Below are 56,449 nucleotides of genomic sequence, written 5' to 3'. Positions count from 1 at the left end.
AAACTCCTTCCCTTCACCTCCCGCTGGGGTTATGGTCGGATAGTTTTTTGACCATCCGCTCAAATTAAAACGATAACAAACTGAATATTCAGGGGAAAATATGCGCAAGATCACACTGGCGCTCAGCGCCGCCTGCTTATTGTTCTCGCTTAATAGCGCCGTCGTCGCGCGAGCTTCTGCCCCGACGCCGCTTTATACCGGCACCACCGCCGCCATTCTTGCCGAGCAGGCACCCATTCACTGGGTTTCCGTGGCCCAAATCGAAAACAGCCTAATGGGCCGTGCGCCAATGGCCGTGGGTTTTGACATTGACGATACCGTGCTGTTCTCAAGCCCCGGCTTCTGGCGCGGTAAGAAAACGTATTCACCCGACAGCGAAGCGTATCTGAAGAACCCGGAATTCTGGGAAAAAATGAACAACGGCTGGGACGAATTCAGCATCCCGAAAGAGGTTGCCCGTGCGCTTATTGCCATGCACGTGAAGCGCGGTGACAGCATTTATTTTGTAACCGGCCGCAGTCAAACCAAAACGGAAACCGTCTCTAAAACGCTGCAGGATGATTTCCAGATCCCGGCGACCAGCATGAACCCGGTCATTTTTGCGGGTGACAAAGAGGGGCAAAACACCAAAACCCAGTGGCTGGAAAAGAAAAACATCAAAGTGTTTTATGGCGATTCGGATAACGACATCACCGCCGCACAGGATGTGGGTGCCAGAGGGATCAGGGTGTTACGCGCGTCTAACTCAACCTATCGCCCGCTGCCGATGGCCGGAAAGTTTGGCGAAGAGGTGATCGTCAACTCGGAGTATTGAGCCCCTGGCAGCGAGCTTGACTCTTTTTTAATCAAATCTCGCTGCTGCGGGTTTTACCTTTCGTCTTCTTGCTGCACACTTAGAAAGATTCATCTTTCATCACGGAGCAGCCTATGTGGTACCAACAGACCCTGACCTTAAGCGCGAAGCCACGCGGATTTCACCTGGTGACGGATGAAGTCATCGGGCAACTCCGCGACCTGTCGCGCGTCAGAACGGGTTTGCTGCATCTGCTGCTTCAGCACACGTCCGCCTCTCTGACGCTGAATGAAAATTGCGATCCCACCGTCCGGTCCGACATGGAACACCATTTTCTGAAGAGCGTCCCGGACAACGCGCCTTACGAGCATGACTATGAGGGGGCGGACGATATGCCTTCGCATATTAAATCCTCTTTGCTGGGCGTATCGCTGATGCTGCCGGTCCACAACGGGCGGCTGCTGTTGGGAACGTGGCAGGGGATCTGGCTGGGTGAGCATCGTATTCACGGTGGTTCGCGTAAAATTATCGCCACGCTACAAGGGGAATAAAGATGACAATTTCGGAGATACTTCAGTACTGCATGAGCAAGCCCGGCGCGGAGCAGAGCGTCCACAGCGACTGGAAAGCCACGCAGATTAAGGTAGGTGATGTGCTGTTTGCGATGGTGAAAGAGGTAGAAGGCCGTCCGGCGGCGTCGCTGAAAACCAGCCCTGAACTGGCGGATTTGCTGCGTCAGCAGCATGATGACGTGAGGCCGAGCAAGCACCTCAATAAGGCGCACTGGAGCACCGTCTATCTGGATGGATCGATTCCAGGCTCACAAATTTACTACCTGGTGGACGCCTCCTATCAGCAGGCGGTTGAGCTGCTGCCGGAAACCACCCGACAGCAACTCTCCGTGTGACAACTACAGCAACGGTTTAAGGAAGCGCGCGGTGTGCGAGGCTTCGCACTCTGCAACGGTCTCTGGTGTACCGGAGACAAGAATTTCACCGCCGCCGCTGCCGCCTTCCGGGCCGAGATCGACAATCCAGTCCGCGGTTTTAATCACGTCCAGGTTGTGCTCAATCACCACGATAGTGTTGCCCTGATCGCGCAACTGATGCAGCACCTCGAGCAGTTGCTGGATGTCGGCAAAGTGCAGACCGGTAGTCGGCTCATCAAGTATGTACAGCGTCTGACCGGTGCCGCGTTTTGACAGCTCGCGCGCCAGCTTCACGCGCTGCGCTTCACCGCCGGACAGCGTAGTGGCGGACTGTCCCAGACGAATGTAGGTCAGGCCGACGTCCATCAGCGTCTGCAGCTTACGCGCCAGCGCAGGGACGGCGTCAAAGAACTCGCGCGCCTCTTCGATGGTCATGTCCAGCACTTCGTGGATGGTCTTGCCCTTGTACTTAATCTCCAGCGTTTCGCGGTTATAGCGTTTTCCTTTGCACTGGTCGCACGGCACGTAGATATCCGGCAGGAAGTGCATCTCAACCTTGATCACGCCGTCGCCCTGGCACGCTTCACAGCGACCGCCGCGCACGTTAAAGCTGAAACGTCCTGGCGTATAGCCGCGGGAGCGTGCTTCAGGCACACCGGCAAACAGTTCACGTACGGGCGTGAAGACGCCGGTATAGGTCGCCGGGTTAGAGCGCGGGGTACGGCCAATCGGGCTCTGATCGATATCGATAACCTTATCGAAATGCTCCAGCCCCTGGATGTCGCGGTACGGTGCAGGCTCGGCCAGCGTCGCGCCGTTCAGCGCCGTCTGCGCAATCGGGAACAGCGTATCGTTGATCAGCGTCGATTTACCGGAACCGGACACGCCGGTGATGCAGGTAAACAGGCCAACCGGCAGCGTCAGGGTGACATCTTTCAGGTTGTTGCCGCGCGCGCCGGTCAGCTTCAGCACTTTTTCCGGATCTGCCGCTACGCGCTGTTTTGGCACTTCAATCTTACGCTTGCCGCTCATGTACTGACCGGTCAGTGACTCGGGTACCGCCATAATGTCCTTCAGCGTCCCTTCTGCAACGACCTGACCGCCGTGCACGCCTGCGCCCGGACCAATATCGATCACGTGGTCTGCGGCGCGGATGGCATCTTCGTCGTGCTCCACAACGATCACCGTGTTGCCAAGATTGCGCAGGTGGATCAGGGTACCGAGCAGGCGCTCGTTGTCGCGCTGGTGCAGGCCGATGGACGGCTCGTCCAGTACGTACATCACGCCGACTAAGCCCGCGCCAATCTGGCTGGCCAGACGGATACGCTGAGCCTCACCGCCGGAGAGCGTTTCCGCCGAGCGGGAAAGCGTCAGGTAGTTCAGGCCGACGTTCACCAGGAACTTCAGGCGATCGCCGATCTCTTTCAGCACTTTTTCGGCAATTTTCGCGCGCTGGCCAGAGAGCTTCAGGTTATTGAAGAAGTCCATCGCGTGGCCGATGCTCATGTCTGAGATGGTCGGCAGCGCCGTGTTTTCCACAAACACGTGGCGCGCTTCGCGACGCAGACGCGTGCCCTCGCAGGTGGCGCAGGAGCGGTTGCTGATGAACTTCGCCAGCTCTTCGCGTACCGCGCTGGATTCGGTCTCTTTGTAGCGGCGCTCCATATTGTGCAGCACCCCTTCGAACGGGTGACGACGCACGGAGGTATCACCGCGATCGTTCATGTATTTGAACTCGATGTTCTCTTTGCCGGAACCGAACAGGATCACTTTGTGCACGTTCGGGCTCAGGCTGGCCCACGGCGCTTCAACGTCGAACTTGTAGTGCTCTGCCAGCGATTTCAGCATCTGGAAGTAGTAGAAGTTACGCTTGTCCCAGCCGCGAATGGCCCCGCCCGCCAGCGACAGCTCCGGGTTCTGGATCACGCGGTCCGGGTCGAAATATTGCTGGACGCCCAGGCCGTCACACGTCGGGCACGCGCCCGCCGGGTTGTTAAAGGAGAACAGGCGCGGTTCCAGCTCGCGCATGCTGTAACCGCAAATCGGGCAGGCAAAGTTGGCGGAGAAGAGCAGCTCTTCCGCTTTCGGGTCGTCCATGTCGGAGACCACGGCCGTGCCGCCAGAGAGTTCCAGCGCGGTTTCAAAGGATTCCGCCAGACGCGTGGCGAGATCGTCACGCACCTTGAAGCGGTCAATCACCACTTCGATGGTGTGCTTCTTCTGCAGCTCCAGCTTGGGCGGATCGGACAGGTCGCACACTTCACCGTCGATACGGGCGCGGATATAGCCCTGGCTTGCCAGGTTTTCCAGCGTCTTGGTGTGTTCGCCCTTACGCTCTTTGATGATTGGCGCCAGCAGCATCAGGCGTTTGCCTTCCGGCTGCGACAGCACGTTATCCACCATCTGGCTGACGGTCTGGGCCGCCAGCGGGACGTCGTGGTCCGGGCAGCGCGGCTCACCCACGCGGGCATACAGCAGACGCAGGTAGTCATGAATTTCGGTAATGGTACCGACCGTTGAACGTGGGTTATGCGAGGTGGACTTCTGCTCAATAGAGATAGCAGGGGACAACCCTTCAATATGGTCAACATCCGGTTTTTCCATCAGCGACAGGAACTGACGCGCGTACGCAGAGAGTGATTCAACGTAACGACGCTGTCCTTCGGCATACAGGGTGTCGAAAGCCAGTGAGGATTTGCCAGACCCCGAAAGCCCGGTCACGACAATGAGTTTGTCGCGAGGGATTATGAGGTTGATATTCTTGAGATTGTGGGTGCGGGCGCCCCGAACTTCGATCTTATCCATTCACCTTTCCCGGTTGGAACACGGATTGCCTGATTTGTTTGAAGGACAAACGGCTGTCAGAAACGGCTAATTATGACACAATTTAACCTGTTTGAATATACAGTATTGGAATGCATTTTCTGATTCTCTGTGTAACAATGACACGTTCGCGAGAGATTTCTGAACCGACTACGCAACTATGCAAATTGCCGCGTGGAAATGGTACACTCGCGCGTTTACACTATTAAGAAACGTATTCAGGAGACACGAACATGGCCAGCAGAGGCGTAAACAAGGTGATTCTCGTCGGTAATCTGGGCCAGGACCCGGAAGTACGCTACATGCCGAGTGGTGGCGCAGTTGCCAACATTACGCTGGCTACTTCCGAATCCTGGCGTGATAAAGCGACCGGAGAGATGAAAGAGCAGACCGAATGGCACCGCGTTGTGCTGTTTGGCAAACTGGCCGAAGTGGCCGGTGAGTATCTGCGTAAAGGTTCTCAGGTCTATATCGAAGGCCAGCTGCGCACCCGCAAATGGACCGATCAGTCTGGTGCTGAGAAGTACACCACTGAAGTCGTGGTTAACGTGGGCGGTACCATGCAGATGCTGGGTGGCCGTCAGGGCGGTGGTGCACCGGCAGGTGGTGGTCAGAGCCAGCAGCAGGGCGGTTGGGGTCAGCCTCAGCAGCCGCAGGGCGGCAACCAGTTCAGCGGTGGCGCGCAGTCTCGCCCGCAGCAGCAGTCTGCTCCGGCACCGTCTAACGAACCGCCAATGGATTTCGACGACGACATTCCGTTCTGATCAACGGATGAGAAAACAAAAAACCCAGACATCGTCTGGGTTTTTTTATTGATGAAGGGATCAGGTAATGACCATCGGCCAGTCTGGCGGCGTGTGGCTCATTGCTTCCACCATCACCACTTTAATGTTTTCCCAGACGGCGGCGATATCCAGCAGGGTAATGCCAAGCAGACCCGTTGCAAACCAGCAGGCTGCACCCAGCCCCAGCAGGGTGCTGATGACAGCGAGACCCGCGTAGTCAGATTTACGAAACTGAATGTTCAGCGTGCTGGCCAAAAACATCAGTACCGCACTCAACAAAGGCCAGCGCAGGAGAACCATGCTGGTAGTAATGGTTGCCATAAAACCCATCCTCAACAAAACAGACGAACTGAATGAAACAGATTTTTTCGTTACACTATATGTGTGAACTATATCACGTTTGCTGTTTTATTCGCCAGTCCCGGGGTGATGAAAAACGGGTGATTCATAGTTGCCGAGAATCAGTGGGCGCCTGAGTGAAAATATATCTTTGCTGGCTAAGTTCTCCAGTTCCCGCACTCTTTATAATGAATTCATTGAGATAGCAAAACTGATGCAAAAGGATGCACACTGTACAATGTTTACAGCAATAACCCTATGGCTTATGCTTGAGTGGACAATTAATTTTACTCGCAGCTAACCTTTCAGGTTCTTGAATTTAATTATTTTTTTATTTCTTTGTACGTTTTTAATTACACACAACGTTATTTTTTAATTCGCTACGCTGAGATTCAGCCTGTGCGTTGGTTTGTCGATTTTTCGAATCTGAAGAAAGTTGCGTCCGGTTTATCGCCTGATAATCAGCGAAAAAAATGAAAGAAAACCGACGTGAGATTGTTAATGACAGCATGCAAGCGTTGCATGCGCTGGCTAAGCTGATGCCTCAGCTTCATGCTCAATGTTCTCTGACCGACATGCTGACGACCATCAGTCGCGCGCTGGGCGCTAGTCTTGCCTGGGTAAGCGTTAATGGTGATGATGGGCTACAGCGCGTGGTATGCGCCGGGGAGATGACCTGCCATCCCTTCGAAGTGGCCGATTTCCTGGCGGACACCCTGCTCCAGCGGCATCATCGTTCATGGCGGGTGGTCTACTGGAAAGAGAATATTGGCCGTGCGTTATTTCCTCCTCAGCACCCGGGCTATGCGCAGTTGCATAGCGGTGTCCTGTGCAAACTTTCAACCCATAACTGGCACTGCAGCGGCTATTTCTTTTTAGCGTTTGATGAACGACTCTCTTCTCTGCCAATTCTGAAAAATATCGTCGTGGTGCTGGTCGAAAAATTAAAAGACTATTTCGCGGAAATTATTGCCCGGGAGAAAACTGCCCAGGAAATGCAGCGTGTCGTGACGCAATATAAGACGCTTTTTGAACGCGCCCCGGTTTTAATGAACTCTTTCGACAAATTTAACCGCTGCGTGCTGTGGAATGCCGAATGTGAAAAAGTATTCGGCTGGACGATGGCGGAGATCGCGGAACATGCCGATCCGCTTTCGCTGTTTTATCCTGACCCTGAAGAGCGGCGGCGGGTAAGAGAGTCGGTCAATGTCTCGCCGCTGAAGGATATGTATGAGTGGCATCCGCTACGCAAAGACGGGACCCCGCTGACGGTGCTGTGGTCCAACATTCTGTTGCCGGACAACTCTATCCTCAATATTGGGCTGGATATCACCGAGCGGAAAAAAGCCGAGCAGCAGCTGCAGGTAAAAGCCACTACTGACGATCTCACCGGCTGCTTTAACCGTTCGGCGATTTTGCAGCAGCTTGAGCTTGCGCTGGCGGCCAGTGCCCGGCAGGAGGTTAACAGCCATTTTTGCGTCCTGATGTTTGACCTGGATTTCTTCAAACAGATCAACGATGAGTGGGGGCACCCGGTGGGTGATGCGGCGCTCCTTCACTTTTGTAACGCGATCCGTGAGTTATCACCTTCAGATTCGGCATTAGGACGCGTGGGAGGAGAAGAGTTTTTGCTCTTGCTGGCGCAAACAAACGGCAATGGCGCTGCGCAATTATCCGCCAGGTTGCGCACCTTTCTGCAAACCAACCCGCTGGCCGTGGGGGAGAGAAAAGTGTCGCTGTCATTTAGTGCCGGGGTTGTGGAAGTAAACGGAGGACAGCGGGATACTTCAGTCCTGCTGAGGCGTGCCGATAAAGCATTATATGAGGCTAAGCATTCGGGGCGAGGAAAAACGGTGGTGGCAGCTGATTATTTATAAATCAACGAACAAAATACGCCCGAACAAATAGCATAAAATGCCATGTCGAGGTTATGATTTTTCGCGCTGTTACAAGTTTGGCTTAATCAACAATCGTCTGTTGTGTTATCTTCCCACCGCCCTTGCGGGCTGGATAATTATTTTCCTTAATTGAAACGGAACGAATACTTACAGTTTAGCTTACGGGAAAATATTATCGTCATAACGAAATTTAAGATTTTTAATACGAAAAGTCAGTTGCTAACTTCGCATGATTCATGCAACGTAATCACCTGTTTAACAAAGCATCCGGCCTTCATTACTACAGGCGTACAACATGCAGGGATATAGGGCGGGAAATGAATCGTAGCGCGCGGCGCAAAATGCTCAGGGTGGTAGGGATCATCATGGTAGTTATGCTGCCTGTGATGCTTGCGCTATGGTTTGCCCAGCTACGAGCCGTATCTGAAACAAGCGCCCAGCTACGGACATTTGCTGAACTGGCTTTAGACAAAACAGAACTGGTTATTCAACAGGTTGATCTGGCCCGGGACGAGGCTGAAAAATATCAGGGTGAGCTTTGCACGCCGGGACATCGTCAATATATGCTGAACGTTGTTCGTGGCCGCCTGTTTGTCGCCGATTTAATTTACGCTCAAGGTCAGAATTTTCTTTGTTCGACCGTTTTTACACCGGATCGCCCCTACGCTATTCCTGTCGCTAATTACACGCGTAAACCTGACGTCGCTATCTATTATTATCGCGATACCCCATTTTATACTGGTTATAAAATGACATATATGCAGCGCGGAAATTATGTGGTGGTCGTCAATCCACTTTCATACAGCGAAGTCATGTCTGCGGATCATTCTCTCTCATGGGGAGTGTACGACACGGTAACCAATGCTTTCTTTTCCGTCAGCCAGAAAGCCAATGTTTCTTTATTAAATTCGATGATTCGGGATAAGGAATCGGTATTTCAAAAAGATAACCGCTTTTATACGATCGTAAGTTCCCCCAAAAGACCGATTGCGGCCATTGTATCGACATCGAATAAACGCTTTTATGAAACGCTTTATCACCAGGCGACGTTGACGCTGCCGCTGGGCATGATCTGCAGCATTATTATTTTGCTGGTATGGTCCCGTACACATCGTGAGCTCAATTCGCCGGGGCGCTTACTGCACCGGGCACTGACCAAACGACAGCTTTGCGTGCACTATCAGCCGATTATTGATATCAAGAACAACCGGTGCGTGGGCGCGGAGGCGTTATTACGCTGGCCTGGTTTTAACGGGCAGGTGATGAGTCCGGCGGAGTTTATTCCGCTGGCGGAAAATGAGGGGATGAGCGAGCGGATCACAGACTATGTCGTTGAAGAGGTGTTCAGCGATCTGGGCCATTTCCTGGCCGAGCATCCCCATCTCTATATTTCGATTAACCTGTCGGCCACGGATTTCCACTCCTCGCGGCTGATCGCCATGATTTCCGAGAAGGCTCGCCATTACGCCGTCCGTGCGCAGCAAATCAAAATAGAAGTGACGGAACGCGGTTTTATCGATGTGCCAAAAACCACGCCGGTGATACAGGCTTTCCGTCAGGCGGGTTATGAAGTCGCGATTGATGATTTTGGTACCGGTTACTCGAACCTGCACAACCTCTACTCGCTGAACGTGGATATCCTGAAAATCGATAAATCGTTTATCGATACCTTAACGACCAACAGCACCAGCCACCTGATCGCCGAGCATATTATCGAGATGGCGCAAAGCCTGCGGCTGAAAACCATTGCGGAAGGGGTAGAGACGGCAGAGCAGGTGAGCTGGCTGTTGAAGCGCGGCGTCCAGTTTTGTCAGGGATGGCACTTCGCGAAAGCGATGCCGCCCCAGGAATTTATGACCTGGCAGCAGCAACCTTTGCACTGATATTCATTAATTCAACTGGTGGCGATAGTCGCTCGGCGTGCGGTCAAACTCGCGGCGAAACACGCGGGAAAAGGTTTGTTGCGACACATAGCCAAGATCCATCGCGATATCAAAAATTGGCCGCTGCGTTGAGCGTAGCGCCTGCGCCGCCAGCAGCAGTCTGCGCTGGCGAATGTACTCACCCAGGGTCTGATGCATGACCGTGCGGAACATTCTCTGTAAATACCATTTCGAATAGCCCGACTTCTTAGCGACCACATCGATGTTCAACGGTTGGTCGATATGGTCATCAATCCATTCAATAAGCGTCTGAATAATCTGCTGATGCGACATAAGGTTGCCCCTCTGTAGATACAACTATCTCGGTTAATTCGTCGTTTTCTCTGCGGGGGAGTATAATTCCTCAAGTTAACTTGAGGTAAAGAGGTTTTATGGAAAAGAGATTGCCGCGAATTAAAGCGCTTTTAACCCCCGGCGAAGTGGCAAAGCGAAGCGGCGTTGCCGTGTCGGCGCTCCACTTCTATGAAAGCAAAGGGTTAATCAAGAGTATCCGTAACGGAGGAAACCAGCGCCGCTATACCCGCGATGTGCTCCGCTACGTAGCGATTATCAAAATTGCGCAACGAATCGGAATTCCCCTGGCCACGATCGGCGAGGCCTTTGGGGTGCTGCCGGAAGGGCACACGCTGAGCCCGAAAGAGTGGAAAGAGCTGTCATCCCAGTGGCGCGAAGAGCTGGACAGGCGTATCCATACGCTGGTCGCGCTGCGTGACGAACTGGATGGCTGCATTGGCTGCGGCTGCCTGTCGCGGAGCGATTGTCCGTTGCGTAACCCCGGGGACAAGCTGGGCGAGCAGGGGACGGGGGCACGGTTGCTGGAAGAGGACTGAGATTGCGCGGCAAAAAGCATATAAAGAACTAAAGCGCCACATAAGGGCGCTTTAGTTTTTCCCGGTCTTTGTCTTTCACTCTATCCCGCTGGTTCACGGGAGGGTTTCCCCCGACATCAGCACCCCTCGTGTCGAGCTGGTTGGGGAGGTTCCGGATTGTGCTGACACTTTAATTCTATGCAAGACCCGTTTTTTCGCCAGCCTCGCTGACCGGTTTTTAGCCGAATTTTTTTCGCGGTGTTGTTCGATTTTCTATAGTTAAAAAGTATGAATAACCAGGAGAAAACCATGCTCACGGTACATCACCTAAACCAGTCGCGCTCGCATCGCGTTATCTGGGCGTTGGAAGAACTCGGCCTGCCTTATGAGATCGTTCACTATCAGCGTGAAAAGAACATGCTGGCACCTGAGGCTCTCAAAAAAGTGCATCCGTTGGGCAAATCACCGGTCATCGAAGATAACGGACTGATTCTCGCAGAGTCAGGCGCCATTCTGGAGTATCTGCAGGAAACGTACGATGCCGAGTCGCGGCTTAAGCCTTTAGATCCGGCGCATAAGGTGCAGTACCGCTTCTGGCTGCACTACGCGGAAGGATCCCTGATGCCGCTGCTGTTAATGAAGCTGGTCTTCAACAGCCTCGGCAAGCCGCCGGTGCCGTTTGGTATCAGAACTTTGGGCAAAGCGCTGGGGCAGGGGGTGCAGAAAGCGTACCTCAACCGTCAGCTGGAAACCCATGCGCGCTTTATTGAGTCGCACCTTGCCAAAAACAGCTGGTTTGCCGGGGATGCGCTCAGCATGGCCGATATTCAGATGAGCTTTCCGATCTTTGCCCTGCTGGCGCGCGGCGGTATCGCTAATCTGCCGCATATTCAGGCCTGGAAGACAAAAGTTGAGAGCAGCCCTGGCTGGCAAAGAACGCTGGAGCAAGGGGGGCCGTTATCTATCCCGGGCGAGGACTGAAATGTAAACAAATTGCGCATAGACGATAACGTTTGCGCATCCTCTGTTTATTTCTTCAGCATCATAAGTGAATTTTAGCGAAAAACGATAAAGTTCAGTTGAAAAGGGCGGGGATTACGCTAGATAATCGTTTGCCTTAATTTGACCACCCGTTTGTAAGCGCGGAGCTAAACGTTTGCTTTTTTTGTGACGCCCTTTCGTCGCAAACGCAACACAAGGATTTGACGTTTAGCTGGCAGCGGCGTCTCCACCTCGCTTACGGACTTCCTAAAAAACTCTCAGGGGATGTTTTCTATGTCTACGCCATCTGCGCGTACTGGCGGTTCACTTGACGCCATGTTTAAAATTTCGGCCCGCGGCAGCACCGTGCGCCAGGAGATCGTTGCCGGTTTGACAACGTTTCTGGCGATGGTTTACTCCGTCATCGTTGTGCCGGGCATGCTGGGCAAAGCGGGCTTCCCGCCAGCGGCTGTCTTTGTGGCAACCTGCCTTGTGGCCGGCGTAGGCTCCATCGTGATGGGCCTGTGGGCGAACCTGCCGCTGGCGATTGGTTGCGCCATCTCTCTCACCGCGTTTACCGCGTTCAGCCTGGTGCTGGGTCAGCACATCAGCGTACCGGTTGCGCTGGGTGCCGTGTTCCTGATGGGTGTGCTGTTTACCGTGATTTCAGCGACCGGCATCCGTAGCTGGATTTTGCGCAACCTGCCGCAGGGCGTGGCGCACGGTACCGGTATCGGCATCGGCCTGTTCCTGCTGCTGATCGCCGCCAACGGCGTCGGTCTGGTCATCAAGAACCCGCTGGACGGTCTGCCGGTGGCGCTGGGCCACTTCGCCAGCTTCCCGGTGATTATGTCGCTGATCGGCCTGGCGGTGATTATCGGTCTGGAAAAACTGAAAGTCCCGGGCGGCATTCTGCTGACCATTATCGGCGTTTCCATTGTTGGCCTGATTTTCGATCCGAACGTCCATTTCTCCGGCATTTTCGCCATGCCGTCGCTGAGCGATGACAAAGGCAACTCCCTGATTGGCAGCCTGGATATTGTCGGCGCGCTGAACCCGGTGATCCTGCCAAGCGTGCTGGCGCTGGTGATGACCGCAGTGTTTGACGCGACCGGTACCATCCGCGCGGTGGCCGGTCAGGCGAACCTGCTGGATAAAGACGGTCAGATTATTGATGGCGGCAAAGCGCTGACCACTGACTCCCTGAGCAGCGTCTTCTCTGGCCTGGTGGGTGCGGCACCTGCGGCGGTGTACATCGAATCCGCAGCGGGTACGGCGGCAGGCGGTAAAACCGGCCTGACGGCGATCACCGTCGGCGTGCTGTTCATGCTGATCCTGTTCCTCTCTCCGCTCTCCTATCTGGTTCCGGCGTATGCGACCGCGCCAGCGCTGATGTACGTTGGCCTGCTGATGCTGAGCAACGTGGCGAAAATCGACTTTGCAGACTTCGTGGACGCGATGTCCGGCCTGATCACCGCAGTCTTTATCGTGCTGACCTGTAACATCGTGACCGGCATTATGATCGGCTTCGCTTCGCTGGTGATTGGTCGTCTGGTCTCCGGTGAGTGGCGCAAGCTGAATATCGGCACCGTGATTATCGCCGTTGCGCTGGTGGCGTTCTACGCGGGCGGCTGGGCAATCTAAGTTGTCCATTGATGCGAAAACGGGTGGCTCAGGCCGCCCGTTTTTATTTTCAGGACTCATCCTGTTGCCTTTTGCGTTACTCTGGGGAAGATAGAATAAAAGGCACGACGCCTTCCGGAGTACATAAGCAACACAGCAAACAGGGAACGCATGGAAATCTTCTTCACAATACTCATCATGACCCTTGTGGTCTCGCTATCCGGGGTGGTTACACGCGTACTGCCCTTTCAGGTCCCCCTGCCATTAATGCAAATTGCCATCGGCGCGCTGCTGGCGTGGCCGACGTTTGGCCTGCACGTGGAATTTGACCCCGAACTGTTCCTCGTGCTGTTTATCCCGCCACTGCTGTTTGCCGATGGCTGGAAAACGCCCACGCGCGAATTCCTTGAGCACGGGCGCGAGATCTTCGGCCTGGCGCTGGCGCTGGTGGTGGTCACCGTCGTCGGGATTGGTTTTCTGATCTACTGGGCGGTACCGGGCATTCCGTTAATACCGGCTTTTGCGCTGGCCGCCGTGCTGTCGCCAACCGATGCCGTGGCGCTGTCCGGCATTGTGGGTGAAGGCCGTATTCCGAAGAAAATCATGGGGATTTTACAGGGGGAAGCGCTGATGAACGACGCCTCCGGCCTGGTTGCCCTGAAGTTTGCCGTGGCCGTTGCGATGGGCACGATGGTCTTTACCGTCGGCGGCGCGACGCTGGAGTTCTTCAAGGTGGCGATTGGCGGTATTCTCGCGGGCTTCGTGGTGAGCTGGCTGTACGGCCGCTCATTGCGTTTCCTCAGCCGCTGGGGCGGCGATGAACCCGCTACGCAGATCGTACTGCTGTTCCTGCTGCCGTTTGCCTCTTATCTGATTGCCGAACATATCGGCGTGTCGGGCATTCTGGCCGCGGTCGCGGCAGGGATGACCATTACCCGCTCCGGCGTGATGCGCCGCGCGCCGCTGGCCATGCGTCTGCGTGCAAACAGCACCTGGGCCATGCTGGAGTTTGTCTTTAACGGCATGGTGTTCCTGCTGTTGGGCCTGCAGCTGCCGGGCATTATGGAATCCTCGCTGGTGGCGGCCGAAGCCGACCCGAACGTTGAGGTCTGGATGCTGTTTACCGACATCGTGCTGATCTACCTGGCGCTGATGCTGGTGCGTTTCGGCTGGCTGTGGACGATGAAAAACTTCAGCGTCCGTTTCCTGAAGAAAAAGCCGATGGAGTTCGGCTCGTGGACAACGCGTGAACTGCTGATTGCCTCTTTTGCGGGCGTACGCGGGGCGATCACCCTTGCCGGTGTCCTCTCCATTCCGCTGCTGCTGCCGACGGGCGACGTCTTCCCGGCGCGCTACGAGCTGGTCTTCCTGGCAGCGGGCGTGATTCTGTTCTCACTGTTTGTCGGCGTGATTATGCTGCCGATTTTACTCCAGCATATTGATGCCGGTGATTCGACCCAGCAGCATAAAGAGGAGCGTATTGCGCGGGCGGCTACCGCCGAAGTGGCGATTGTCGCTATCCAGAAAATGGAAGAACGTCTGGCCGCGGATGCGGAAGAGAACATCGACAATCAGCTGCTGACGGAAGTGAGTTCCCGCGTGATTGGTAACTTGCGCCGTCGCGCGGACGGGCGTAACGACGTGGAAAGCTCGCTGCAGGAGGAGAACCTTGAGCGTCGGTTCCGTCTGGCGGCGCTGCGCTCCGAGCGTGCCGAGCTGTATCACCTGCGCGCCACGCGCCAGATCAGCAACGAGACGCTGCAAAAGCTGCTGCACGATCTGGATCTGCTGGAAGCGCTGTTGATAGAGAATCAGTAGCGCTGTTTTGCCGGGTGGCGGCTTCGCCTTACCGGGCCTACGGTTCGAACGTAGGCCCGGTAAGCGCAGCGCCACCGGGCATTATTCAGACCGCACCCAAAACCCCTCACAACACTGCAGCCACGCCTGCGCGCTCTGCGACAAATACACTCCTTCACGCCAGATCATCCCCAACTGCCAGTGTAGATCGCTCTCCAGCGGGATCCAGCGCAGCGTGTTTTTATCCAGACGCTCGCAAATCGGCTGCGGCAGAATGGCAATCCCCACGCCGGCCTGCACCATCGCCGCCAGGAAATCCCACTGCCCGCTGCGTACCGCAATGCGTGGCTTCACGTTATGCTGGTTAAACAGCGTCATCAGCTGGCGGCTGAGGGCGAAGTCTTCGTTGTAAATCAGCAGAGGGTGCTCGCCGAGCAGTTCAGGCTTCACCGACTCCCTCTTCAGCCAGTCGCCGGAGCGGGGCACCAGCACGCACAGCGGGTGGCTAAAGAGCGGAAGCGTCGCCAGGCCGCTCTCTTCCTCAACGGGGAGGGCGGTCATTGCTACGTCGAGCTCGCCGTTGGTGACGGCCTGCTGGACGGTTAACCCACCAAACTCCGAAATCTTCAGCTCTACGCCGGGATAACGCTGGCGAAACAGGCTAATCGGCCCGGCCATCATCATGCCGACCATCGGGGGAATGCCGAGGCGAAGCACCCCTTTCGTCAAATGGTTTATATCGTCCAGCTCCGCTTCCAACTGGCGGAACTCCGCCAGAATCGCCAGCCCGCGTTCGAACACCACGCGTCCGGTGTCGGTCAGCAGCAGCTTGCGCCCGTCGCGGATCAGCAGGGTACAGTTCAGTTCATCTTCGAGGTTTTTCAGCATCTTGCTGATGGTGGGTTGGGTGACAAACAACTTCTCCGCTGCGCGGGTAAAACTTTGCTGACGAACCACTTCGACAAAATAGCGCAGCGTTCTTATGTCCATGATTATTCCTCGAAACTATACCTTTGATGATTTTAATTCATTTCAGTCCACACCGTGCGCTCACTATACTGGCGCCTCGTCTCATTTTTGAGGAAAACCCCCATGGCCGTGGCGTTAAGCCGTGTTACGCCTGCCGTTGTTCAACGACTCCAGGTCCCGGTTCAGGTACTGCTCTACGCGGGGCTGTTTGTTTTTGCCGAATATCTTGTCGGTTGGCTCCACCTGCCGCTGCCTGCCAACCTGGTGGGGATGCTGCTGATGCTGACGCTTATTCTGTGTCGCGTGATCCCCCTTAACTGGGTGCGCGCCGGGGCGCGCTGGCTGCTTGCGGAGATGCTGCTTTTCTTTGTCCCCGCCGTGGTGGCGGTGGTGAACTATGCGCAGCTGCTGATGGTGGACGGCTGGCGAATCTTTGCGGTGATCGCGCTGAGTACGCTGATGGTGCTGGGGGCGACGGCCTGGGTGGTGGATAAAGTGTATCGCTTTGAAATCAGCAGGCACAAACATGACTAACTTTCAGATCAGCGTCTTGTGCCTGATTGCGACGCTCGGTATCTACTTTGCCAATAAGCGGCTGTATCGCCGTTTTCACGCCCTGCCGCTGATGCCGCTGGTCTTCACGCCGATCCTGCTGGTGCTGATGCTGGTCTTTGGCCACATTTCCTGGCAGAACTACATTGGCGAATCCCACTGGCTGCTGTGGCTGCTCGGCCCGGCGACCATCGCCTTTGCCGTGCCCGTTTACGACAACCTGGCGATTATCAAACGCCACTGGATGTCGCTCAGCGCGGGCGTTGTCACCGCCACGGTGGTCGCGGTCTGTAGCTCCGTCTGGCTGGCGAGACTGTTTACGCTGCCCGATGAAATTCAGCGCAGCCTGGCCGTGCGCTCGGTGACCACGCCGTTTGCGCTGGCGGCGGCAAAACCGCTCGGCGGGCAGCCGGACCTGGTGGCGCTGTTTGTGGTGGTGACGGGCGTCTTTGGGATGGCGGTGGGCGATATGCTGTTCCTGCGGCTTTCCATTCGCGAAGGCATGGCGAAAGGGGCAGGGTTCGGCGCGGCGTCGCACGGCGCGGGCACGGCACGGTCCTATGAGCTGGGGCAGCAGGAGGGCGTTGTCGCGAGCCTGGTGATGATGCTGTCGGGCGTGGTGATGGTGCTGGTTGCACCGCTGGTGGCGTGGGTGATGTTTTAAGCTCCCCGGCCAGAATGGCCGGGGAGAAAGGCTTAGTGCGCGCGGCCCTGCTCGACGCCGAGACCGGTTTGTGAACGAATAAACTGGGCGCGGAATTTTTCGCGCTCCAGGTTACCCTCCGGCGAATTGTCGGTGGCCGAGAAGAACCAGATGCCGATAAACGCCACGGCAATGGAGAACAGCGCCGGGTATTCATACGGGAAGATGGCGCTTGCGTGACCGAGGATCTGCACCCAGATCGTCGGGCCCAGAATCATCAGGATCACCGCCGTCAGCAGCCCCAGCCAGCCGCCAATCATCGCGCCACGGGTAGTCAGTTTCGACCAGTACATGGAGAGCAGGATGATCGGGAAGTTACAGCTTGCCGCAATGGAGAAGGCCAGCCCCACCATAAAGGCGATGTTTTGCTTCTCGAACAGAATGCCTAACAGAATCGCCACCACGCCCAGCACCAGCACGGTGATTTTGGAGACCTTCAGCTCATCGCGCTCGCTCGCGCCTTTGCGGAAGACGTTGGCGTAGAGGTCATGCGAGACCGCCGACGCCCCGGCCAGCGTCAGACCCGCAACCACCGCAAGAATGGTGGCGAAAGCCACGGCAGAGATAAAGCCGAGGAACAGGTTACCGCCCACCGCGTCCGCCAGGTGCACCGCCGCCATGTTGTTACCGCCAATCAGCGCGCCTGCGGCATCTTTAAATGACGGGTTCGCCCCCACCAGCATGATCGCGCCAAAGCCGATGATAAAGGTCAGAATGTAGAAGTAACCCATGAAGCCGGTGGCGTAGAAGACGCTCTTGCGCGCTTCACGCGCGTCGCTCACGGTGAAGAAGCGCATCAGAATATGCGGCAGACCCGCGGTACCGAACATCAGTCCGAGACCCAGTGAAAGCGCCGATATCGGGTCTTTCACCAGCCCGCCCGGGCTCATGATTGCTTCCCCTTTCGGGTGGACCGCCATGGCTTCGGTAAACAGGTTATTGAAGCTGAACCCGACGTGCTTCATCACCATAAAGGCCATAAAGCTGGCGCCGAACAGCAGCAGCACGGCTTTGATGATCTGCACCCAGGTCGTCGCCAGCATGCCGCCGAACAGCACGTACATCACCATCAGTACGCCAACCAGCACCACCGCGATATGGTAGTTCAGGCCGAACAGCAGTTGGATCAATTTACCCGCGCCCACCATCTGCGCAATCAGGTACAGCGCCACTACCACCAGCGAGCCGCAGGCGGAGAGGGTGCGAATCGGCCCCTGTTTCAGGCGATACGAGGCCACGTCGGCGAAGGTATAGCGGCCCAGGTTGCGCAGGCGCTCGGCAATCAGGAACAGAATGATCGGCCAGCCGACGAGGAAGCCGAGGGAGTAAATCAGGCCGTCATAGCCGGAGGTGTAGACCAGCGCGGAGATGCCAAGGAAGGAGGCGGCGGACATAAAGTCACCCGCAATCGCCAGCCCGTTCTGGAAGCCGGTAATGTTGCCGCCTGCGGTGTAGTAATCGTTACGGGAGCGCACGCGTTTCGACGCCCAGTAAGTGATATAAAGCGTCAGCACCACGAAAATCAGGAACATCACAATCGCCTGCCAGTTGGTCGGCTGGCGCTGTACCTCGCCGGTAATGGCATCCGCCGCGTGGGCGGCAAAGGGAAGTGTGGCGGCGAGCGCCGTCAGAACTCGCTTCATGATGCTTTTACCTCTTGCAGTACCGCTTTATTAAGACGATCGAATTCACCGTTCGCGCGCCAGACGTAGACGCCGGTCAGCAAGAATGAAATCACAATCACGCCAATGCCAATCGGAATACCGCGCGTCACGCTGGTCCCCTCGTGCAACGGGGTGCCCAGCCAGTGTGGGGCAAAGGCGATCAGCAGAATAAAGCCGACATAGATAATCAGCATGATGATGGAAAGGATGAAGGCAAACCGTTGCCGCTTATCGACGAGCTCCCTGTAGTGCGCACTATTCTCTATCTGCTGACAAATATCGTTATTCATCACAGAGTTCTCCAGAGGTAAGGTTGGTTTGTTTTATCCCCTCTCCCCTATGGGGAGAGGGTTAGGGTAGGAAGGTGCGGTCTGATGCCCTCACCCCGGCCCTCTCCCACGGGGAGAGGGAGAAAGATTACGAGGGCATTGCGATGGCCTGCTTCTCTTCGAGCAGTTTTTCCACCACGCCAGGATCCGCGAGCGTTGAGGTATCACCGAGGTTGCTGGTGTCCCCTGCCGCGATTTTGCGCAAGATACGACGCATAATTTTGCCGGAGCGGGTTTTCGGCAGCGAGTCGGTCCAGTGCAGCACGTCCGGCGTTGCCAGCGGGCCAATCTCTTTACGCACCCAGTTGCGCACCTCAGCGTAGAGCTCTGGCGACGGCTCTTCCCCGTGGTTCAGGGTGACATAGGCGTAAATTGCCTGGCCTTTGATGTTGTGCGGAATACCGACAACGGCGGCTTCGGCAATCTTCGGATGCGACACCAGCGCTGATTCAATCTCCGCGGTACCCAGACGGTGGCCGGAGACGTTAAGCACGTCGTCCACGCGCCCGGTTATCCAGTAATAGCCATCTTCGTCACGACGCGCGCCGTCGCCGCTGAAGTACATGTTTTTAAAGGTCGAGAAGTAAGTCTGCTCGAAGCGATCGTGATCGCCGAACAGGGTACGCGCCTGACCCGGCCAGGAGTCTGTGATCACCAGGTTGCCTTCGGTGGCGCCTTCCAGCGGGTTGCCTTCATTATCCACCAGCGCAGGCTGCACGCCGAAGAACGGACGGGTCGCGGAACCGGCCTTCAGCTGCGTGGCGCCAGGCATCGGGGTGATCATAAAGCCGCCGGTTTCGGTCTGCCACCAGGTGTCCATCACCGGGCATTTCTCGTTGCCGATTTTCTTCCAGTACCACTCCCAGGCTTCCGGGTTAATGGGCTCGCCCACGGAACCGAGGATGCGCAATGAAGAGCGGTCGGTGCCTTCGATGGCTTTGTCGCCTTCCGCCATTAATGCGCGGATCGCCGTTGGCGCGGTGTAGAGAATATTGACCTGGTGCTTATCGACCACCTGGCACATACGCGCCGGGGTCGGCCAGTTGGGTACGCCCTCAAACATCAGCGTTGTTGCGCCACAGGCCAGCGGGCCGTACAGCAGGTAGCTGTGTCCGGTGACCCAGCCCACGTCGGCGGTACACCAGTAGATGTCGCCCGGATGGTAGTCGAAGACGTATTTGAAGGTGGTGGCCGCATAGACCAGATAGCCGCCGGTGGTGTGCAGTACGCCTTTTGGCTTACCGGTGGAGCCGGAGGTATAAAGAATGAACAGCGGATCTTCTGCGTTCATCTCTTCCGGCTGATGCTGGTCGCTCGCTTTTTCAATCAGGTCGCTCCACCACAGGTCGCGCCCCTCGTGCCAGTCGATTTTGCCGCCGGTACGCTTAAGGACGATGACGTTGCTGACCGTTTTGACGTTCGGGTTTTTCAACGCTTCGTCGACGTTTTTCTTCAGAGGGATACCGCGTCCGGCGCGCACGCCTTCATCGGCGGTGATCACCAGTTTTGAACTTGAATCGACAATACGACCCGCAACCGCCTCTGGCGAGAACCCGCCAAAAATCACCGAGTGAATCGCGCCGATACGCGCGCAGGCCAGCATGGCCACCGCCGCTTCCGGCACCATCGGCATATAGATAGCGACCACGTCGCCTTTTTTAATGCCTTTTTCCAGCAGGACGTTGGCGAAGCGGCACACGTCACGGTGCAGCTCTTTATAGGTAATATTTTTGCTCTGCGAGGCATCATCGCCTTCCCAGATAATCGCCGTCTCATTCCCGCGCTCGGCAAGGTGACGATCAAGGCAGTTCGCCGCCAGGTTCAGGGTGCCATCTTCATACCATTTAATGGAGACATTGCCGGGCGCAAAGGAGGTGTTCTTCACCTTCTGATAAGGTTTGATCCAGTCAAGGATATGGCCCTGCTCACCCCAGAAGGTGTCCGGGGCGGTGATAGATTGCTGATATTTCTCGTGGTACTGCTCCGGGGTGATCAGGCAACGGTCCGCAATATTTGCGGGAATGTCATGTTTGTGGATTTGGCTCATGGCTTTTTTTCTCCTTGTAAGATGTTAATAATATGTCGCAAAAACGTTAATTGTAGGGGCTTTACAAGCTTTGTTTAGTATTTGGGCTACAGATCACGCATTGTTTGAAGAGTATGAAAAATGAGCGAATGAAACTTTGAAGGAAAATAATTTATGCTGACGATTATTCACATTTATGTTTAAAAAAGCGTTTTTATAACAAAAGGTTATTTATAAGAAGTAGAACAAACTCCCGTCATCGTCGCTTTTGTGAGTGAAACGCGTCGTTCTTTAAGGCTTGCGCAACAGGTCGCGCAAATGATACTCATACGCCGCGTTAAAAAATCCCATAAACCAACGCAACACAATTCATACCCTTTCAGTATGTCTCCATATTCATGCAGTTTGCGTGAATAAGGCGCTCATTGAGGAAGTCAGTTTCTATGAAAAACGTTAAAGTCAGCCTTGCCTGGCAGATCTTAATCGCCCTTGTGCTGGGCATCTTGTTGGGCAGTTACCTTCACTATCACAGCGACAGCCGCGAATGGCTGATTGCGAACCTGCTCTCTCCGGCAGGGGATATCTTTATTCATCTGATCAAGATGATTGTGGTACCGATTGTGATCTCGACGCTGGTGGTCGGTATTGCGGGCGTCGGCGATGCGAAGCAGTTAGGTCGTATTGGTGCGAAAACCATTATCTATTTCGAAGTGATCACTACGGTGGCGATCATTCTCGGTATCACCCTGGCGAACGTGTTCCAGCCGGGTTCCGGGATTGATATGTCGCAGCTGGCTACGGTGGATATTTCGAAATACCAAAGTACGACCGCCGACGTGCAGAGCCACGCGCACGGCCTGATGGGCACTATCCTGTCGCTGGTGCCGACCAACATCGTGGCGTCGATGGCGAAGGGCGAGATGCTGCCGATTATCTTCTTCTCGGTGCTGTTTGGTCTGGGGCTCTCTTCTCTGCCGGCGACGCACCGTGAGCCGCTGGTCACCGTGTTCCGCTCTATCTCCGAAACCATGTTTAAAGTGACCCATATGGTGATGCGCTACGCGCCGGTAGGGGTGTTTGCGCTTATCGCCGTCACCGTGGCGAACTTCGGTTTTGCCTCCCTGTGGCCGCTGGCGAAGCTGGTGATCCTGGTGCACTTCGCCATCCTGTTCTTCGCGCTGGTGGTGCTGGGGATCGTGGCACGTCTGTGCGGGCTGAGCATCTGGATCCTGATTCGTATCCTGAAAGATGAGCTGATTCTGGCCTACTCCACGGCAAGCTCTGAGAGCGTGCTGCCGCGTATTATTGAGAAGATGGAAGCCTACGGCGCGCCAGCGTCGATCACCAGCTTCGTGGTGCCGACCGGTTACTCCTTTAACCTGGATGGTTCGACGCTGTACCAGAGTATCGCCGCTATCTTTATTGCGCAGCTGTACGGCATTGACCTGTCGCTGTGGCAGGAGATCGTACTGGTACTGACGCTGATGGTGACGTCCAAAGGTATTGCTGGCGTTCCGGGCGTTTCGTTCGTGGTGCTGCTGGCAACGCTTGGCAGCGTCGGTATTCCGCTGGAAGGTCTGGCCTTTATCGCGGGTGTGGACCGTATCCTCGACATGGCGCGTACGGCGCTGAACGTGGTGGGCAATGCCCTGGCGGTGCTGGTTATCGCCAAGTGGGAGCACAAATTCGACCGCAAAAAAGCGCTGGCATATGAACGCGAAGTGCTGGGTCGTTTTGATAAGACGGCTGACCAGTAACATCCTAAGCCCGGTGGCGCTGCGCTTACCGGGCCTACGGGTTTTGTAGGCCGGGTAAGGCGAAGGCGCCACCCGGCACTTTACTCCCCGCTTAACGCATCAAACTCTTCGCATCCCGTATCAAACCCTTCAGTGCAGCTCAGGTTCAACCAGTACAGTGCTTTCTGCTTATTTGGCGTGATAAAGCCTTTCTCGCCCTGCCTGAACAACATCCCCGCCCAGTACTCGGCGTAGCCGGTACGCGAAAGGGCTGAACTCCGTTTGAACCACGAGGCGGCCTGCACGTCATCCTGCGCTACCTCGACGCCGTTGGCATAAATCAGCCCCAGCAGCAGTTGCGCATCGACCGCAGAGTCGCTGTCGATATCTTCGGTTGCCGTTTGCAGCAGTCTGATGGCCTGGGGGTAGTCAGTTTTCCCCGCCTGAGTATTCACCAGAATGCGCGCCAGCATGATCGCGCCGCGTTTGCTGCCAGCAATGTTTGCCTGTTGCGCCAGGGCTTTGGCCTGTGCGTAATCGCCCTGCGTAAAAAGGATTTGCGACAACAGAGCCATGGCGTCGACATCGCCGCCTTTTGCGGCTTTCTCTGCCCACAGCGCGGCCTGCTTGCTGTCGCCGGAGCTGAAGTACGTATCAGCAAGATAATACTGGGCACGCGCATCACCGGCTTCCGCCTGCTTCTGATACTGGCTGCCTATCTCATCCGCGCGGGCGAAGGACGTTAAAAACACTAACAACAGAAAAATGGATTTCATGGATTCTTATCATCTGGGTACACGCCGCGCAGTATAATCGCGGGCGCAAAAGAAAAAAATGGGTGCATTAAGACCTCAGCATCCTACAAGCCGGGCGGAACCGTTGTTCCGCCCATAGAGGTTAGCCTGCGACGCAGGCTAATTTCGCCGCCACCTCCTGATGTTAACTCTTTATTGTGAGCTCGCAGAGCTTCCCGCGAGTAATAAAGGTAAATATCACTATCGTCAGGCAGATAATAAAGACGATGCCTAACGCAGTTTTTAATGGCGTCATGCCTTTTACTCCTTGTCAAAAAAAGAATAAGAGGCTACTCTCAACCTGTTGGGAGTTGAGGGAGTAGCCTCGGGTAAATGAAAATTTCCCGGGGCTTTCTACTTTCTGTCCCTCAACAATGCTCAAGACAGAAAGTCTTAAGCACCCGCCGCACATCTTATCCCTCTGAATTAAAATGCAAAGATGTAATTCTTTTTCGCGAAAATTACATTATTTCTGCAAGCCGCTTTCCAGAATAATAATTGATATTATTGATAAGCCAACCGGAAATAAAAAGGGAGTGAATATTTCACTCCCTTTATTCATCGATGAATTAACGGCTTCAACCCATTGCGCTTTCGCGCAGCCGGGCTTTCAGCTTGTTATATTCGTCGATCACGTACTGTTCCGCCGCGTGCTGATCCGCAATCGGCTCAACGTTAACGGCGCAGTATTTATACTCCGGCGTTTTGGTTATCGGACTTAAGTTCTCTGTTACCAGCTCGTTGCAGGCACCAATCCACCACTGGTAGGTCATATAGACCGCCCCTTTGTTTGGACGATCGCTGACCTGCGCACGAGTAATGATCCGCCCTTTGCGCGAGTTCACCCACACCAGCGCTTCATCCTCAATGCCGAGGCGTTCCGCATCGGCGGTGTTGATCTGCGCGTAGCCCGGTTCATCCGCCAGCGCCGCCAGCGCGGCGCAGTTTCCGGTCATCGAACGACAGGAGTAATGGCCCACCTCACGTACGGTGGAGAGCACCATCGGATACTCGTCAGTGAGTTTATCGATCGGCGCGACCCAGTCGCAGGTGAAGAATTGCGCCAGCCCGTTCGGGGTGTCGAATTTCTCCTTAAATAGATAGGACGTGCCTTGATCGGCCTCCGACTCATCGCGGCACGGCCACTGGATATACCCCAGCTCACCCATTTTTTCATAGGTGGCGCCGTAGAAGTCCGGGCACAGGCTGCGCAACTCGTCCCAGATCTCCTGGGTGTTGTTGTAGTGCATCGGGTAGCCCATACGGGTGGCGATTTCGCTGATAATCTGCCAGTCCGTTTTCAGATCCCACTTCGGCTCGACCGCCTTGAAGAAGCGCTGGAAGCCGCGGTCGGCCGCCGTGTAGACGCCTTCATGCTCGCCCCAGGAGGTCGACGGTAAAATGACATCCGCCGCCGCCGCGGTTTTGGTCATGAAGATATCCTGGACAATCACCAGCTCCAGATCCTCAAACCCTTTACGCACTGCAGAGAGCTCGGCGTCGGTCTGAAGCGGATCTTCACCCATGATGTAGGCCGCACGCACTTCGCCATGCGCCGCGCGGTGCGGCAGCTCGCTGATGCGGTACCCGGTGTGTTCCGGCAGGCTTTCCACGCCCCAGGCCTTCGCGAATTTGGCGCGGTTCTCCGGGAATTTCACGTACTGGTAGCCAGGATAAGTATCCGGCAGCGCGCCCATATCGCAGGCGCCCTGCACGTTATTCTGACCGCGCACCGGGTTCACGCCAACGTGGGCTTTACCCAGATTACCGGTCAGCATTGCGAGGCTGGTCAGAGAGCGCACGGTTTCCACGCCCTGGTAGAACTGGGTCACGCCCATGCCCCAGAGGATGGCGGCGGTTTTTGCCCCGGCATACATCCTGGCCGCCTGACGGATCGCCTGCGCGCTGACGCCGGTTATCGCTTCAACCGACTCTGGCGTGTAGCCTTCGACTATTTTCTTATACTCTTCAAAGCCTTCCGTACGGGTCGCGACAAACGCCTGGTCGTACAGGTTCTCCTCAATGATGACGTGCCCCATTGCGTTCAACAGCGCGATGTTCGAGCCGTTTTTCAATGCAATGTGCATATCCGCAATGCGCGCGGTTTCAATTTTGCGCGGATCGCAGACGATGATTTTCGCCCCATTCTGTTTAGCGCGAATAACGTGGTTCGCGACGATAGGGTGAGAATCCGCCGGGTTATAACCAAAGATGAAGACGAGATCGGTATTATCTATCTCGTTGATGGCATTGCTCATTGCGCCGTTACCGACCGACTGGTGCAGACCTGCAACCGATGGGCCGTGTCAGACGCGAGCGCAGCAGTCGACGTTATTGGTTCCAATAACGGCGCGCGCGAATTTTTGCATCACATAGTTGGTTTCATTTCCCGTCCCGCGGGAAGAGCCGGTGGTCTGAATCGCATCCGGGCCATATTTGGCCTTGATGGCGCTCAGGCGCGTGGCGACGTAATCCAGCGCCTCGTTCCAGGAGACGGCTTCCAGCTTGCCGCCGCGCTCGCGGCGTATCATAGGGGTTTTCAGGCGCGGGGTGAGGATTTGGGTATCGTTTATAAAATCCCAGCCGTAGTAACCTTTCAGGCATAGCGTGCCCTGGTTGGTTTTCCCCTGTGCGGCCTCTGCCCGGACGATTTTGCCGTTATCGACCACCAGGTGGATCTTGCAACCTGAGGCACAATAAGGGCAAACCGTGACGACTTTTTTCATCAGTCTGCTCCAGTTAATCGAATCATTCGCACCCACTATGCAGCTTCTATGCCATGTTTTTCGTATGGGTATACCCTGACTTTACGGCCCCTTCGCGGTGAAAACCCTGACAAAAAACAGCCAATCGTCAAAATTGACGTGTCGACAAGGCAGCGGATGTGACATGGGTTGAATTTCCGTCACTGAAAAAACCATTTGACTGGAGCCGACGGCAGAATGGTTCAGACTTAACATAATCCCCTGACGGAAGCATACGATGAAACCGGCGATTCTGGTGGTTGATGACGATACGGCAGTCTGCGAACTGCTTCAGGACGTGCTGAGCGAGCACGTCTTCAGCGTGCTTGTCTGCCATAACGGCCAGGATGCACTGCGGCAGGTGCAGCAGGAGCCGAATATCGCGCTTGTGCTGCTGGACATGATGCTGCCGGATATCAACGGCCTGCAGGTTCTGCTGCAGCTGCAAAAGCAGCGACCGGCGCTACCGGTCGTGATGTTAACCGGGCTGGGGAGTGAGTCAGACGTGGTGGTGGGGCTGGAGATGGGGGCCGACGACTATATTGGCAAACCGTTCAACCCGCGCGTGGTGGTCGCCCGCGTTAAAGCGGTATTGCGCCGTACCGGCGTGCTTGCTGCGGAATCCCCCGCAGCGCCCGTCGCGGGCATTGCGTTTAACGGATGGACGCTTGATACCACCCGCTGTGAGCTGAGCGATCCGCAGCGTAATCCCGTCCCGTTAACCCAGGGCGAGTACGGCCTGCTGCTGGCGCTCACGCAAAATGCCCGTCGGGTGCTGAGCCGTGACCGGTTGCTTGAGCTGACCCACAGCGAAAGCGCCGACGTGTTCGACCGCACGATTGACGTGTTGATCATGCGCCTGCGACGGAAAATCGAGGCTAACCCGCATCAGCCTGCACTCATTAAAACCATCCGTGGGTTGGGCTATGTGTTTGCTACCGACGTTTCCCATAGCGAGAAAGCGGCCTAAGTATTCTCTTTGATAAACAGCTGCAGCTCGGCCAGCGTTTTCGCACCGTCAATCGCGTTGGCGGCCAGCAGGCTTGCCCGCGCGCAGGCGTGCGCCAGATAAATGCTCTCCGTGAGCGGCAGCGATTCATGGCAACCGTATAAAAATCCGGCGCAAAAAGCATCGCCCGCGCCAACGCTGCCGATAATCTCTTTCTGCTCAAGTAACCATGATGGGATCCAGCGACCTTGCTCACCCGGCGCTTCCCCCCATGCCCCTTCCGGACAGTGGATCACAACCCGCTGACGAACGCCTGCTGCCAGCAGCTGTGCGGCGGCTTCAGCAATATGGGCTGTGTTCAGCGCATCGCTGCCGTCGCGCATCTCCAGCCCGCTAAACTCCCCGGCTTCCAGCTCGTTAATGACCAGATAATCAAGATGGCGCAGGGCAGGGAGCACCAGCGGCTGGTAGCGCGGGTCGCCCTTGCGGGAAACCAGGTCGAGCGAGGTTTCATACCCCTGGTCGCACATTTGTGCCAGCAGCCGCGCGCTGCGGGTGCCAAATTCGTCATCGGGCATATCCAGGCTGTCGAGCAGCAGCAGGTAGCCGAGATGGAAGATCTTCATCGATCCGTCTAAGCGATCGAAGGCGGGAAGATCCAGCAGGCGGTTGGCGCCCGGCGAGTGGAAAAAGGTGCGCTGTCCGCTGGGATCGGTCATCACCTGCGACATGGAGGTCGGCGCAAAGGTGGTGCGCTGTACGCGCTGGCGGTTGACGTGGTACTGGTCGAGCATCGCCAGAATGTAGTCCCCGTCGCTGTCTTCCCCGATCAGCCCCACCGCCTGCAGCGGCAGGCCAATGTGCATTTTCGCCAGCGTCAGCAGGACGTTGAGCGGTGCGCCGCCGGTTGAGCGTTCGCTGTGGGTGATTTCCGCCAGCCAGCCGCGCTCTGGCCACTGCACGATCTGGTGGACGTGGTCCACCAGCATATTGCCTGCGGCGATGATGCCCTTACGTTCCATTATGCCTGCCCCGCGCTGCCGAAGATGCGCATCTGTTCGGCGACCGTATCGGTTATCGCCTCTTCTATCCCCAGCAGCAGCTCGGCAAATTCATCATACAGCGGCTGGCGCTTCGCCATGCGCTGCTCAACGGCAGCGAGCGCGGCCTGCGACATGCCGGTATAGAAATTGATTTTATGAATGCCCAGCTCAATCGCGCGACGGAAGTCGGCATCGCTAATCCCGGAGCCGCCGTGTAAAACCAGCGGCAGCCCCGTCTGCTGGCGAATGGCGTCCAGACGGGGGAAATCGAGTTTCGGCTCGCCCTTGTATTTGCCGTGCGCGTTGCCGATAGCAACCGCCAGCGCGTCAATGCCGGTTGAATCGACAAATTCGCGCGCCAGCTGCGGGTCGGTAAAGAAAGCTTCATCCGCATGCCCGTACAGCGCGCCGCCTTCATCGCCCCCGACCGCGCCCAGTTCCGCCTCCACCGAGACGCCCACCGCGTGGCACATCTTCACCACTTCCCGCGTCTGGCGAATGTTTTCCTCGTAGCTCAGCGTAGAGCCGTCGAACATCACCGAGCTGAACCCTAAGCGCAGGGCGCGCACCACGGCGTCAAAATGCAGGCCGTGATCGAGGTTGAGCACCACGGGAATAGCGTGACGGGCGGCCTCGAACTTCACCGCTTCGACAAGCGAATCCAGCGACACGTACTTAAAGTGCACTTCGGCGATGTTGATGATAAACGGCGAGCGCTCCTGCTTTGCGGCGGCGAACAGCGCGCGCAGGAAGTGGGAGTCGAGCACGTTAAACGCGCCCAGCGCGTAGCGGTGTTGTCTGGCGTGCGCAAGACCGTCGGCAAGAGAAATCAATGGCATCATTCACCCCTTATATCCGAAACAGGTTGTACTCGTTGCACAGCACCAGCAGCGCCGGTTCGTCTTCTTCGATGTTGTTATAGCGGGCAACGGGTTGCAAAAAGTGGTTGTCGTGCTCGTCGTCGTTTACTGAGGACACTTCCCCGACCAGCACGTCGCCGAAGCCGCGTTCGCCCCAGAAGCTGTGATAAAGACCGGGCGTCAGGCAGATGCTTTCCCCGGGCAGCAGGCGCAGCTGGCTGCCGGGGGCGTGGGTCTGACGGCAGCCGTCGACGGTGACCGTCACGTCGGTGTTTTCCGTCTCTTCATGTGCACCGGCATTCCACAATTCTACAATCAGGTTCCCGCCACCCCGGTTGATGATGTCTTCTCGCTTACGCCAGTGAAAATGCATCGGCGTCACCTGGCCGTCGCGCACGTGCATGATTTTTTCGGCATAGCCTTTTTCATACGGCACCCCGTTGGGCGAGCCGTTGCGCAGGGTGAACAGCGTCAGGCCCTGTGCGGCAAAGTTATTGCCGCCGAACGCCGTCACGTCCCAGCCGAGCTTGAGGTCGAACACTTCCCGCCACGCGGCCTGGTCAAGCTGCTGCCATTTTGTTGGCGGAAAGCTGGCAAACGGCGGGAGATGAACGTCGTGCATGGAAAAGAACTGCCGCGTGTGGCCGAGAATTTCATTGATGTCGGAGCGTTTCATGGTACTCCTTGAATTTTATGCCACCCCCTCACCCCGACCCTCTCCCTCAAGGGAGAGGGGGAATAAGTTCCCTCTCCCGGTGGGAGAGGGTTAGGGTGAGGGCATCAGGCCGCAGCGAGGTTATTTAACCGTCCACCCCTTATACGTGCCGACGTTCTTTTTATCGATCATCGTCACCGGGATCAGCACGGGCGCTTTCGGCGCAGGTTTGCCCTGGAGAATGTCATAGCCGATCTCCACCGCTTTTGCCGCCATCACCTGCGGATCCTGCGCCGGGGTTGCCACAAACAGCGAGTTTTCACGCTTCAGCGCTTCCTCACCGTCCGGGGAACCATCCACGCCGACGATAAAGAACTCATTGCGCTGCGCCTGCTTCGCGGCCAGATCGGCGCCGATCGCCGTCGGATCGTTAATCGCAAACACGCCGTCGATCTTCGGATTGGCCGCCAGCAGGGAGGTCATGACTTCCAGACCGCCTTCACGACTGCCTTTGGCGTTCTGGTTATCCGAGAGCACCTTGATATCCGGGTGTTTTTTGAACTCCGTCTGACAACCTTCCACGCGGTTTTGCACCGCAGAGACCGGTGGTCCGTTGATGATCACCACGTTGCCTTTGCCTTTCAGGCGGTCGGTAATGTACTTACAGGCCATTTCGCCCGCCTGGGTGTTATCGGAGGTGATGGTGGCATCAGCCCCTTCCGCCGCCACGTCAACCGCCACGACCACGATCCCGGCGTCCTTCGCACGCTTCACCGCTGGGCCGATTCCTTTGGAGTCCGCGGCGTTGAGGATGATCATGTCTACCTTCGCGGCAATAAAGTTGTCGATCTGCGCCACCTGCTGGCCCAGATCGTACCCGCTGGAGACCAGCGTCACCTTGACGTTATCCCCCGCCAGCTTGCGCGCTTCCAGCTCGGCACCTTTGGTGATCTGCACGAAGAACGGGTTGGCCAGGTCGCCCACCGTCACGCCAATGGACTTCAGATCTTTTGCCTGCGCAAACGGCGTTGCGGCAAGCAGCGCGCCAGCACAGAGCGCGGTCACTAACGGTTTCAAACGCATATGGTTTTCCTCGAAGCTGTAGGGTGTTGTTGTTATGCACTTTGATGGTGTCGGGTACGGTATTTGTCGATCAGCACCGCTATGATGATCACCGCCCCTTTGATCACCAGCTGCCAGAAGTAGGAGACGCCCATCAGCGTCATGCCGTTGTTAAGGGTGGCGATGATCAGCGCGCCGACCAGCGTGCCGGTGATCGTGCCGATCCCGCCGACGAAGCTGGTGCCGCCAAGGATCACCGCCGCAATCGCATCCAGCTCGTAACCCGTGCCGAGGTTGCCGTTAGCGCTGTACAGGCGTGAGGCGCTCATGACGCCGCCGAGGCCGGAGAGCAGGCCGCTCATGCCGTAGACAAACAGCAGCACCAGCCAGACCTTAATGCCGGTCAGTCGCGCCGCCTGCATGTTGCCGCCCACCGCGTAGATGTGTACGCCGAGCGTGGTGCGGCGCAGGATGAACCAGCAGATAGCGATGACCGCGAGGGCGATCACCACCAGCCACGGAATCGGGCCGAGATAGTTATTGCCGATCCACTCAAAGCTGATGTTGGAGTTAATGACCGTCGTGCCGTCGGCCAGCAGATACGCCGCACCGCGCAGTGCCGTATAGGTGCCGAGCGTCACGATGAAGGGCGGCAGTCCGGCGAAGGCCACCAGCGCGCCGTTGAACAGGCCCAGCACCATGCCGAGCATCAGCGCGGCCGGAATGGAGAGCATGGCAAATTCAGGGATAAGCGAGACCACCATCGCCGCTACCGCCGTAGTGCCCAGAATCGAGCCCACGGAGAGGTCAATCCCGCCGGTTAAAATGATGAAGGTCATTCCCGCCGCCAGCACGATGTTGATCGACGCCTGACGGGTAATGTTGAGCAGGTTGCTCTCGGTAAAGAAGTTCGGGGCAATAAAGCCAAATACCGCCACAATCAGGATCAGAATCGGCAAAATACCGACCGTTTGCATCAGATCGCTCATCAGCATTTTTTTTGCGGAGGCGGATTTCGCCACCTGCTGCGGACTGGTTGAATGTGTCATGGTTACACCGCCTGATGATGAGTGTCGTTCACGCCGGTTGCCAGCGTCATGATGTTTTCCTGAGAGATGTCGCGCCCGTGGAGCTCGCCCGCAATGCTGCCTTCACGCATCACGTACACCCTGTCGCTCATCCCCACCACTTCCGGCAGCTCGCTGGAGATCATCAAAATCGCCACCCCTTTGCGCGCCATCTGGTTCATGATGCGGTAGATCTCGCTTTTCGCGCCGACGTCCACGCCGCGGGTGGGTTCGTCCAGAATCAGAATGCGCGGACCGATGGCCACCCAGCGGGAGATCAGCAGCTTTTGCTGGTTGCCGCCCGAGAGCCCGCCCGCGCGCACCTGCGAATGCGGCACGCGGATGTTGAGCAGGGCAATGGCATCATCGGAAATCGACTGGGCTTTTTTACGGTTTAGCATGCCGAAGGTGGCGTCGCGTTCCAGCGTCGCCATGGTGATGTTCTCCTGCGCCGCCAGCTCCAGAAACAACCCCTGCTCCTTGCGGTTTTCGGTGAGAAAACCGATGCCGTTTTCGATGGCCGCGCGCGGGGAGTGGATCACCACCGGCTCTCCGTCGACCTCAATCATGCCGCCGGTGGCTTTACGTACGCCGAAGATAAGCTGCGCCAGCTCGGAGCGTCCGGCCCCGACCAACCCCGCCAGCCCGACGATTTCGCCGGAACGCACCTGCAGGCTGCAGGGCTGTACTTTTTTACCGTCGGTGAGGTGGTGCACGTTGAGGCGCGGGCTGCCGAGGGGAATGTCACGCTCCTTGTTGAACAGGTCGCTTAGCGGGCGGCCCACCATCATGCGCACCAGCTCAGAGGCATTCAGCTTGTCGCGCGTCAGGCTGCCGACGTATTGCCCGTCGCGCAGAACGCTGACGCGGTCAGAGAGTTCATACACTTCGGCCATGCGGTGGCTGATATAGATGATCGCCATCCCTTCATCGCGCAGGCGCAAAATCAGTTCGAACAGACGATGCGTTTCCCGCGAGGAGAGGGCGGCGGTGGGTTCATCCATCACCAGAATGCGGCTGTTGCGGTGCAGCGCGCGGGCGATCTCCACCTGCTGCTGCTCGGCGATGGTCAGCTTCATCACCAGGTCGGTGGCGCTGAACTGCGCGCCGAGACGGTCAATCACCGCCTGCGCCTGGGCGGCCATCTCTTTGCGCTGCACCATCCCGCCGCGCGACAGCTCGCTGCCGAGGAAGATATTTTCGGCAACGGTCAGATTGGGCGCGAGCTGCATCTCCTGATAAATCAGGGTGATGCCTGCGGCCAGCGCATCTTTCGGCCCTTTAATGTGAAACGGCTGGCCATCGATCAGGATCTCGCCGCTGGTGGCGGTATAGGCTCCGGCGAGGATTTTCATCAGCGTACTTTTTCCCGCGCCGTTTTCCCCCATCAGCGCGTGGATCTCACCGGGGAAAACCGTCAAATCCACACCCTTGAGCGCGTGGAAACTGCCAAACGTTTTGGCAATGCTGCGCATCTCTAATACCGGGGTTCTGCTCATGGCGGATCTCCTGTGAATGCCGATTTCTGCACTTCATCACAGGTGCGTAAATGCAAAATGTCAGAAGCTGTTCATATTTGTCATAGTTATGAATAGCTAATGTGGATCACAGTTACGGAGTCAACATGTCTTCACGCCCCCCGTTTTTCGCCAGCGCCCGCGGTCGCCTGCTGATATTTAATCTGCTGGTGGTCGCCGTGACGCTGATGGTGAGCGGCGTGGCGGTGCTAGGCTTTCGTCACGCCAGTCAAATCCAGGAGCAGGTTCAGCAGCAAACGCTGGATGACATGACCGGCAGCATGAACCTGGCCCGTGATACCGCCAACGTGGCGACGGCGGCGGTGCGGCTCTCGCAGGTCGTCGGGGCGCTGGAGTACAAAGGCGAAGCCGAGCGCCTGAAGCAGATGCAAATGGCGCTGCGCCGCTCGCTGGAACAGCTTGCCGATGCGCCGCTGGCGCAGCAGGAGCCGGCGCTGGTGGCGCGCATTATTCAGCGAAGCAATGAGTTGCAGCAGAGCGTGACGGAGATGCTTGAGCGCGGGCAGCGACGCCATCTGGAACGTAACGCGCTGCTCAGCTCGCTATATCAAAGCCAGAGCTACCTGCGTCATCTGCAGGACATCAACCGCCGCTATGGCAGCAATGTTCCGGATGCGCAGCAGCTGATGGAGATGGATCGGCTGATCGCTGCTGCCATCGACACCCCTTCGCCGCGCGCGACCGTTCATCAACTGGACGCAGTGGCCGCAACGCTGCCCCGAAATGCCGTACAGCCGGTCGTGAAGGAGGTTTTGCCTGATTTTAATGCCGAGCTAGGCAAGCTCGCCCCGCTGTCGAAGCAACTGGAGGAGAGCGATCTGGCGATAAGCTGGTATATGTTCCACATCAAGGCGCTGGTGGCGATCCTCAATAGCGACATCAATCAGTACGTCGGGCAGGTGGCGCAGGCCTCCCGGCTTCGTACTGACCAGAGTCATCACGAGCTGCAATCCATCAGCGTGTTTATCAGCATCTTCGCCATCCTGGCGCTGATCATCACCGGGTGCGCCTGCTGGTATATCTACCGCAATCTGGCCTCTAACCTGACGGCCATTTCCCGGGCGATGTCGCGCCTTGCTCACGGCGAACAGGATGTTTCCGTTCCCGCCCTCCAGCGGCGCGATGAGCTGGGTGAACTGGCGCGCGCGTTTAACGTTTTTGCCCGCAATACCGCCTCGCTTGAGCACACCACGCGTCTGCTGAAAGAAAAAACCACGCAGATGGAGATCGACCGCGTCGAGCGTCAGGGGCTGGAAGAGGCGCTGCTACATAGCCAGAAGATGAAGGCAGTCGGACAGCTGACCGGCGGGCTGGCGCATGATTTTAATAACCTGCTGGCGGTGATCATCGGCAGCCTTGAGCTCACCGACCCCGAATCAAAAGATGCGCCGCGCATTACCCGGGCGCTGAAGGCGGCCGAGCGTGGCGCCTTACTGACCCAGCGCCTGCTGGCGTTTTCCCGCAAGCAATCCCTGACGCCACATGCGGTAGAGATGCTGCCGCTGCTGGAGAACCTTCGGGAACTGATGCGCCACTCCTTGCCCGCCACCCTGACCCTGGAGATTGAAGCGCAATCGCCGGCCTGGCCCGCGTGGATAGACGTCAGCCAGTTGGAAAACGCCATCATCAACCTGGTGATGAACGCCCGCGATGCGATGGAAGGGCAAAGCGGGGTGATTAAAATTCGCACCTGGAATCAGCGCGTCACCCGCAGCGACGGTCGCAGGCAGGATATGGTGGCGCTGGAGGTCATTGACCGCGGCAGCGGCATGTCGCAGGAGGTGAAATCCCGGGTCTTTGAACCGTTCTTCACCACCAAGCAGACCGGAAGCGGGAGCGGGTTAGGCCTGTCGATGGTCTATGGCTTTGTGCGCCAGTCCGGTGGGCGCGTGGAGATTGAAAGCGCGCCGGGGCAGGGGACGACCGTGCGGCTTCACCTCCCGCGCTCGACGCAGCCCGCCGCTGCAGTTGATGAAGCGCTGTCAGCCACCGCCTCCGTCGAGAGCGAGCGCCTGGTGCTGGTGCTGGAAGATGAGGCGGATGTCCGTCAGACCCTGTGCGAGCAGCTGCATCAGCTTGGCTACCTGACGCTTGAAGCGGACAACGGCGAGCAGGCGCTGAGCATGCTGGCGGCATCACCGGATATTGGCATGTTTATCAGCGACCTGATGTTGCCCGGCAGCCTCAGCGGAGCCGAGGTGATAAACCATGTGCGTAATCATTATCCGCAGCTTCCGGTGCTGCTGATCAGCGGCCAGGATTTACGACCCACGCATAACCCTCAGTTGCCGGACGTTCCGTTACTGCGTAAGCCGTTTACGCGGGTGCAGCTGGCGCAGGCGCTGCGGAAAATGATGGTAATTTGAGATTCCTCCGCTACCCCAGTTCCCTGCCGTTCATTATCGTAAGGTCAGTTCACCTGCGAGTCTGGCCTTATGAAACGTTACTCAACTGCTCTGTTATTCGGTCTGCTGTCACTCACCAGCCAACTGGCTCATGCCGATATTGTTGATGATGCTATTGGCAACATTCAGCAGGCGATCAACGATGCCTATAATCCCAGCAGCAGTCGCAGCAGCAGCGATGACGATCGTTATGACCGCAGCCGTCAAATCGACAGCAGACAGTACGACGATCGTCGTCGACAGCTTGAGGACAGACGACGCCGTTTAGACGAGCGCCAGCGACAGCTGGATGACGATCGCCGTCGGTTAGAAGAGGATGAGCGCAGGTTAGAGGACGATTACGATCGAGGCTAAGTGCGGCCTGTTCCCCTCACCCCAACCCTCTCCCACGGGAGAGGGAGAAAACCTAATCCAGCATCAGCACCATCCCGTCATACCCCGCTTCAATGCCGTCGGGCAGCGGATTATCCATCATCCACACGTCAAACTGATGGCTGATGTGGGTCAGGATCACCTGCGGGCAGCCAATCGCCTCGTTTAGCGCCATCACGGTATTTAAGTCGCAATGGTTTCGCGGCGTCTCGTCGCGCGGTTCATGGCTGCAGTCGATAATCATCGCCTGCGGCTGATTGTTGAGCAGGAACTTCACTGTTTTTTCCGGCAGCCCGGCGGTGTCGGAAAGCCAGGCCACGCGGCTGTGGGCCGATTCCAGTAAATACCCGAAGGTCAGTTTTGAATGGTTGAGCGGCAGCGGCGTAACCCGCATCCCCTGAAGTTCAAACATCACAAACGGTTCGACCGTGTGGCTGAAATCCAGAATCCCCGGGTGTTTAAACAGGTCGTCGCATCCTGCTTCGTCCGGCGGACCGTAAACCGGAATCGTCGCGCCAACGCCCCAGCGCAGGGGGAAGAGACCCTGAACGTGATCCATATGGTAATGTGTGAGCAAAAACTGCTGGAAGCTGCCTGCGGGCCAGTCGTCCATCAGGTGCGGAATGCCCGCGTCCAGCAGCGTCACCGCATCGTTGAATTTGACCACCGCGCTACAGGGGCGACGGCGATAGGTCTCCTGCAGGCGCGCCCGGCGACACGCCGCGCAGTCGCAGCCAAAGACCGGCACGAGTTGCGCGCTTCCGGTTCCCGTTAACGTGATCGTCAGACTCATAACGCACCTCTACAGCGGTTTGGTGAATCGGAAATGGCTCTGCGTGTATCCTTCACGAACGTAAAAACGGTGCGCGTCTGTGCGCTTCACGCTGGTGGAAAGTTCGGTCAGCTCCGCGCCGGCCTGCCGTGCCACCTCTTCCGCCCAGGCCAGCAGCTGGCTTCCCACCTTTAACCCACGCGCCTGCGGCATCACCACCAGCTCCTGGATTTCGCCGATCCAGCGCGCGTGATGGAGGTGAAACTGCATATGCAGGCCGATCATGCCGACAACATGTCCGCCCAGCTCGGCAAGCTGGTAGCGCATATTGTGATCCTTGAGGTTGGCAAGAAATCCGGCGTGGAACGCCTGATGGTCGAACTCTGCCTGTTTCAGTTCGCAGATCAGGGCATAGACAATCTGCGCATCGTCGGCAGTAGCGGGGCGAAGCTGGCAGTCAGGCATGCTGTTTCTCCTTCTGACGGATAAGCGATAAAAAGGTATCGACTGACTGTAGCAAACTTCCGTCGTTATTGAGGATGTGGCAGTCGGACGGGGCATAGCGGGCCGCACGCTCTAGCCGCTGATCGATCTCACGGGCTGATTCACGCCCCCGGCTCTGCAACCGGCTGCGCAGAACGTCCGGCGAAACCTGCAGACAGACCGGTAGCAGGGCTGCTCCATAGCGGGCGCGCGCCTGCGGAAGATGCGCCCGCGAGCCGTTAACCAGCACATCGAACCCCGCATGCAGCCACAGATCGGTCTCAATACCGATCCCGTAGTAATAGCCGTTGGCATGCCAGCTCAGCGCCAGCAGGTTTTGCCCGGCACGGATGAAAAACTCCTGCTCGCTCAGGGCGATATGGTTTTCACTCCCTGCATTGGCCGCGCGGGTAATATAGCGGTGCGCCACCAGCAGCTGCGGATGTTCCCGCTGCCGTAAGGCGGACAGCAGGCTGTCCTTACCGGAACCTGAAGGCCCCATTAGCCAGATTAATCTCCCCATCAGAACACCCTTTTTCCCTGACGCCAGACGTGGTCGATATGAACGTGCTCGCCCTTACGGTGGGCGAGTACCAGGTCCGCACGTTTCCCTTCGGCAATTTCTCCGCGATCGTGAAGGTTAAGCGCCGAGGCTGGGTTTTTCGTCACCAGGCGAATCGCCTGCGGCAGTGTAAAGCGGTTGCCCTCGTCGTCGGCCACTCGGAACGCCGCATCCAGCAGGCTGGCGGGGTAGTAGTCGGACGAGAGGATATCCAGCAGGCCGAGGGAAGCGAGCTTGCTTGCCGCAACGTTGCCGGAGTGCGAGCCGCCGCGCACGATATTTGGCGCGCCCATCAGCACGTTCATGCCGTGCTTGCGGGAGGCTTCAGCCGCTTCAAACGTGGTGGGAAATTCGGCGATCACGCTGCCAAGCTGGTGGGATTCAAGCACGTGATCGTGCGTGGCGTCGTCATGGCTGGCCAGCGCGATATTGCGGTCCCGGCACATCGCGGCAATCCTGAGGCGGTTAGGCTGTGACCATTGTGCCGCAAGCGCCAGCTGCTCTTCTTCGTAACGGGCCATCTCCGCATCGCTGAGAGAATATTTCCCCTGATAGTATTCGCGATATTTCTCAATATTGGCGAACTGACGCTGTCCCGGCGAGTGATCCATCAGAGAGACCAGCGAGACCGGCTCGCGCCCGACCAGTTTTTCAAACAACGGCAGGGTGGTGTGGTGCGGCAGCTCGCAGCGCAGGTGCAGACGGTGCTCGGCGCGGTTGAGGCCGCGTTTTTGCGTCTCCTCCACGGCGTTGATCATCTTCTCCAGATTCTCCAGGCGATCGCCGCCGTCGCGCACGTCGCCAATGGCCACCGCGTCCAGTACGGTAGTGATGCCGCTGGCGACCATCAGCGCGTCGTGGCTGCTCATGGCTGAATGGGCGGGCCAGTCCACCTTCGGACGCGGGGTGAAGAATTTGTCCAGATTGTCGGTATGCAGTTCAATCAGCCCCGGCAGCAGCCAGCCGCCGTCACCGTCCATCGCTTCAGGGGTACGGCTTTGGGTTTCGGCAAAGGCGCGAATAACGCCTTCATGGACTTCAACCGAGCCATCAACGACTTCATTTTCCAGCACCAGCTTGACGTTATTGATAATCATACGGGAGTCCCCATCGGGTGCAGTCTGTCTGCGACGCGGGTGCGAACGGTCTCGTCGTGGAAGATCCCGACGATCGCCGCCCCGCGCGCTTTGGCCTGTTCGATCAGCGCCACTACGGCCGCGCTGTTTTTATCGTCGAGCGAGGCGGTGGGTTCATCCAGCAGCAGAATCGGGTAGTCGACGATAAAGCCGCGGGCGATATTGACGCGCTGCTGCTCGCCGCCGGAAAAGGTCGACGGGGCGAGGTGCCACAGGCGCTCGGGCACGTTGAGGCGCGTCAGCAGGCTGGCGGCTTTGGCGGCGCAGGTTTCGCGCGGCACGCCGAGATCCAGCAGGGGCTGCATCACCACGTCCAGGGCGGAGATCCGCGGGATCACCCGCAGAAACTGGCTCACCCAGCCGATCGTCGAGCGCCGCACCTCCAGCACTTTACGCGCGGGGGCCTGTACCAGATCCACCCACTCATCATTGTGGCGAATGTGAATATGGCCTTCGTCGGGCAGATAGTTGGCATACAGGGAGCGCAGCAGGGTCGATTTTCCGCTGCCGGAGTGGCCGTGCAGCACCACGCATTCGCCGCGATTCACCTCCAGAGAGGCATTTTGCAGCACCGGCAGACGCACGCCGTTTTGCTGGTGGAGCACAAAGGTCTTACTTACGTTTTGTACGTGGATCATGTTGGCCTCGCGATTCGTTTTGCCGGGTGGCGGCTACGCCTTACCCGGCCTACAGGTGCGCTATTCATAGGCTGGGTAAGCGCAGCGCCACCCGGCAGCAGCAACCTCAGTTCTGCAACACGGACGACACCAGCAGTTGGGTGTAGGGATGGTGGGGATCGTCGAGCACGCGGTCGGTTAACCCACTTTCCACCACCTGACCCTGCTTCATCACCAGCAGACGGTCCGCCAGCAGGCGCGCAACGCCCAGATCGTGGGTGACAATGACCACCGCAAGGTTCAGCTCTACCACCAGGCCGCGCAGCAGGTCGAGCAGGCGCGCCTGCACGGAGACGTCCAGCCCGCCGGTGGGTTCATCCATAAACACCAGCTTCGGATGGGTCACCAGGTTGCGGGCAATCTGCAGGCGCTGCTGCATACCGCCGGAGAAGGTGGTGGGCAGGTCGTCGATGCGCGAGGCGGGGATTTCAACTTCTTCCAGCCAGTGCTGCGCCGTAGCGCGGATATTGCCGTAATGGCGCGCGCCGGTGGCCATCAGGCGTTCGCCGATGTTGCCGCCCGCCGAGACCTGACGGCGCAGGCCGTCCATCGGGTGCTGATGCACCACGCCCCACTCGGTGCGCAGCAGACGGCGGCGCTCGGCCTCGCTCATGCCGTAGAGGGAGTATCCCTGATAGAGTATCTCGCCGTGTTGCGGCGCGAGGCGCGCGGAGATGGACTTCAGCAGGGTGGTTTTGCCGGAGCCGGACTCGCCGACGATCCCCAGTACTTCGCCCGGCCACAGCTCAAACGACACGTCGCTGAAGCCTTTGCCCGGCGCATACAGGTGGGTCAGGTTGTTAACCGAAAGCAGCGGTTTCATTGGCCGTTCGCCTCGCTCTGTTGGCGGCAGAAATCGGTGTCGGAACAGACAAACATCCGTTTGCCCGTGTCATCCAGCACCACTTCATCCAGATAGCTGTGTTTGGATCCGCAGATGGCGCACGGCTCGTCCCACTCCTGCACCGTAAACGGGTGATCGTCGAAATCCAGGCTTTCGACACGCGTGTAGGGCGGGACGGCGTAGATGCGTTTCTCGCGTCCGGCGCCGAACAGCTGCAGGGCGGGCATCATGTCCATCTTCGGGTTATCGAATTTCGGGATCGGCGACGGATCCATGACGTAGCGCCCATTCACCTTCACCGGGTAGGCATAGGTGGTGGCGATATGGCCGAAGCGGGCAATATCCTCATACAGCTTCACCTGCATGACGCCGTACTCTTCCAGGGCGTGCATGGTGCGGGTTTCGGTTTCGCGCGGCTCGATAAAGCGCAGCGGCTCCGGAATTGGCACCTGGAAAATCAAAATCTGATCTTCAGCGAGCGGGGTTTCCGGAATGCGGTGACGGGTCTGGATCAGCGTCGCGTCTTCGGTTTTTTCCGTGGTCGCGACGCCCGTTACCCGCTGAAAGAAACTGCGAATCGACACAGCGTTGGTGGTGTCGTCGGCGCCCTGGTCGATGACCTTCAGCACGTCCGCCTCGCCGATCACGCTGGCGGTGATCTGAATACCGCCCGTGCCCCAGCCGTAGGGCATCGGCATTTCGCGGCCGCCGAACGGCACCTGATAGCCCGGAATGGCCACCGCTTTTAAGATGGCGCGGCGGATCATGCGTTTGGTTTGCTCATCCAGATAGGCAAAGTTGTAGCCGCTTAAGTTAGCCATGTTTGCGCTCCCGTTGCAGGCGTTTCAGCAGTTCCAGTTCGGCCTGGAAATCGACGTAGTGCGGCAGCTTGAGGTGCGAGACAAAGCCCGCGGCCTCAACGTTATCCGCGTGGGCCAGCACGAACTCTTCGTCCTGCGCCGGGCCTGCAACGTGCTCGCCGTAGTCCGGCGCCTGCAGGGCGCGGTCGACCAGCGCCATCGCCATGGCCTTGCGCTCGCCGAGGCCAAACACCAGCCCGTAGCCGCGGGTAAAGTGCGGGTCTTCATTTTCGGGCGCGACAAATCCGTTAACCATTTCGCATTCGGTCATCAGCAGTTCGCCGACGTTGACGGCAAATCCCAGCTCTTCCGGCACGATTTCGACGTCGATATAGCCGCTGCGGATCTCGGCCGCAAACGGGTGGTTGCGCCCGTAGCCGCGCTGGGTGGAGTAGGCCAGCGCCAGCAGATAGCCTTCGTCGCCGCGCATCAGCTGCTGCAGGCGGGACGAGCGCGAGCACGGGTAAACCGGCGGCGTGCGGGTGATGTCATCCGGCTGCGCGTCTGAATCCTCTTCCGCCTTCGCCAGACCCTGTTTCGCCAGCAGGCTGAAAACGTGCGGAGACGGTTCCTGTTCGGCATCAGAGGTACTGAGCGGCGGGGTTTCGCCGTTCGCCAGCAGGGTAAAATCCAGCAGGCGATGGGTGTAGTCACAGGTAGGGCCAAGCAGCTGGCCGCCGGGGATGTCTTTGTAAACGGCAGAAATGCGGCGCTCCAGGCGCATCTCCGCCGTGTTCACCGGCTCGCTGACCGCCAGTTTGGCAAGCGTGGTGCGGTAGGCGCGCAGCAGGAATATCGCTTCCACGTTATCGCCGCTGGCCTGCTTCAGGGCCAGCGCCGCCAGCTCGCGGTCGGCGATGCCGCCCTCGGTCATCACCCGGTCGACGGCGAGGTTTAGCTGCTGTTCAATCTGGGCGACGCTCAGCTCGGGCAGCTGTTCATCGCCCCGTCGTCTGTGCGCCTGCAGCGCATGGGCGGCGGCGATAGCCTTCTCGCCCCCTTTGACGGCAACGTACATCAGCACACCTCCACATGGGTGGTCCGCGGGATCGCCAGCAGGCGCTCGCCGCAGGTCAGGATCAGGTCAATGCCCAGCGGGAACGGATGCGGGCGCTCGGTCAGCTCGTGAATGATGCACTCCGGCAGCTGCGGCGCGACCATGCGCTCGTCGGCGATGCCTGCACCCGTGAGGCGCAGCATGCGGCCGCCGCTCAGGCTGGAGACCTGCAAAATCAGCGTGGCGCTGGTCTCCGGGGCGACGGCGCTGCCTTCGCTCAGGTCGTTGAGCTGCTCGTGGCTGATGTGCTCGTCGGCCACGGCAAAGACCGCCTGCCGGGGCTGATCGACCAGCGGGGCGCCGGTGTGAAAGCGCAGGTTCTGGCTGGCGATGTCGTTCGACAGCGCGCCCGAAAGCCATACCGGGGTGTCGTTATCGGCAAGCGTCAGCAGCACGCTGGTGGTTGCCAGATTCAGCGGCAGCCAGCCCTGGGAGAGCTGGTGCAGCGAAACAATCACGCCCGGCTCGCTCATCGCTTTCAGCAGGCGACGAAAACTGTGTTGGGCATCCTGGACTGCCAGGGTAAAAGCAGGTTGAAGCGTCATGCGTTGTCTCCGCGAACGAGCGTAAAGAAGTCGACCCGGCTGGTGTTCACTTCGGCCTGACGTGCGGCAATGCGCGCGGCGCGGTCGGCTTCCAGCGGGGCAATAAGGGTTTCCATCAGCGTCTGGAAATAGGACTGTTCCTGTAAAAGCGCGTCGATCACCGCGCAGCGCTCGGCGTGGGCTTTATCACGCCCGAGCACGTAGCTGTAGCCCAGCGTGCCGCTGTTCAGACGGATCGCTGCGCGGGTGAGGGTGGCGTCTCCGGCGAAAAAGCGCTCGCCGGTGCCGCCCATGCGCGCCTGGATCTGAACGAGGCCGATCTCCGGGGCGCGGAGGGTGTCGTAATCAGGTGCCAGACTAAGGGCGCTCATGCGGGCAGAGAGCGCGGCAGGCTGGCTGTGGGCCAGCACGCGCATCCAGCGCTGTCGGGTGGCGGTGTCGAAGTGCATTCAGTGCTCCATGGTGAATTCGATCATGTCGGCGCGGGTCAGGCTGACGGAGTATTCCGTCGCGTTGATCTCGCCGTCACGGTGGTTGAGGGTGCGTACGCAGAGCAGCGGGGCCATATTGGGAATTTCGAGCACCTTGCTCTCTTTCGCCTGCGCGCGACGGGCGCTGATGCGCGTCTGGGTGCGCTTGAGCGCAATGCCTGTCGCATCCTGAAGAAAATCATGCAGCGACCCGCTGGAGAAATTCTGCAGCACGGGCCAGAGGGCTAGATCCGCGAAGTAATGGTCTATCTGGCACACCGCCACGCCGTTAACGCGACGCAGGGTGCGCAGGTGGATGACGTTATCGCCCTCCTGAATCCCCAGCGCGTCCGCCACGTGGCTGGAGGCCGGACGCAATACCGAGAGCAGCTTTTCGCTGGTCGGGTGGCTGCCCTGATCAAGCAGGTTCTGGCTAAAGCGCGCCTGGGCGTTAAGCGGGTAGTCGAACGGGCGCATCAGCACCAGCACGCCCACGCCCTGACGGCGCTGGACCCAGCCGCGCTCGACCAGCTGGTCAATGGCGCGGCGCAGGGTGTGTCGGTTCACCTCATAGCGGTCGGCAAGCTGCTGCTCGGCGGGGAGGTAGTCTCCACAGCGGTAGTGCGTGCGCAACTCCACTTCGAGCTTTGCCGCAATCTCTTGCCAGCGAGTGGGGTAACTGGTCGGATGTCTGGATAAGTGCATAGAAAACAAAGCCTCGCTTCTCAGATGAAGTGCTTACGCAAACGTTGAGAGAGGAAATCCAGCAGGCTGACGGTGACGATGATGAGTACCATCAGGGCGCAGGTTTGCTGGAACTGGAAACCGCGAATCGCTTCCCACAGGGTGACGCCAATCCCGCCTGCGCCGACCATGCCGACGACGGTGGCGGAGCGGACGTTGGACTCAAAGCGGTACAGGGAGTAGGAGATCAGCAGCGGCATCACCTGCGGCAGGACGCCGTAGAGGATCTCTTCGATTTTGTTAGCGCCCGTTGCGCGGATGCCTTCCACCGGGCCGGGCTCGATGGCTTCGACCGCCTCAGAGAGCAGCTTGGAAAGCACGCCGGTGGTGTGGATGAACAGCGCCATTACGCCGGCGAACGGACCCAGGCCGACGGCGACCACGAACAGCATCGCAAAGACCATTTCGTTGATGGCGCGGCAGGCGTCCATCAGGCGACGCATCGGCTGATACACCCACCACGGCACGATGTTTTCGGCGCTCATCAGGCCAAACGGAATAGAGAGAACGACGGCAAGGGCGGTGCCCCAGACGGCGATTTGCAGGGTGACCGCCATTTCGCTGAGATAGTCCTGCCACTGGCTGAAGTCCGGCGGGAAGAAGTCGGCGGCGAAGGTCGCCATGTTGCCCGCGTCTTTGAAGAGCAGCAGCGGATCCATTTCCGCGCCCTTCCAGGAGATAACCAGCACCGCCAGCAGGATGGCCCAGCTAATGAGCGAGAACCAGCTGCGCTTTGGCGGTGGGAGGGTGATGGTTTGCATGTTGGCTCCTTTGGTTTATGTCCCCTCACCCCGACCCTCTCCCCAAAGGGGCGAGGAGGAAAAGACCGCACCGTGCAGTCCCCTCTCCCCTATGGGGAGAGGGTGAGGGGTGGAAAGGCACTACTGCACCGCTTTATTCACGCTGGTCATTGCACCGAGCGCGGCGGTCAGGCGGTCGAGGTCTTCAAGCTGGGCCTGAATCGCGGCCACTTTGCTGGTCTTCTCCTCGTCCTTCAGCCCTTTGTTGACCTTCACGCCCTGCATCTCTTTAAACAGCGCCAGCTGGCGAATCGGGACCAGCTGCAGGTCGCTTGACGGGCGGAACGGTGCCCAGCCCAGACGTTCCAGGACCGCTTTCTCTTCCGGCGTTTTGCCATAGGTCATAAAGAAGTCGTACACCTTGTCCTTGGTGCTTTCGGACAGGTTTTTACGCCACACAATCGGGTCACCGGGGATCAGCGGGGATTTCCAGATAACCTTGATCTCTTTCAGCTTGTCCGGTGCGGAGGTCTTCAGCTTGTCGAGGTTCTCGGTGTTGTTGGTGGCAACGTCCACCTGCTTGTTGGCCACGGCCAAAGCGTTGGTTTCATGACTGGCGTTCACCGTGCGCTTGAAGTCGCTGGCGGAGGCGTTGTTTTTGGCGAAGACGTAGTAGCCAGGGACAAGGTAACCCGAGGTGGAGTTCGGATCGCCGTTGCCGAAGGTCAGCTCTTTGCGTTTGGCGAGCATGTCGTTGAGGTTGTTGATTGGGCTGTCTTTGTTGACGATCAGCACGCTCCAGTACCCCGGGGAGCCATCTGCCGCGACGGTCTGGGCAAAGACCTGGCCGTTCGCGCGGTCCACCGCTTCCATGGCGGAGAGGTTGCCGTACCAGGCGATGTCCACTTTGTTAAAGCGCATCCCCTGGATGATGCCCGCGTAGTCCGGGGCGAAGAAGGCGTTCACTTTGATCCCCAGCTTGGTTTCCATATCTTTCAGGAACGGTTCCCACTGGGGTTTCAGGTTCTGCTGTGATTCCGTCGAAATAATGCCGAAGTTCAGCGCTTTTTCCTGCTCTTGTGCATACGCCGGGCTTAGGAGGGTGCTGAGGCTGAACATGCTGGTAAAGGCCAGCGCGGCAACGGCTTTGTAGCTCATGTACTTTCCTCGGATCGGGTTTAATTAAGCAGCCTGCGCGTTCTCTTCGACGCGGTTAATGCTGCGGTAGAGATGGTCAAAACGTTCGTTATCAAACTGATGGCTCGCGCCATCAAAGAACACGTGTCCCTGACGCAGGGCGACAATGCGTTCGCAGTAGCGCAGGGCGTAATCCACCTGATGCAGCGTGACCACCACGGTAATGCCGTCGTTCTGGTTTATGTCGCGCAGGGTCTCCATCACGATGCGGGCGGACTCCGGGTCCAGCGAGGCAATGGGTTCGTCAGCAAGAATGATTTGCGCTTTCTGCATCAGGGCGCGGGCAATGGCGACGCGCTGCTGCTGTCCACCGGACAGTGTGGAAACGCGCTGGTGGGCGAAATGCGCCATGCCGACGCGGGTCAGCGCCTGTAAGGCTTCCTGCTTTTGGGAAGGGGAGAACCAGCGCAGGCAGGTACGCCAGAACGGGGTGCTGCCAAGCGCGCCAATCAGCACGTTCTCCAGCACCGTCAGGCGGTTTACCAGGTTGAACTGCTGGAAGATGTAGCCCGTCTGGGCGCGGCTCTTGCGGATATCGCTGGCGAGACGCCCCGCGCGCTGCACGGTATTGCCCAGCAGCTCGACGTGGCTTTCCGGCGTTTTATCGCAGATGATAAGGCCGCTTAAATGACGCAGAAGGGTGGATTTACCTGAACCAGATGGCCCGAGAAGCGCCACCATGTCGCCCTGCTGGACGGTCAGATCAACGGCATGCAGAGCCTTATTGTGATTGAAGGTCTTGCTCAGTTTCTCGACGCGGATGACAGTTTGCATGTGCTGGGCCTCACGATAAATGTGGCCTCATGCTGGCGCATCAATGTGACATTTGGGTTAAGTCTGGGTTGCGGGAGTTTGAAGAGTTGAGCGGAGTTTGATGACAGGCGGAGGCAGAACGCCCCCGCCCGAAAATTAGTGCTGCTGTTTAACGACGTTAATCATCCACGGCACGCCGTATTTGTCGGTGACTTTACCGAAACCGTGCGCCCAGAAGGTTTCCTGCCAGGCCATTTCGATATTCCCGCCATCGGCAAGGTTGTCGAACCAGCGTTTGCCTTCATCGACATCCTGGGTGTCGAGCACCAGCGTAAAGCCCGCGTACTGCGCGTTGCTGCCAGGCGGCATCCCGTCGCTCATCATGATATCGCTGCCCGCAATGCGGACGTTGGAATGGGCGATAGCCGAATCCGGAAATTGCATACCGGACGGACAGCCTTCCTCGCTGTTATCGCTTTTTGGCATTTCGCCGAAGGTGATTTTATAGAGAGGCTCTGCGCCGACGGCTTGCTGGTAGAAGGCGGTGGCCTCTGCGCAGTTGCCGGCGAAAGAGATGTAGGGACTTAACGGCATAATCTTTACCTCACGTAAGAAAAGCCCATTAAGTGTAGTTCCCGAAAGCCCGGTAAGCGAAGCGCCACCGGGCGGGTAAATCAGTTCTTTTTCACGAACTCTGATTTCAGTTTCATCGGACCGAAGCCGTCAATTTTGCAGTCGATATTATGATCGCCTTCCACCAGACGGATATTCTTCACTTTGGTGCCAATCTTCAGCATGGAAGAACTGCCTTTTACTTTCAGGTCCTTAATCACGGTTACGCTGTCGCCGTCCGCCAGCAGATTGCCGTTCGCATCTTTTACGACAAGTGCATCAGCATCGTGTGATGGTTCGGCATCATTCCATTCGTGAGCACATTCCGGGCAGATGAACATGCCATTATCTTCATAGGTGTATTCAGAATTGCATTTCGGGCAGTGTGGGAGTGACATATCGGTATCCTCAAAAAGTGTAAACGCGCTGGAAGTGCCAGCTAAATGACGGCAGTGTGCCGAAAAAGGCGGCAAGTATAGCGCAAATCCACACGGTTGTCGGTGATATTGTGAATTAAAAAAGATGCAAAAAGCGTATCGGGAGTGACACTTCCTGTCAGTCAGATAAGCGATGCTTACGTCATTAGCACGGTGGGAAAAAATTGATGCTAAATATATCGAATATTTTATTGCAGCAAATTGCTACGCCCCTCCATTTCGGATAAGGTGAAGCAACACATCGTTATTTATCTCCTGACCTCGCTGCCATACATATCTTTTGGCAGGGGCGTATTACCTCTCTTTTTAGATGGGTAAATAATGATGATATATCCTGAAGTTTCTTAAAATTGGGCTACGCTTTTTTCTTTTGGCTGTCAGGCCAGGAGGAGAGCTTTACACGCCATGCAAGGATAGCGAATTATTTCTGATTATCATCAATCAGTTATATTTCGGCGAACATGTTTTCCACACGTGATCATATAAGCCTGAACAACATAATTAATACCAGTGGCTTAATAAAAGTAATAAATTTGCGTTAAGGAAAGTCTTTTATCATGCACACACAGACCATTTTTGAATTAAGCCAGGAAGCCGAGCGTTTGTTACAGCTCGCCCTGCAAAATCTTGATACGTTGAAATCAATGCCGGCTGCGATGCTGGAGAGCACAGCGGCTGCCATTACGGGTGAAAAGAACAACGTTTTACCTTTGCATTTTAGCGCGCGCGGCGTCGATGCACAGCAGGCGATGCTGAATAATGAATTACGGAAAATAACCCGGCTGGAAATGGTCCTGGCTATTGTTGGCACCATGAAAGCGGGGAAATCGACCACCATTAATGCGATTGTAGGGACCGAAGTGTTGCCGAACCGCAATCGTCCGATGACGGCGCTTCCCACCCTGATTCGGCACACGCCAGGTCAGAAGGACCCGGTGCTGCATTTTTCACATGCCTCGCCGATTGATGAATTGATTCAACTGCTCCAGAAAAAGCTATGCGATTACGATCGGGGGAAGCTGGCCCAGCATCTTGAAATTGATAAAGACATGAATACGCTGCTGGAGCGCATTGAAAAAGGAGAAGCCTTTGAGAAGCATCACCTTGGCGCGCAGCCAATATTTCATTGTCTGAAAAGCCTCAACGACCTGGTGAGACTTTCCCAGGCGTTAGGTGTGGCGTTTCCGTTCTCTGAATATGCGGCTATCGAACATATTCCGGTCATTGAAGTGGAGTTCGTGCATCTTGCGGGTCTGGATGCTCATCTCGGACAGCTGACGCTGCTCGATACGCCCGGGCCGAATGAGGCCGGACAGCCACATCTGCAAAAAATGCTCAACGAGCAATTGTCCCGAGCGTCGGCGGTGCTGGCCGTGATGGATTATACCCAGCTTAAATCCATCTCTGATGAAGAAGTTCGCCAGGCCATTTCCGCTGCGGGAAAATCAGTGCCGTTGTATGCGCTGGTCAATAAATTCGATCAGAAAGATCGCAATAGCGACGATGAAGAGCAGGTCCGGGCGATGATCTCCGGTACCTTAATGAAGGGCAATATTTCGCCAGGCCAGATCTACCCCGTTTCATCCATGTGGGCATATCTGGCGAACCGCGCGCGCTACGAGATGAGTACCCACGGACAGCTGCCGGATCATCAGGAGCAGCCCTGGGTGCAGGATTTTGCCGAGGCTGCGCTTGGACGTCGCTGGCGCACGGCGGACCTGGACGATATCGATCATATTCGTCATTCTGCCGATTTGCTCTGGGAAGATTCGCTGTTTGAACAACCCATACGCAAATTGATTTACGCCGCCTATGCCAATGCCTCGCTATACGCCCTGCGTTCGGCTTCGCATAAGCTCCTTAATTACGCACAAAATGCCCGGGAGTACCTCGACTTCCGCTATCAGGGTCTGACGGTTGCCTTTGAGGCGCTGGAATTGAATATTGCACGTCTGGAAGAGGACACGGCGCTTCTTCAGACGCGCCAGTGCATCGTGAGCGATGAGGTGAAACATGAAGTTGAGGAGGCGCTGAACGCCACTGCGGACTTTATGGGGGCCCAAAAAACCGCGCTTAACCAGGCGATTGGCGAGGTGTTCAGCGCTCGGCATATTCTTGATCTGGCAGGCATCGATCGGCAGAACCCTCAAGGTGGCGAGCCGCACGAGCTGAAGCAGCTGGTTCTGGACGATGAAGGGCAGGCGCAGATCGCGCTGAGTAAAATCCGCTCCTCCTGCGAGCTGGTGATGCTGGATGCGCAGACGAAGATTTGCCGGGAACTGGCGTTACGCTTCGACCAGCTTGAGTCTACGCTGGCGCGCTCCCTGAACGAAGCCATGCGCCCTATCGAAGAACGTATTAAAGAGCATCTGAGCCATGCGGGTTTTCGGGCGCGAATCAGTTTCCCGGCGTTTCAGGCGAGCCAGCTTAACTTCAATACGCGGGCGCTGTTTAACGATGCGATTGCGCAGGATGACAGTCAGGCAGACCCGCCATCAGGCGGGAGCAGCATGCGGGAAACGGTCTCTCGCTGGCTCAATAATCCGGGCTGGGGCTGGGATGAGTATGTGGAAACGCGCACGCGCTATGTTATCGACATTGCGCAGCTGCATGACAAATTTAAGCAACATATTGAGCAGTTTTGTGAACAAATACGTAAAGCTTTGTCCGCGCAGGTCGATGTCTCTGTTACGGCAGGAATGGCAACGTTCTTTGCAGAATTTTCGTTGTGCCTGACCGGGTTACAGGAAAGCTTGCGTGATAGCCTCGCAGTGCGTCAACAGAATGAGCATTCAACCCGAGCGCTCTGCCAGTTGTTGAAGCAAAGTATCACAACTGCGACGTGGATACAGGAAGATACCCGACTGTTACGCGATGATATTCAAACTCTATTCGCGGCAGAGCAACCATGACAACACCACTACTGGATGGCCCCGGGCGAACGCTGGAGTGTATTAATCCAAAATTTATGGTCGATCTGGTGCAGGGGGGAGACGCGGCGCGTCATCCTCACCTGGGACCACAGCAGCTTCAGTTTCGTGAGCGTTTGACGCAGGAAATCATGACGCATACCCGGCTACGCCCCTGGGCGATGGCGGGGATGCTCAATGAAAATGCGGGGCTGCGCCTGGGGCTGGCGGAAAAACTGGCCGGCATGCTTGATCCGGGTCATCTCGCGCTGACGCTGATGGCTGAGAAGCTGATTGCTTTGCGCCAGCAGACTCACCCGCGCGCCCCGCAATCCCCTGGGCTGATGCAGCAATACGGTGAACTCGCTTCTCATTTTACCCAACGCGCAGCCTATAAAGAAAAGGCGCTGACCCAGCGCGGGCTCACGGTGCAGGCGGGCGAGCACAGTGAGCAGATTTTTACCCGCTGGCGGGCCGGGCACTATGATGGCTGGTCGCTGGCCGGGCGCTGTTTTATTGTCCTGGAAGAGCTGCGCTGGGGGGCATTTGGTGATGCATGCCGCCTCGCGAATGAAGATGTGGCGGCAATGCTTAAGGATAACCTGCGCAGCATGGCGGCTAACTATCTGGCGCAGGGCATTAATGCGTCACCCACGACCCGCCATTTCTATCACCAGTGGCTGACAACGCCGGCCTCTCCGGGTTTAATCGATCATAAAGACATGCTGGGGTGGCTGGGGGACTGGTGTCAGGCGGATCAACATCCGGTGAGCTGGTCAGTCACGCAAAACTGGCAGACCGTCGCGCTGGGTATGCCGAGGCTCTGTTCGGCAAAACGGCTGGTTGACGGGATGGTGGAAGAGATTTTTGGGTGATCCCTTCCCCCTCACCCTAACCCTCTCCCCGCAGGGGAGAGGGGATGGTTTGGTGCGGTGTGTTAATGATTCATTTCTATTGGTTTCGGTTCAGGCTGGGCCTCTTGCATATTCCCGTAGCGTTTCGCGTACAGCGCCGTGATAATCGGCACCAGAATCGCGGTGACAATGACGCTGGCGGCAACCAGCGCTGTCGCTGAAGCGGCCACCGGTTCGAAGGCCGGGTTAATCTGGGCAATAATCACCGGGTTTGCGACGGCAGCCCCTGCGGCTGAAGAGGCGGCGACGCCGGCCGTGCCGTTTCCTCCTCCGATCACGCGGTCGGCAATGATCAGCGGAATACCGGTAATGACGATCACGGCGACCCCCAACACAATACCCAGCAGGCCGGTATCGAGGATAACCTTCAGATTTATGGTGTTCCCCAGTGCGAAGCCGAAGAACGGGATCAGCACCGGCGTGGCTTTGCTGAAGAAATCACGCAGATCGTGATCGAGATTGCCAAGGGCAAAGCCGATCAGGAAGGGCAGGATCGCGCCGACAAAGTGGTGGGGTTCAAAAGAGGCCAGGCCAGCAGACCCCAGGATCAGCATCGTCATCAGCGGACCAGATTCCAGAGACATCAACACAAATGCGCCGGACTCTTCTTTCGTCCCGTACTGGTTCATCAGGCTGGCGTACAATCCGCCGTTAGTCATATCCATCGCCGAGACAATCGCCAGGACCGATAATCCCGCGAAGAACCCGGTCTGAATTCCAGTCTCCGGGATGAACATCGCGCATATCATTGCTACCGCCCAGGCTACGGCTATTTTGGTTATCACCAGCGTGCCGGATTTCCGTATTACAGTACCTGTTGCCCGCAAATTAATGGATGCGCCGATACAAAAAAACCAGACGGCAAGAATCGGAACCGTGCCCGTTATCATGCCTTTTGTGAAACCGCCAAAATAAGCCCCGGTATCAGGGGCAAGGGTATTCAGGATGGCGCCAAGTACCAGCGGAACCAGCATCATACCGCCGGGTATGCGTTCTATCGTGGCTTTAATCTTCATGGACAAACCTCACATCGGATCCCGCAGGATGGGTGACAGGTGTTAAAAATTAGTCAATAAATTCAATTAATTGCTCTTGTCGTTTGCGGTGTTTCTTCGATAATCCTGCACGCATAATTAAATGTGTGCTCTCGATTAACCTCATTCTGTAAAACATAAAACGCTGAATTCTGATTTATCATGCGATCATTGGAATATTGATTCAATGAAAATAAAACATCGTTTTAGTTATCTTTGTCACATATTCAATGTAAAACCTGAGTCCGGTTCCTGTTGATGGAAATTTATGTAAATTTGATGTGAATTAACGTGGTTTGTTTTTCTGTTACGAAAGAAATAATGACGTGCGTGAGGATGCTCTTTAGGTAGGTTAAGGAAGTGCTTATTGGCACTCCTTGACAAAAATTTGACTGGGTTGACCGGACGCGAAAATATGTGTGAAGTTGATCACAAATATAAACGCTGGTAGGGTAAAAAGGTCATTAACTGCCCAGGCAGGCGTCAACAGGTTCGGTTGTATCGGCGTAAAACGTCAATGTAAGTAAACCTGCTACGCTTGAATAAGGCGATTCGCATGGAGCGGATCCCATGGTTCACAGAACGCAAACTGGACTGTGAAACAGACAGGGCCGAGTCAACGAGGATAGCTATGCTAAGAAGGAAAAAGATTAAACCCATCACGCTTCGCGACGTCACCATTATTGATGACGCAAAGCTGCGTAAAGCCATTACTGCAGCCTCGCTCGGTAATGCGATGGAATGGTTCGATTTTGGTGTCTACGGCTTTGTGGCCTATGCGTTAGGTAAAGTGTTTTTCCCCGGGGCCGATCCCAGCCTTCAGATGATTGCCGCATTGGGTACGTTCTCCGTTCCCTTCCTGATTCGCCCGCTGGGTGGACTGTTCTTCGGTATGCTCGGCGATAAATATGGTCGTCAGAAAATCCTTGCCATCACCATCGTCATTATGTCGATCAGTACATTCTGTATCGGCCTTATCCCGTCTTACGCCACCATCGGCATTTGGGCACCGATTCTGCTGCTGATTTGTAAGATGGCTCAGGGCTTCTCCGTGGGTGGTGAATACACCGGCGCCTCGATCTTTGTTGCCGAGTACTCTCCGGACCGTAAGCGCGGGTTTATGGGAAGCTGGCTGGACTTCGGCTCGATTGCCGGGTTTGTTCTGGGCGCGGGCGTGGTGGTGCTGATTTCAACCGTAGTGGGGGAAGCGAACTTCCTCGACTGGGGCTGGCGTATCCCGTTCTTCCTGGCATTGCCGCTGGGGATCATTGGTCTCTACCTGCGTCATGCGCTTGAAGAAACGCCCGCGTTCCAGCAGCACGTCGATAAGCTGGAACAGGGTGACCGCGAAGGGCTGCAGGATGGTCCAAAGGTATCGTTCAAAGAGATCGCCACTAAGCACTGGCGCAGCCTGCTGACCTGTATTGGTCTGGTGATTTCGACCAACGTGACCTACTACATGCTGCTGACCTACATGCCGAGCTATCTGTCGCATAACCTGCATTACTCGGAAGATCACGGTGTCTTGATTATTATCGCCATCATGGTCGGTATGCTGTTTGTGCAGCCGATTATGGGCCTGTTGAGTGACCGTTTTGGCCGTCGACCGTTCATTATTCTGGGAAGCGTTGCGCTGTTTGCGCTGGCAATCCCGGCATTTATTCTGATTAACAGCGATGTGCTGGGGCTGATTTTTGCCGGTCTGCTGATGCTGGCGGTGATCCTTAACTGCTTTATCGGGGTGATGGCCTCAACGCTGCCCGCGATGTTCCCGACCCACATTCGCTACAGCGCGCTGGCCGCGGCCTTTAACATCTCGGTGCTGATTGCCGGTCTGACCCCAACGCTTGCCGCCTCGCTGGTGGAGAGCACGCAGAACCTGATGATGCCGGCTTATTACCTGATGGTGATCGCGGTGATTGGTTTGATTACCGGTATTACCATGAAGGAGACGGCGAATCGTCCTCTGAAAGGCGCCACGCCTGCGGCATCGGATATTCAGGAAGCGAAAGAGATCCTGCGTGAGCACTACGATAACGTAGAGCAGAAGATTGAGGATATTGACGCAGAGATTGAAGAGCTGCAGAAAAAACGCTCCCGACTGGTGGACCAGCATCCACGCATCAACGAGTAATAAAAAAACCCGCCAACGGCGGGTTTTCTTTTATTAGCATCCGGCGGCGATGTAGTCGCCATTGGCACTGATGGGGATCACCGTCAGGAACAGCACCGTCGCGAACAGGATCAGGACTATCCCTCCGGCTATTTTGACTGCCGGTACGAGCCATCTTAATGAGGCGCTTTCTCCGAACCAGCTCACCGTGCGCTCGCGGGCGTAGCGTACTGCCAGTGAAAGCCCCACGATAGAAAGCGCGGTTCCCAAAGACATGGTCATGACGGCGGCCACCCCCCAGGTGACAATGCCCAGCGCGTTCGAAAACATCAGAATCATGATCGCCCCGCTGCACGGGCGTGCCCCAATTGCCAGAATCACGCCCAGACGGGTTTTCCAGTCGCCCTGCGTCAGGTCTGTACCTACGCCGTGATGGCCGCAGCCACAGTGTTCGTCGTGCTGATGAAGCGGTTTGATGGCTGAGATCGTTAACCTGTGTGGACGCAGGCTCTTCAGCGCCTGGTAAATAACAAACGCGCCAAATGTGCCAATAAGCACTGCACTTATCTTCTCAACGTACCAGCGGCTGGTACTGATATCCCCTGAGGCGAGGTTAAACCCTATAGCCAGAATAAAGACAAAAAGAATGGCGCTGACGCCCTGCATCAGGCTACCCAGGAAGGGGACGACCCGGGCGGCCAGCTCGCTTTCCTTATTTGTAGTCAGGTAGGTCGTCACGATGAACTTTCCGTGCCCGGGGCCAATGGCGTGGAGAACGCCATAAAGGAAAGCTCCCGTTAACAGCCATAATCCGCCGCTGTACTGGTGGTTATTAAGCTGCAGCAGATACATCACCAGATAACGGTGCAGCGTAATTTGTGTGGCGAGACACCACTGGATAAAAGCGTTCCAGTGCGCATGCAGGGTAAAACCGGCAAAGAGGATCGCCAGCAGCATCACTCCTGCTGTAGGGAGACGCCAGTCACGGGCGAGGCGTTGTGTGGTCATGAGGATGGGCCTGCACAGAGGAGAGTATTTGCCGCTAGTATAGTTGATCTTCCCGCTCAATTCGTAGGATCGCATCGCGATCCGCTCATGATTGTGGATAACTTTGTGTATAAAAGGGTATAAGGCGGGGTTTTGCTGGGGAATGCAGCAGTCAGTCATTTTTTTGCAACTTTTCGGTTGCGGTCGTTCGGGAACTCCCTATAATGCGCCTCCATCGACACGGCGGATGTGAATCACTTCACACAACAAGCGGTTCGGTTGAAGAGAAAAAATCCTGAAATAACGGGTTGACTCTGAAAGAGGAAAGCGTAATATACGCCACCTCGCAACGGTGAGCGAAAGCCGCGTTGCACTGCTCTTTAACAATTTATCAGACAATCTGTGTGGGCACTCAA

General features: G+C 57.0%; 52 protein-coding genes and 1 pseudogene. 19 read left to right on the top strand and 34 right to left on the bottom strand.

The window, feature by feature from the left end; all coding sequences use genetic code 11:
* Positions 1–100 precede the first annotated feature (100 nt).
* The 3 genes from aphA to AC0TNG_RS11235 all read left to right on the top strand — a co-directional run bounded on the left by aphA (position 101) and on the right by AC0TNG_RS11235 (position 1,700).
* Entirely contained in the window at positions 101–814 is a 714-nt protein-coding gene (gene aphA, locus AC0TNG_RS11245; protein WP_024906720.1) for an acid phosphatase AphA, read from the top strand.
* Between the two features lie 113 nt (positions 815–927).
* Positions 928–1,344 carry a secondary thiamine-phosphate synthase enzyme YjbQ gene (locus AC0TNG_RS11240; RefSeq protein ID WP_024906721.1) on the top strand — a complete coding sequence of 139 codons (417 nt, stop codon included), beginning with the start codon at positions 928–930 and terminating at the stop codon, positions 1,342–1,344.
* Positions 1,345–1,346: 2 nt separating this feature from the next.
* Entirely contained in the window at positions 1,347–1,700 is a 354-nt protein-coding gene (locus AC0TNG_RS11235; protein WP_023310053.1) for an MmcQ/YjbR family DNA-binding protein, read from the top strand.
* Between the two features lie 3 nt (positions 1,701–1,703).
* On the opposite strand, the gene uvrA is transcribed toward AC0TNG_RS11235, so the two are convergent.
* Positions 1,704–4,526, bottom strand: a complete 2,823-nt coding sequence (gene uvrA, locus AC0TNG_RS11230; RefSeq protein ID WP_024906722.1) for an excinuclease ABC subunit UvrA — start codon at positions 4,524–4,526, stop codon at positions 1,704–1,706.
* Between the two features lie 251 nt (positions 4,527–4,777).
* Here uvrA and ssb1 point away from each other — a divergent pair, with 251 nt between their 5' ends.
* Positions 4,778–5,308 carry a single-stranded DNA-binding protein SSB1 gene (ssb1, locus tag AC0TNG_RS11225; RefSeq protein WP_023310055.1) on the top strand — a complete coding sequence of 177 codons (531 nt, stop codon included), beginning with the start codon at positions 4,778–4,780 and terminating at the stop codon, positions 5,306–5,308.
* 60 nt (positions 5,309–5,368) lie between these two features.
* Here the strand turns inward: ssb1 and AC0TNG_RS11220 are convergent, their stop codons facing one another.
* Positions 5,369–5,650 (bottom strand): YjcB family protein, encoded by a 282-nt coding sequence (locus tag AC0TNG_RS11220; protein ID WP_008503385.1) that lies wholly within the window; start codon positions 5,648–5,650, stop codon positions 5,369–5,371.
* Between the two features lie 491 nt (positions 5,651–6,141).
* Here AC0TNG_RS11220 and AC0TNG_RS11215 point away from each other — a divergent pair, with 491 nt between their 5' ends.
* Entirely contained in the window at positions 6,142–7,545 is a 1,404-nt protein-coding gene (locus AC0TNG_RS11215) for a diguanylate cyclase (protein WP_473712494.1), read from the top strand.
* 338 nt (positions 7,546–7,883) lie between these two features.
* Complete coding sequence (locus tag AC0TNG_RS11210) at positions 7,884–9,449, top strand: EAL domain-containing protein (RefSeq protein ID WP_048989829.1); 1,566 nt, start codon at positions 7,884–7,886, stop codon at positions 9,447–9,449.
* 6 nt (positions 9,450–9,455) lie between these two features.
* Here AC0TNG_RS11210 and soxS read toward each other — a convergent pair whose 3' ends face one another.
* On the bottom strand, positions 9,456–9,782 hold the full coding sequence (soxS, locus tag AC0TNG_RS11205) for a superoxide response transcriptional regulator SoxS (RefSeq protein ID WP_008503387.1): 327 nt from the start codon (positions 9,780–9,782) through the stop codon (positions 9,456–9,458).
* Positions 9,783–9,880: 98 nt separating this feature from the next.
* Here soxS and soxR point away from each other — a divergent pair, with 98 nt between their 5' ends.
* The 4 genes from soxR to AC0TNG_RS11185 all read left to right on the top strand — a co-directional run bounded on the left by soxR (position 9,881) and on the right by AC0TNG_RS11185 (position 14,740).
* The gene (gene soxR, locus AC0TNG_RS11200) at positions 9,881–10,339 is read left to right on the top strand and encodes a redox-sensitive transcriptional activator SoxR (RefSeq protein WP_008503388.1); all 459 of its coding nucleotides are present in this window, start codon (positions 9,881–9,883) and stop codon (positions 10,337–10,339) included.
* Between the two features lie 288 nt (positions 10,340–10,627).
* Positions 10,628–11,299: a glutathione S-transferase family protein gene (locus AC0TNG_RS11195; RefSeq protein ID WP_024906726.1), complete on the top strand. Its 672-nt coding sequence runs from the start codon at positions 10,628–10,630 to the stop codon at positions 11,297–11,299.
* 294 nt (positions 11,300–11,593) lie between these two features.
* The gene (gene ghxP, locus AC0TNG_RS11190; RefSeq protein ID WP_032650612.1) at positions 11,594–12,943 is read left to right on the top strand and encodes a guanine/hypoxanthine transporter GhxP; all 1,350 of its coding nucleotides are present in this window, start codon (positions 11,594–11,596) and stop codon (positions 12,941–12,943) included.
* Between the two features lie 150 nt (positions 12,944–13,093).
* Positions 13,094–14,740: a Na+/H+ antiporter gene (locus AC0TNG_RS11185; RefSeq protein ID WP_024906728.1), complete on the top strand. Its 1,647-nt coding sequence runs from the start codon at positions 13,094–13,096 to the stop codon at positions 14,738–14,740.
* Between the two features lie 81 nt (positions 14,741–14,821).
* Here the strand turns inward: AC0TNG_RS11185 and AC0TNG_RS11180 are convergent, their stop codons facing one another.
* Positions 14,822–15,709 (bottom strand): LysR family transcriptional regulator, encoded by an 888-nt coding sequence (locus tag AC0TNG_RS11180; RefSeq protein WP_024906729.1) that lies wholly within the window; start codon positions 15,707–15,709, stop codon positions 14,822–14,824.
* Positions 15,710–15,811: 102 nt separating this feature from the next.
* Between AC0TNG_RS11180 and AC0TNG_RS11175 the strand changes: the two genes are divergently transcribed.
* The gene (locus AC0TNG_RS11175; RefSeq protein WP_021242769.1) at positions 15,812–16,222 is read left to right on the top strand and encodes a CidA/LrgA family protein; all 411 of its coding nucleotides are present in this window, start codon (positions 15,812–15,814) and stop codon (positions 16,220–16,222) included.
* The gene (locus tag AC0TNG_RS11170; RefSeq protein WP_473712493.1) at positions 16,215–16,904 is read left to right on the top strand and encodes an LrgB family protein; all 690 of its coding nucleotides are present in this window, start codon (positions 16,215–16,217) and stop codon (positions 16,902–16,904) included. Before AC0TNG_RS11175 ends, AC0TNG_RS11170 begins: the two co-directional genes overlap by 8 nt.
* 32 nt (positions 16,905–16,936) lie before the next feature.
* Here the strand turns inward: AC0TNG_RS11170 and actP are convergent, their stop codons facing one another.
* The 3 genes from actP to acs form a co-directional block, all read right to left on the bottom strand.
* Positions 16,937–18,586 carry a cation/acetate symporter ActP gene (gene actP / locus AC0TNG_RS11165; protein WP_473701785.1) on the bottom strand — a complete coding sequence of 550 codons (1,650 nt, stop codon included), beginning with the start codon at positions 18,584–18,586 and terminating at the stop codon, positions 16,937–16,939.
* Positions 18,583–18,897, bottom strand: coding sequence for a DUF485 domain-containing protein (locus tag AC0TNG_RS11160; protein ID WP_024906733.1), 315 nt, complete (start codon positions 18,895–18,897; stop codon positions 18,583–18,585). The genes actP and AC0TNG_RS11160 overlap by 4 nt, the downstream gene beginning before the upstream one ends.
* A 127-nt stretch (positions 18,898–19,024) precedes the next feature.
* Complete coding sequence (gene acs / locus AC0TNG_RS11155; protein ID WP_473712492.1) at positions 19,025–20,983, bottom strand: acetate--CoA ligase; 1,959 nt, start codon at positions 20,981–20,983, stop codon at positions 19,025–19,027.
* A gap of 422 nt (positions 20,984–21,405) precedes the next feature.
* Here acs and gltP point away from each other — a divergent pair, with 422 nt between their 5' ends.
* Positions 21,406–22,719 (top strand): glutamate/aspartate:proton symporter GltP, encoded by a 1,314-nt coding sequence (gltP, locus tag AC0TNG_RS11150; protein ID WP_024906735.1) that lies wholly within the window; start codon positions 21,406–21,408, stop codon positions 22,717–22,719.
* Between the two features lie 80 nt (positions 22,720–22,799).
* Here gltP and AC0TNG_RS11145 read toward each other — a convergent pair whose 3' ends face one another.
* The 3 genes and pseudogenes from AC0TNG_RS11145 to fdhF form a co-directional block, all read right to left on the bottom strand.
* On the bottom strand, positions 22,800–23,474 hold the full coding sequence (locus tag AC0TNG_RS11145) for a tetratricopeptide repeat protein (RefSeq protein ID WP_024906736.1): 675 nt from the start codon (positions 23,472–23,474) through the stop codon (positions 22,800–22,802).
* Positions 23,475–23,640: 166 nt separating this feature from the next.
* Positions 23,641–23,748 (bottom strand): annotated as a pseudogene (locus AC0TNG_RS11140) (Hok/Gef family protein); the annotation flags it as partial.
* 322 nt (positions 23,749–24,070) lie between these two features.
* The gene (gene fdhF / locus AC0TNG_RS11135) at positions 24,071–26,218 is read right to left on the bottom strand and encodes a formate dehydrogenase subunit alpha (RefSeq protein ID WP_082087749.1); all 2,148 of its coding nucleotides are present in this window, start codon (positions 26,216–26,218) and stop codon (positions 24,071–24,073) included.
* A gap of 256 nt (positions 26,219–26,474) precedes the next feature.
* On the opposite strand from fdhF, the gene AC0TNG_RS11130 reads away from it, so the two are divergent.
* Positions 26,475–27,206 carry a response regulator gene (locus tag AC0TNG_RS11130; protein ID WP_148769107.1) on the top strand — a complete coding sequence of 244 codons (732 nt, stop codon included), beginning with the start codon at positions 26,475–26,477 and terminating at the stop codon, positions 27,204–27,206.
* Here the strand turns inward: AC0TNG_RS11130 and AC0TNG_RS11125 are convergent.
* The 6 genes from AC0TNG_RS11125 to AC0TNG_RS11100 all read right to left on the bottom strand — a co-directional run bounded on the left by AC0TNG_RS11125 (position 27,203) and on the right by AC0TNG_RS11100 (position 33,371).
* A complete protein-coding gene (locus AC0TNG_RS11125) occupies positions 27,203–28,207 on the bottom strand; it encodes a carbohydrate kinase family protein (RefSeq protein WP_473712491.1) in 1,005 nt (334 codons plus the stop codon). The genes AC0TNG_RS11130 and AC0TNG_RS11125 overlap by 4 nt on opposite strands.
* Positions 28,207–29,067: a ketose 1,6-bisphosphate aldolase gene (locus AC0TNG_RS11120; RefSeq protein ID WP_048990310.1), complete on the bottom strand. Its 861-nt coding sequence runs from the start codon at positions 29,065–29,067 to the stop codon at positions 28,207–28,209. Before AC0TNG_RS11120 ends, AC0TNG_RS11125 begins: the two co-directional genes overlap by 1 nt.
* A gap of 10 nt (positions 29,068–29,077) precedes the next feature.
* Positions 29,078–29,764, bottom strand: a complete 687-nt coding sequence (locus tag AC0TNG_RS11115) for a D-lyxose/D-mannose isomerase (protein WP_024906742.1) — start codon at positions 29,762–29,764, stop codon at positions 29,078–29,080.
* Between the two features lie 120 nt (positions 29,765–29,884).
* Positions 29,885–30,826: an ABC transporter substrate-binding protein gene (locus AC0TNG_RS11110; protein ID WP_021242935.1), complete on the bottom strand. Its 942-nt coding sequence runs from the start codon at positions 30,824–30,826 to the stop codon at positions 29,885–29,887.
* A 32-nt stretch (positions 30,827–30,858) separates the two neighbouring features.
* Entirely contained in the window at positions 30,859–31,854 is a 996-nt protein-coding gene (locus AC0TNG_RS11105; RefSeq protein ID WP_023334198.1) for an ABC transporter permease subunit, read from the bottom strand.
* Between the two features lie 2 nt (positions 31,855–31,856).
* Positions 31,857–33,371 carry a sugar ABC transporter ATP-binding protein gene (locus AC0TNG_RS11100; RefSeq protein ID WP_023334199.1) on the bottom strand — a complete coding sequence of 505 codons (1,515 nt, stop codon included), beginning with the start codon at positions 33,369–33,371 and terminating at the stop codon, positions 31,857–31,859.
* A 125-nt stretch (positions 33,372–33,496) separates the two neighbouring features.
* Between AC0TNG_RS11100 and AC0TNG_RS11095 the strand changes: the two genes are divergently transcribed.
* Together AC0TNG_RS11095 and yjdP are read left to right on the top strand one after the other, a co-directional pair.
* Complete coding sequence (locus tag AC0TNG_RS11095; RefSeq protein ID WP_473712490.1) at positions 33,497–35,776, top strand: ATP-binding protein; 2,280 nt, start codon at positions 33,497–33,499, stop codon at positions 35,774–35,776.
* Positions 35,777–35,845: 69 nt separating this feature from the next.
* Complete coding sequence (yjdP, locus tag AC0TNG_RS11090; RefSeq protein ID WP_032650638.1) at positions 35,846–36,169, top strand: DDRRRQL repeat protein YjdP; 324 nt, start codon at positions 35,846–35,848, stop codon at positions 36,167–36,169.
* A gap of 52 nt (positions 36,170–36,221) precedes the next feature.
* Here the strand turns inward: yjdP and phnP are convergent, their stop codons facing one another.
* The 16 genes from phnP to AC0TNG_RS11010 all read right to left on the bottom strand — a co-directional run bounded on the left by phnP (position 36,222) and on the right by AC0TNG_RS11010 (position 48,037).
* Positions 36,222–36,980 carry a phosphonate metabolism protein PhnP gene (phnP, locus tag AC0TNG_RS11085; RefSeq protein WP_473712489.1) on the bottom strand — a complete coding sequence of 253 codons (759 nt, stop codon included), beginning with the start codon at positions 36,978–36,980 and terminating at the stop codon, positions 36,222–36,224.
* Between the two features lie 9 nt (positions 36,981–36,989).
* The gene (gene phnO, locus AC0TNG_RS11080; RefSeq protein WP_248166338.1) at positions 36,990–37,424 is read right to left on the bottom strand and encodes an aminoalkylphosphonate N-acetyltransferase; all 435 of its coding nucleotides are present in this window, start codon (positions 37,422–37,424) and stop codon (positions 36,990–36,992) included.
* On the bottom strand, positions 37,417–37,968 hold the full coding sequence (gene phnN, locus AC0TNG_RS11075) for a ribose 1,5-bisphosphokinase (protein WP_090420717.1): 552 nt from the start codon (positions 37,966–37,968) through the stop codon (positions 37,417–37,419). Before phnN ends, phnO begins: the two co-directional genes overlap by 8 nt.
* Positions 37,965–39,101 carry an alpha-D-ribose 1-methylphosphonate 5-triphosphate diphosphatase gene (gene phnM / locus AC0TNG_RS11070; RefSeq protein ID WP_473712488.1) on the bottom strand — a complete coding sequence of 379 codons (1,137 nt, stop codon included), beginning with the start codon at positions 39,099–39,101 and terminating at the stop codon, positions 37,965–37,967. Before phnM ends, phnN begins: the two co-directional genes overlap by 4 nt.
* A complete protein-coding gene (gene phnL, locus AC0TNG_RS11065) occupies positions 39,098–39,778 on the bottom strand; it encodes a phosphonate C-P lyase system protein PhnL (protein WP_473712487.1) in 681 nt (226 codons plus the stop codon). Before phnL ends, phnM begins: the two co-directional genes overlap by 4 nt.
* Positions 39,779–39,884: 106 nt before the next feature.
* Complete coding sequence (gene phnK, locus AC0TNG_RS11060) at positions 39,885–40,640, bottom strand: phosphonate C-P lyase system protein PhnK (RefSeq protein ID WP_473712486.1); 756 nt, start codon at positions 40,638–40,640, stop codon at positions 39,885–39,887.
* Complete coding sequence (locus AC0TNG_RS11055; RefSeq protein WP_048990321.1) at positions 40,637–41,482, bottom strand: alpha-D-ribose 1-methylphosphonate 5-phosphate C-P-lyase PhnJ; 846 nt, start codon at positions 41,480–41,482, stop codon at positions 40,637–40,639. Before AC0TNG_RS11055 ends, phnK begins: the two co-directional genes overlap by 4 nt.
* Positions 41,475–42,539 carry a carbon-phosphorus lyase complex subunit gene (locus tag AC0TNG_RS11050; RefSeq protein WP_290094314.1) on the bottom strand — a complete coding sequence of 355 codons (1,065 nt, stop codon included), beginning with the start codon at positions 42,537–42,539 and terminating at the stop codon, positions 41,475–41,477. The genes AC0TNG_RS11055 and AC0TNG_RS11050 overlap by 8 nt, the downstream gene beginning before the upstream one ends.
* A complete protein-coding gene (gene phnH / locus AC0TNG_RS11045; protein ID WP_048990324.1) occupies positions 42,539–43,123 on the bottom strand; it encodes a phosphonate C-P lyase system protein PhnH in 585 nt (194 codons plus the stop codon). Before phnH ends, AC0TNG_RS11050 begins: the two co-directional genes overlap by 1 nt.
* Complete coding sequence (gene phnG / locus AC0TNG_RS11040; RefSeq protein WP_148768856.1) at positions 43,120–43,572, bottom strand: phosphonate C-P lyase system protein PhnG; 453 nt, start codon at positions 43,570–43,572, stop codon at positions 43,120–43,122. The genes phnH and phnG overlap by 4 nt, the downstream gene beginning before the upstream one ends.
* The gene (gene phnF, locus AC0TNG_RS11035) at positions 43,573–44,298 is read right to left on the bottom strand and encodes a phosphonate metabolism transcriptional regulator PhnF (RefSeq protein WP_032650653.1); all 726 of its coding nucleotides are present in this window, start codon (positions 44,296–44,298) and stop codon (positions 43,573–43,575) included.
* 20 nt (positions 44,299–44,318) lie between these two features.
* Positions 44,319–45,098, bottom strand: coding sequence for a phosphonate ABC transporter, permease protein PhnE (gene phnE, locus AC0TNG_RS11030; RefSeq protein ID WP_023334213.1), 780 nt, complete (start codon positions 45,096–45,098; stop codon positions 44,319–44,321).
* A 120-nt stretch (positions 45,099–45,218) separates the two neighbouring features.
* Positions 45,219–46,235, bottom strand: a complete 1,017-nt coding sequence (phnD, locus tag AC0TNG_RS11025) for a phosphonate ABC transporter substrate-binding protein (RefSeq protein ID WP_473712485.1) — start codon at positions 46,233–46,235, stop codon at positions 45,219–45,221.
* A 24-nt stretch (positions 46,236–46,259) separates the two neighbouring features.
* Complete coding sequence (phnC, locus tag AC0TNG_RS11020) at positions 46,260–47,048, bottom strand: phosphonate ABC transporter ATP-binding protein (RefSeq protein ID WP_048990326.1); 789 nt, start codon at positions 47,046–47,048, stop codon at positions 46,260–46,262.
* A 135-nt stretch (positions 47,049–47,183) separates the two neighbouring features.
* Entirely contained in the window at positions 47,184–47,621 is a 438-nt protein-coding gene (gene yjdN / locus AC0TNG_RS11015; RefSeq protein ID WP_473712484.1) for a VOC family metalloprotein YjdN, read from the bottom strand.
* Between the two features lie 80 nt (positions 47,622–47,701).
* Entirely contained in the window at positions 47,702–48,037 is a 336-nt protein-coding gene (locus AC0TNG_RS11010) for a zinc ribbon domain-containing protein YjdM (protein WP_023310096.1), read from the bottom strand.
* Between the two features lie 596 nt (positions 48,038–48,633).
* Here AC0TNG_RS11010 and crfC point away from each other — a divergent pair.
* Both crfC and AC0TNG_RS11000 read left to right on the top strand, forming a co-directional pair.
* Entirely contained in the window at positions 48,634–50,988 is a 2,355-nt protein-coding gene (gene crfC, locus AC0TNG_RS11005) for a clamp-binding protein CrfC (RefSeq protein ID WP_473712483.1), read from the top strand.
* On the top strand, positions 50,985–51,860 hold the full coding sequence (locus AC0TNG_RS11000) for a diguanylate cyclase regulator RdcB family protein (protein WP_024906760.1): 876 nt from the start codon (positions 50,985–50,987) through the stop codon (positions 51,858–51,860). The genes crfC and AC0TNG_RS11000 overlap by 4 nt, the downstream gene beginning before the upstream one ends.
* A 62-nt stretch (positions 51,861–51,922) precedes the next feature.
* Here the strand turns inward: AC0TNG_RS11000 and kdgT are convergent, their stop codons facing one another.
* Positions 51,923–52,915, bottom strand: coding sequence for a 2-keto-3-deoxygluconate transporter (gene kdgT, locus AC0TNG_RS10995; protein WP_024906761.1), 993 nt, complete (start codon positions 52,913–52,915; stop codon positions 51,923–51,925).
* A gap of 649 nt (positions 52,916–53,564) precedes the next feature.
* On the opposite strand from kdgT, the gene proP reads away from it, so the two are divergent.
* Positions 53,565–55,067 carry a glycine betaine/L-proline transporter ProP gene (proP, locus tag AC0TNG_RS10990; RefSeq protein ID WP_024906762.1) on the top strand — a complete coding sequence of 501 codons (1,503 nt, stop codon included), beginning with the start codon at positions 53,565–53,567 and terminating at the stop codon, positions 55,065–55,067.
* 33 nt (positions 55,068–55,100) lie between these two features.
* Here the strand turns inward: proP and AC0TNG_RS10985 are convergent, their stop codons facing one another.
* Entirely contained in the window at positions 55,101–56,054 is a 954-nt protein-coding gene (locus tag AC0TNG_RS10985; protein ID WP_417928077.1) for a nickel/cobalt transporter, read from the bottom strand.
* Positions 56,055–56,449 lie beyond the last annotated feature (395 nt).

It is taken from the genome of Enterobacter sp. PL_is514, from assembly GCF_055816715.1.
Note: the sequence above shows the minus strand (reverse complement) of the source record. Positions and strands in the feature narration are given on the sequence as shown.

What these genes read in the sequence shown, in the direction of transcription:
- aphA (WP_024906720.1), top strand. Translation starts at nt 101, where the DNA reads ATGCGCAAGATCACACTGGCGCTCAGCGCCGCCTGCTTATTGTTCTCG.
- AC0TNG_RS11240 (WP_024906721.1), top strand. Translation starts at nt 928, where the DNA reads ATGTGGTACCAACAGACCCTGACCTTAAGCGCGAAGCCACGCGGATTT.
- AC0TNG_RS11235 (WP_023310053.1), top strand. Translation starts at nt 1,347, where the DNA reads ATGACAATTTCGGAGATACTTCAGTACTGCATGAGCAAGCCCGGCGCG.
- uvrA (WP_024906722.1), bottom strand. Translation starts at nt 4,526, where the DNA reads ATGGATAAGATCGAAGTTCGGGGCGCCCGCACCCACAATCTCAAGAAT.
- ssb1 (WP_023310055.1), top strand. Translation starts at nt 4,778, where the DNA reads ATGGCCAGCAGAGGCGTAAACAAGGTGATTCTCGTCGGTAATCTGGGC.
- AC0TNG_RS11220 (WP_008503385.1), bottom strand. Translation starts at nt 5,650, where the DNA reads ATGGCAACCATTACTACCAGCATGGTTCTCCTGCGCTGGCCTTTGTTG.
- AC0TNG_RS11215 (WP_473712494.1), top strand. Translation starts at nt 6,142, where the DNA reads ATGAAAGAAAACCGACGTGAGATTGTTAATGACAGCATGCAAGCGTTG.
- AC0TNG_RS11210 (WP_048989829.1), top strand. Translation starts at nt 7,884, where the DNA reads ATGAATCGTAGCGCGCGGCGCAAAATGCTCAGGGTGGTAGGGATCATC.
- soxS (WP_008503387.1), bottom strand. Translation starts at nt 9,782, where the DNA reads ATGTCGCATCAGCAGATTATTCAGACGCTTATTGAATGGATTGATGAC.
- soxR (WP_008503388.1), top strand. Translation starts at nt 9,881, where the DNA reads ATGGAAAAGAGATTGCCGCGAATTAAAGCGCTTTTAACCCCCGGCGAA.
- AC0TNG_RS11195 (WP_024906726.1), top strand. Translation starts at nt 10,628, where the DNA reads ATGCTCACGGTACATCACCTAAACCAGTCGCGCTCGCATCGCGTTATC.
- ghxP (WP_032650612.1), top strand. Translation starts at nt 11,594, where the DNA reads ATGTCTACGCCATCTGCGCGTACTGGCGGTTCACTTGACGCCATGTTT.
- AC0TNG_RS11185 (WP_024906728.1), top strand. Translation starts at nt 13,094, where the DNA reads ATGGAAATCTTCTTCACAATACTCATCATGACCCTTGTGGTCTCGCTA.
- AC0TNG_RS11180 (WP_024906729.1), bottom strand. Translation starts at nt 15,709, where the DNA reads ATGGACATAAGAACGCTGCGCTATTTTGTCGAAGTGGTTCGTCAGCAA.
- AC0TNG_RS11175 (WP_021242769.1), top strand. Translation starts at nt 15,812, where the DNA reads ATGGCCGTGGCGTTAAGCCGTGTTACGCCTGCCGTTGTTCAACGACTC.
- AC0TNG_RS11170 (WP_473712493.1), top strand. Translation starts at nt 16,215, where the DNA reads ATGACTAACTTTCAGATCAGCGTCTTGTGCCTGATTGCGACGCTCGGT.
- actP (WP_473701785.1), bottom strand. Translation starts at nt 18,586, where the DNA reads ATGAAGCGAGTTCTGACGGCGCTCGCCGCCACACTTCCCTTTGCCGCC.
- AC0TNG_RS11160 (WP_024906733.1), bottom strand. Translation starts at nt 18,897, where the DNA reads ATGAATAACGATATTTGTCAGCAGATAGAGAATAGTGCGCACTACAGG.
- acs (WP_473712492.1), bottom strand. Translation starts at nt 20,983, where the DNA reads ATGAGCCAAATCCACAAACATGACATTCCCGCAAATATTGCGGACCGT.
- gltP (WP_024906735.1), top strand. Translation starts at nt 21,406, where the DNA reads ATGAAAAACGTTAAAGTCAGCCTTGCCTGGCAGATCTTAATCGCCCTT.
- AC0TNG_RS11145 (WP_024906736.1), bottom strand. Translation starts at nt 23,474, where the DNA reads ATGAAATCCATTTTTCTGTTGTTAGTGTTTTTAACGTCCTTCGCCCGC.
- AC0TNG_RS11130 (WP_148769107.1), top strand. Translation starts at nt 26,475, where the DNA reads ATGAAACCGGCGATTCTGGTGGTTGATGACGATACGGCAGTCTGCGAA.
- AC0TNG_RS11125 (WP_473712491.1), bottom strand. Translation starts at nt 28,207, where the DNA reads ATGGAACGTAAGGGCATCATCGCCGCAGGCAATATGCTGGTGGACCAC.
- AC0TNG_RS11120 (WP_048990310.1), bottom strand. Translation starts at nt 29,067, where the DNA reads ATGCCATTGATTTCTCTTGCCGACGGTCTTGCGCACGCCAGACAACAC.
- AC0TNG_RS11115 (WP_024906742.1), bottom strand. Translation starts at nt 29,764, where the DNA reads ATGAAACGCTCCGACATCAATGAAATTCTCGGCCACACGCGGCAGTTC.
- AC0TNG_RS11110 (WP_021242935.1), bottom strand. Translation starts at nt 30,826, where the DNA reads ATGCGTTTGAAACCGTTAGTGACCGCGCTCTGTGCTGGCGCGCTGCTT.
- AC0TNG_RS11105 (WP_023334198.1), bottom strand. Translation starts at nt 31,854, where the DNA reads ATGACACATTCAACCAGTCCGCAGCAGGTGGCGAAATCCGCCTCCGCA.
- AC0TNG_RS11100 (WP_023334199.1), bottom strand. Translation starts at nt 33,371, where the DNA reads ATGAGCAGAACCCCGGTATTAGAGATGCGCAGCATTGCCAAAACGTTT.
- AC0TNG_RS11095 (WP_473712490.1), top strand. Translation starts at nt 33,497, where the DNA reads ATGTCTTCACGCCCCCCGTTTTTCGCCAGCGCCCGCGGTCGCCTGCTG.
- yjdP (WP_032650638.1), top strand. Translation starts at nt 35,846, where the DNA reads ATGAAACGTTACTCAACTGCTCTGTTATTCGGTCTGCTGTCACTCACC.
- phnP (WP_473712489.1), bottom strand. Translation starts at nt 36,980, where the DNA reads ATGAGTCTGACGATCACGTTAACGGGAACCGGAAGCGCGCAACTCGTG.
- phnO (WP_248166338.1), bottom strand. Translation starts at nt 37,424, where the DNA reads ATGCCTGACTGCCAGCTTCGCCCCGCTACTGCCGACGATGCGCAGATT.
- phnM (WP_473712488.1), bottom strand. Translation starts at nt 39,101, where the DNA reads ATGATTATCAATAACGTCAAGCTGGTGCTGGAAAATGAAGTCGTTGAT.
- phnL (WP_473712487.1), bottom strand. Translation starts at nt 39,778, where the DNA reads ATGATCCACGTACAAAACGTAAGTAAGACCTTTGTGCTCCACCAGCAA.
- phnK (WP_473712486.1), bottom strand. Translation starts at nt 40,640, where the DNA reads ATGAAACCGCTGCTTTCGGTTAACAACCTGACCCACCTGTATGCGCCG.
- AC0TNG_RS11055 (WP_048990321.1), bottom strand. Translation starts at nt 41,482, where the DNA reads ATGGCTAACTTAAGCGGCTACAACTTTGCCTATCTGGATGAGCAAACC.
- AC0TNG_RS11050 (WP_290094314.1), bottom strand. Translation starts at nt 42,539, where the DNA reads ATGTACGTTGCCGTCAAAGGGGGCGAGAAGGCTATCGCCGCCGCCCAT.
- phnH (WP_048990324.1), bottom strand. Translation starts at nt 43,123, where the DNA reads ATGACGCTTCAACCTGCTTTTACCCTGGCAGTCCAGGATGCCCAACAC.
- phnG (WP_148768856.1), bottom strand. Translation starts at nt 43,572, where the DNA reads ATGCACTTCGACACCGCCACCCGACAGCGCTGGATGCGCGTGCTGGCC.
- phnF (WP_032650653.1), bottom strand. Translation starts at nt 44,298, where the DNA reads ATGCACTTATCCAGACATCCGACCAGTTACCCCACTCGCTGGCAAGAG.
- phnE (WP_023334213.1), bottom strand. Translation starts at nt 45,098, where the DNA reads ATGCAAACCATCACCCTCCCACCGCCAAAGCGCAGCTGGTTCTCGCTC.
- phnD (WP_473712485.1), bottom strand. Translation starts at nt 46,235, where the DNA reads ATGAGCTACAAAGCCGTTGCCGCGCTGGCCTTTACCAGCATGTTCAGC.
- phnC (WP_048990326.1), bottom strand. Translation starts at nt 47,048, where the DNA reads ATGCAAACTGTCATCCGCGTCGAGAAACTGAGCAAGACCTTCAATCAC.
- yjdN (WP_473712484.1), bottom strand. Translation starts at nt 47,621, where the DNA reads ATGCCGTTAAGTCCCTACATCTCTTTCGCCGGCAACTGCGCAGAGGCC.
- AC0TNG_RS11010 (WP_023310096.1), bottom strand. Translation starts at nt 48,037, where the DNA reads ATGTCACTCCCACACTGCCCGAAATGCAATTCTGAATACACCTATGAA.
- crfC (WP_473712483.1), top strand. Translation starts at nt 48,634, where the DNA reads ATGCACACACAGACCATTTTTGAATTAAGCCAGGAAGCCGAGCGTTTG.
- AC0TNG_RS11000 (WP_024906760.1), top strand. Translation starts at nt 50,985, where the DNA reads ATGACAACACCACTACTGGATGGCCCCGGGCGAACGCTGGAGTGTATT.
- kdgT (WP_024906761.1), bottom strand. Translation starts at nt 52,915, where the DNA reads ATGAAGATTAAAGCCACGATAGAACGCATACCCGGCGGTATGATGCTG.
- proP (WP_024906762.1), top strand. Translation starts at nt 53,565, where the DNA reads ATGCTAAGAAGGAAAAAGATTAAACCCATCACGCTTCGCGACGTCACC.
- AC0TNG_RS10985 (WP_417928077.1), bottom strand. Translation starts at nt 56,054, where the DNA reads ATGACCACACAACGCCTCGCCCGTGACTGGCGTCTCCCTACAGCAGGA.